This is a genomic window from Streptomyces olivochromogenes (assembly GCF_021538895.1).
Taxonomy (GTDB): Bacteria; Actinomycetota; Actinomycetes; order Streptomycetales; family Streptomycetaceae; genus Streptomyces; species Streptomyces olivochromogenes_A.
The window spans coordinates 56,361-108,279 of record NZ_JADDRL010000021.1 but is presented as its reverse complement, the minus strand read 5'-3'; the positions used below and the strand labels follow the sequence as shown (position 1 = coordinate 108,279).

Sequence of the window (51,919 nt, the reverse complement as noted above, 5' to 3'; positions counted from 1 at the left end):
GCCGGCCCGGGTTCAGTCGGCCGTGCTGACTCGGAGTTCCTTCACGCCGTTGATCCATGCCGAGCGCAGCCGGCGGGGGTCGCCGGTCAGACGGAGCGTCGGCATCGTGTCGGCTATCGCGTTGAAGATCAGGTCGATCTCCAGGACCGCCAGGGACTTGCCCAGGCAGAAGTGCGGGCCTCCGCCGCCGAAGCCCAGGTGGGGGTTCGGGTCGCGGGTGATGTCGAAGACGTCGGGGGACGCGAAGACCTCGGGATCATGGTTGGCCGAGGCGTAGAACAGGCCCACCCGGTCCCCCTTGCGGATCTGCTGCCCGCCCAGCTCCGTGTCCTGGGTCGCCGTGCGCTGGAAGGAGTTGACCGGGGTCGCCCAGCGCACGATCTCCTCCGCCGTCGTCGCCGGACGCGCGCGCTTGTAGAGGTCCCACTGGTCGGGATGCGTCAGGAACGCGTGCATGCCGTGCGTGATCGCGTTGCGGGTCGTCTCGTTGCCCGCCACCGCCAGCATCAGCACGAAGAAGCCGAACTCGTCCGAGTTCAGGTTGCCCTCGTCCTCCGCCGCCACCAGCGTCGTGACGATGTCGTGGGCCGGGCACTGCTTGCGGTCGGCGGCCATGTTCATCGCGTACGCGATGAGTTCGGTGGCCGACTCCGCGCCCACCTCCTCCGTGATCGCGTACTCCGGGTCGTCGTACGAGATCATCCTGTTCGACCAGTCGAAGATCTTCGCGCGGTCGTCCTGCGGTACGCCGATCAGCTCCGCGATGGCCTGGAGCGGCAGTTCGCAGGCCACCTGGGTGACGAAGTCGAAGGGCCCGGAGTGGGCGACGGCGGCCTCGACGATCGAGCGCGCCCGCGTGCGCAGCCGGTCCTCCAGCGCGCGGATCGACCGTGGCGTGAAACCACGCTGCACTATCTGACGCACCCGCGTGTGCTCCGGCGGGTCCATGTTCAGCAGGATCAACCGCTGCGCGTCGATCGCGTCCCGCTCGATGTGCTCACCGAAGCGGATGATCGCCGTGTTGAGGTACGAGGAGAAGATCTCCGGGTGCGTGGAGACGTACTTGACGTCCGCGTGCCGGGTCACGGCCCAGTAGCCGTCGTCCGCGAACCCGGCCAGGCCGTGCGGCTGCGGGATCCAGCGGACGGGCTCGGACCGGCGCAGCTCGGCGAACTCCGGGAAGGGCACACGGCGGTGCAGCAGGTCGGGGTCGGTGAGGTCGAACCCGTCGGGCAGCTCGGGGCAGGAGGGCATCGGTGACTCCCGTCGTTCTGACGGTCCATCAGGAATGAGGGTTGCCGTGAAGGTAGTAACGGGTTCTACAAGTGGCAAGACATCCGGCGCCCCCAATTGCGTGCGGAATTCGTGCAGATCACAACTTCGCCCGCTGCACGACCCTTGCGGTACTCGACACGCTGTCAGCAGACTGCATCACAGAACTAGAACGCGTACTAGTTCTGCGTGGCGGGTGGCCGGGACGCCCGCGCCGCGCGGGTTGACCGAGGAAGGACCCTCCCCATGGCCGCGGAACCCGTGATCGTCGAAGCCGTACGCACCCCCATCGGCAAGCGCGGCGGCGCGCTCGCCAACCTCCATCCCGCCTATCTGCTGGGCGAGACCTATCGTGAACTGCTGGGCCGCACCGGCATCCCCGCCGACTGCGTCGAGCAGATCGTCGGCGGCACCGTGACCCATGCCGGCGAACAGTCCATGAACCCGGCGCGTACAGCCTGGCTGACCATGGGGCTGCCGTACGAGACCGCCGCGACGACCGTGGACTGCCAGTGCGGTTCCTCCCAGCAGGCCTCGCACATGGTCGCCAACATGGTCGCGGCCGGGGTCATCGACGTCGGCATCAGCTGCGGGGTCGAGGCGATGTCCCGCGTGCCGCTCGGGTCCGGCTCCAAGCACGGACCGGGCAAGCCGTTCCCCGACGAGTGGAACGTCGACCTCCCCAACCAGTTCGAGGCCGCCGAGCGCATCGCCCGGCACCGGGGGCTCACCCGCGAGAACGTCGACTCCCTCGGCCTCCTCTCCCAGGAACGGGCCGCCGTCGCCTGGTCGGAGGAGCGCTTCAAGAAGGAGACCTTCGCCGTCCAGGTGCCCACCACGGAGGAGGAACAGCACGCCGGGCAGGGCATGTGGCGGCTCGTCGACAAGGACGAGGGCCTGCGCGACACGTCCATGGAGGCGCTGGCCGGGCTGAAGCCGGTCATGCCCACGGCCGTGCACACCGCGGGCAACTCGTCCCAGATCTCCGACGGCGCGGCCGCGATCATGTGGGCCTCGAAGCGGATGGCGCGGGCGCTGAAGCTTCGGCCCCGGGCGCGGATCGTCGCCCAGGCCCTCGTGGGCGCCGACCCGCACTTCCACCTCGACGGGCCCATCGACGCGACGAAGGCCGTCCTGGGCAAGGCGGGCATGTCCCTCAAGGACATCGACCTCGTCGAGATCAACGAGGCATTCGCCTCGGTGGTGTTGAGCTGGGCCCAGGTCTTCGAGCAGGACCTGACGAAGGTCAACGTCAACGGCGGTGGAATCGCCCTCGGGCACCCTGTCGGGGCGACCGGGGCCCGGCTGATCACGACGGCCCTGCATGAACTGGAGCGCACGGACAAGGAATTCGCGCTCATCACGATGTGCGCGGGCGGCGGCCTCGCCACCGGCACGATCATTCAGCGTTTGTAGAGGTCCAGTTCAGGAACGCCGTGAAGGTGGCGGGCTCGAAGGCGAGGATCGGGCCCGTGGAGTTCTTCGAGTCGCGTACGGCTACGGCGGCACCAGGAAGTTCGGCGACCTCTACGCAGTTGCCCCCCTGGTCGCCGCTGTAGCTGGACTTACGCCAGTTGATCTCCATAGCGGTCCTCCATCACGCGCCGGATCAGCTCCGCCGACTCCTTGAGGGAGAGTGCGGCGGCTTGGAGATGATCGTAACGGAGCGAGCAGTCGTTGACGGTGTCCGGATTGGCGGTCGGATGCCCGCTGCCATAACCCTCCGTGTAGACGATGCTTGGGTCACTCCCGAAGCGGTAGAGGTCGAACGAGCCTTGCAGGCCCACGTGGGCTCCCGCTGAGTACGGCAGGATCTGAATGTTGGCCCGGGGATTGCCCTCAAAGGACAACAGGTGAGCCAGTTGTTCCCGCATGGCTTGAGCGCCGCCGATTTCCTGGTACAACGCCCCCTCGCTGAGGACCAGCCAGTAGATCGGCGGCTCCACCCTCTCGAAGATGCTCTGCCGGGCCAGCCGGACGGCCGTGCGATCGTCGAGGTTGGCCTGGTCGAGCACTCCGAGCACCGCCCGCGCGTACGCCCTGGTCTGCAGGAGTCCATGCACCATGTGCGTCTCGAAGGAATAGATCTCCGTGGCCCGCGCCTGGAGCTCCGCCACTTGCTGAAACCACGCCGGAAGTTGACTCCGCATCACCAGCGTGACGAGCCTGGACAGCAACCCGCCCGTCTCCAGCGCCACATCCGCCCGCTCGCTGAACTCCGGCGTGGGCAGCTTCCGGGCCGTCTCGATCTGGCCGACAAGCGACCCCGTGTAGTTGATGACGTCCCCGAGCTGCCGTTGCGTCAGGCCGGCCGCCTCTCGGTACCGGCGGAGCTCGAAGCCGTAGTAGTCGAGGGGCGAGGCGCCCGGGTCGAGGACGTTGATGTGGGTCATAGACGGTGCCCTCTCACGCAACTCGGTCCACTGCGGGACCCGTTGTATCCATGCCGTAGCCCAGAGTAGTCGCGCGAGGTCAGTCTCGTACCGTGAACTACCCCATCCCCCACTACCGCATGAGTCTCACCGTCGGCGAGCACTCCGTGCGGCACATCCGCCGTATCGTCCGTTCCCTGCTCGACGAGTGGGAACTGGCGCATCTGACCGACGCCCTGGAGCTGGGCGTGAGCGAGCTGGTCACCAATGTCGTACGACATGTCCCGGACCGCCGCTGCTCGTTGCTGGTGCTGCGGCAGACCGGGACGGTCCGGGTGGAGGTGACGGACTCCTGCCCGCGACCGCCCGTCACCCCGGCAGGGTTGTCCGAGAGCGGCCGCGGGCTCCTGCTGCTGGACGGGACGGTCGACAAGTGGGGCGTGTCACCGGCGCCGGGAGGCGGCAAGACGGTGTGGTTCGAGTGCTAGACCGTGCTAGACCGCGTCCTGCAGCTGCTCCCTGTGGAGCGCGGCCTTGGCTCCGCGACCGGAGCTGACCAGGGCCGCCGCGGAGGCGGCAACGGTGACGGCGAGGATGGGCATCGTGACCGTCTGGGCCGCGTCGGCGGTGTTCATGGCCGCGACGCAGGCGATGCCCGTCGTCGTCACGGCGAACGCCACCGCGACCCCGGACAGGGCGAGCAGCCGCAAGACCTTGGCGGACGGCCGGAACCGGGTGATGACGACGGCCGGCGTCACCGCCGCGGTGATGAGGAACGCCATCGGCCCGAACACCGCCACGGCCGCGACCCAGTAGGAGAGCGGATCGATGGAGGCGAACGCCAGCAGCAACGGAGCGATCACCCACGTGGGCAGCGTCGGGATGAGAGCCACCAGCGGGCGCCACGCGCTCCAGTTGCCGGTTCTGGAGGACTCCGCGAGGAGCGCGAGGACGCCGAGAAGCAGGATGAGCCCGGCGCCGTACATGGCGTACTGCGCGACGTCGAGGAGTCGGCGCACCAGGTCCGGAGTCGGCCGGGGTTCCTCGGACAGGACGAAGTGCAGTACCGGCAGGGTGTACAGCGCGGCGCACCAGGAGACCCAGGTGGTGGCGACGCTCGCCTGCATGCGGCGGCGGCGCCGTTCGACGGACTCGTCGGGCATCACCGGGCGGAGCCATGCCCGCAGCGCGCCGAACAGGAGGTCCGCGACGACGCTCGGGCGGGCGCCGGTGTCCTCGACCAGTGCTTCGAGTTCGCCGCCGTAGCGCTCCCGGAACGAGGGAGGATATGCCCGCAAGGCCAGCCTGACTGCCACGTCGATCACGCGTTTGCCACCCCCAGCCGGGTCAACCCCGTGCGTGCGAAGCGGGCCATCGCCCGCAGTTTGTCGTCGAGCACGGTCTGGCCCTCCGCGGTGATGCGGTAGGGCCGCCGACGCTCGTCCTCGTCCAGCGGCGCGATCAGGCCGCTTTCCTCCAGCCGCGCGATGGCGGCGTACAGCGTGCCCGGCCCCAGCTTGATGGACGTCTGTTCCTCGACGTCCTTGGTGATCGCGTAGCCGTGCTTGGGTCCGTCGGCCAGGCTGGCCAGGATCAGCAGCGCGGGTTCGGCCCAGCCGACGCGGTCCCGTTGACGCGGCATCGGGCACCTCCTTCGTTCCTCCCGACTACTACGCCGTACGATACTACGTAGTACGTAGCAGTGATCCCGGATCGATCTACCCGGGCGGTGGCGTCCGCCCCGTCACTTCGCGACATCGCGTCACTTCGCGAAACCGGGGATGAGCTCCATGAGCCAGGACACCACCTAGGAACATGACGACCACACCTGAAAGTGCCGATGTCCGGGGCCGAGTTCGTCGTCAGGAGAGGCCTCTCCGGAACGCTGCCAGGACAGTCACCAGAGGTGCCGGCCCGGCGGATCACCGGGTTCCACTCCGGACAGTTCCTGGACGGGCAGGTCAGGCGGAGCCCTTCGCCAGTACCGCCGGCCCCGGCTCCGCGTCGGTCTCTGTCGCCGTGGTCTTGATCATGCGTGCCCGCGGGCCCTGGAAGAGGTACGCCAGTCCGAAGCCCGCGCCCACGACCACCGCGCCGCCGGCCGCGTCCAGCACCCAGTGGTTGCCCGTGGCGACGATGGCCGAGACCGTGAAGAACGGGTGCAGCAGACCGAGCGCCTTCATCCACCACTTGGGGGCGATGATCGCGATCACGACACCGCACCACAGGGACCAGCCGAAGTGCAGCGAGGGCATCGCGGCGTACTGGTTGGTGAGGGCGGTGAGGGTGCCGTAGTCCGGCTTGGTGAAGTCCTGGACGCCGTGGACGGTGTCGATGATGCCCAGGGTCGGCATCAGGCGGGGCGGGGCCAGGGGGTAGAGCCAGAAGCCGACCAGGGCGAGGAGGGTGGCGAAGCCGAGGGAGGAGCGGGCCCAGCGGTAGTCGACCGGGCGGCGCCAGTAGAGGACGCCGAGGACGGTGAGCGGGACCACGAAGTGGAAGGACTCGTAGTAGAAGTCGAAGAAGCTCCGCAGCCAGTCGACCTTGATCACGGCGTGGTTCACCATGTGCTCGATGTCGACGTGCAGGAAGCGTTCGAGGTCGAGGATCTGGTGGCCGTGGTGCTCGGCCGTCGCCCGGCCCTCGGCGTTGCTGCCGCCCGTCGCCGCCAGCCGGACCTTCTGGTACGCGGCGTAGGTGACGCGGATGAGCAGCAGCTCCAGGAGGAGGTTCGGGCGGGTGAGCACCCGGCGCAGGAAGGGCAGCAGCGGGACGCCCCGCAGGCGGGCGGGGACCGGCTCGGCGTACTCGGTCGGGACCGGGCTCTGGTAGTACGGCGACGTACGGGACAGGAACGGTACGGCGGTGGCGGCGGCGACGGCCGCCAGCAGCACGATGTTGTCCCGCAGCGGGTACAGCGCCGGCATGTTCGGCAGCATCATCTTGGCCGGAAGCGTGGTGACGAGGACCACCGCGACCGGCCAGACGTACCGGTCGGAGGCCCGCTTGCCGACCCGGCCGACGACGGCGAGCAGCACCCACAGCAGCTGGTGCTGCCAGGTGGTGGGCGACACGGCGATGGCGGCGCAGCCGGTGAGGGCGACCGCGAGCAGGAGCTGTCCGTCGCGGGCGAAGCGCACGGCGCGGCGCAGGCCGAGGACCGCGACGGCCGCGCCCAGGAGGAGGAAGAGGGATATCTCCAGCGGGCCGGTCAGACCGAGGCGGAGCAGGGCGCCGTGCAGGGACTGGTTGGCGACCTCGTCGGCCCGGCCGCCGAGGCCGACGCCCGCCATGTGGTGCACCCAGTAGGTGTACGAGTCGTGCGGCATCGCGGCCCAGGCGAGCGCGGTGCAGGCGGCGAAGGTGCCGGCCGCGGTCACGGCGGCCCGGCGGCGCGCGGTGAACCAGAGCAGCGGGGCGAAGAGCAGCACGGTGGGCTGGAGCGCGGCCGCCACGCCGATGCACAGGCCGCCGGCCCGCTCGCCGCGCACGGCGAAGCAGCCGAGGAGCACGAGCAGGACCGGGATGATGCTGGTCTGGCCCAGCCAGAGGGTGTTGCGCACCGGCAGGGACAGCATCAGCAGGCTGATCGCGACCGGCGCGGCCAGCAGCGAGGTGCGGCGGCCGACCGGCTGGGGCAGGGCGCGGGCGGCGACCAGGCCGAGGGCCACGACGAGCAGCAGCGTGCCGAAGGTCCAGCCCCAGCCGAGTGCCTGCTCGGCGGAGGCCGTGAGCGGTTTGAGGACCAGTCCGCCGAAGGGCGTGCCGGTGAATCTGGTGGAGTCGTAGAGCGAGCCCGTCACGTGCAGGACGCCGCCCCGGCCGACCCAGGTCTCCAGGTCGGTCAGCCGCTCCCCGCTGGGAGTGCTGAGGACGACGGCCATCTGCCGTATCCCGAGGGCCGCGACCACGGCCCACAGGCCCAGCCGGACCGCCGTCAGACGTGCCCTGGCGGTCCCGGCCGGCGTCGCCCCGAAGGCATCCGCCGGTCCCCCGCTGTGCTCCACGTTCGCCACGCCTCGTCGGCCTCCCGCCCCGTCGTCCCGCCGCGCGTCGCGCGCCGGGATCTCTCCGCGAACCCTATGAGGCTCGCACCACCCCCGGAGAGAGACGCAGGCAACCCCCGCTTCACCTGACGTCCGCTCGCCTTTTGTCCGGATGACGATAGTGCGAGGGGGGTGTGGTTGCTTCCCCGGGGCGCGAGATGGATCACAGTGCGCCCTCCCGGTCTGCCTGTGAGGCGCTCTGGAACCAGGTCGTCCGTCGTGCCGTCTGAAGCCCTGTCCAGGGGAATCGACGTGGCGGGGGGCTTGGTCCATGGTGAGGCTGCGGGGGTGGGAGCGGGCGCGGGTGCGGGTGCTGGCCGTTGTGCTGGCGGTGCTCGGCGTGCAGGTGGGCTGGCTCGTCGCGCCCGCCTACGCCTGTGGGTGCGGCGCGATGGTGCCGGACGCCCGGCAGCGGATCGCCGTCTCCAGCGAGGTGTCCGTGCTGCGCTGGGACGGGCGGCAGGAGCAGATCGTGATGCGTCTGACGGTCGTCGGCGACGCCGACCGGGCCGCGTGGATCATGCCGGTACCGCACCGGGCCACCGTGGACCTCGGCGACCCGGCGCTCTTCGACGAACTGAGCGCCACCGTCGCCCCCGCCCACCGCACCCGGCACCACTTCTGGCCCCAAAGCGGCGACTGGCCCCTCAGCTCCGGCGGGGACACCGCCGAGGCCCCGCCCGCCGCGGGCGCGTCCGGCCCGTCCGGCGTGGACGTGGTCGGCCGCCAGCGACTCGGCCCCTTCGACGTGGCCCGGCTGACCGCCACGGACCCCGGCGCCCTGGACGGCTGGCTGCGCGCCAACGGTTTCGCCTTCCCCGACCGGCTGAAGGGCGCGCTGCAGCCGTACGTCAACCGGCACTGGGAGTACGTGGCGATCCGGCTGGCCCCGAAGACCGCGGGCACCGCGTTGCGGGGCGAGCTCGACCCGCTCCACCTCACCTTCGCCGCGGACGGCCCGGTCTACCCGATGCGCCTGTCCCACCTGGCCCGCACTCCGCAGTCACTGGGCCTGTACGTCCTGGCCGACCACCGCATGGAGCCGCGTACCGCGATCGGCGGCGACCGGCCGCGGGTCGTTTTCGCCGGCCGGCTCGACTCGCCCAAGGGCGCGCTGGCCGCGCTGTCGTCGGGCACCCCGTATCTGACCGCCGTCGCCCAGGAGTTCCCCGACCCGTCGCGCATCGACTCCGACCACGAACTGCGGCGGGCCGCCGCTGACACGCCCTACCAACAGGTGATCTACTCGGACCGGCTGCTCACGGTGGCCGGGATCCCGGCGTGGCTGCTCACGGTCGGTGGTGCGCTGGTGCTGGTGGCCACGGTCGCCACCCTGTCGGCCGTACGACGGTCGCGGCGGCCGGTGGTGCCCCCGCCGCCGGTCCAGCCGCCCCCGCCGCTGCGGCCGCCGTCTGCGCCGATCGGCTGACATTGGCCGACGCGGACCGGGAATCAGTGGTGTTGACTGGCATCAGACAGGAAAGGCGGAAGCTTGCATGAGCGGGTCGCAGCTCTGGGACGACGTCGACTTCTACTTCTCCACCCACCTCTCGCCGGACGACGAGGTGCTGCAGGCGGCCCTGCGCGACAGCGAGGCGGCCGGGCTCCCGCACGTCAACGTCACGGCTAGCCAGGGCAAGCTGCTCCAGCTCCTTGCCCAGATCCAGGACGCCCGGCACATCCTGGAGATCGGCACGCTCGGCGGGTACAGCACCATCTGGCTGGGCCGCGCCCTGCCGGAGGACGGCCGGCTGATCTCGCTGGAGTACAGCGCCAAGCACGCCGAGGTCGCCACCCGCAACATCGCCCGGGCGGGCCTGGAGCGGATCGTCGAGGTGCGGGTGGGCCCGGCCCTGGAGTCGCTGCCCAAGCTCGCCGACGAGAACCCGGCCCCCTTCGACCTGGTCTTCATCGACGCCGACAAGGCGAACAACGCCAACTACTTGGAGTGGGCGCTGAAGCTCACCCGCGCGGGCAGCCTGATCATCGTCGACAACGTGGTGCGCGACGGGCGGGTCCTCGACGCCGAGGGCGCCGAGCCGGACGTACGCGGCACCCGCGCCGCGATCGAGATGATCGGCTCCCACCCGAGACTGACCGGCACGGCGGTCCAGACGGTGGGCAGCAAGGGGTACGACGGCTTCGCCCTGGCCAGGGTGCTGGCCTGACGGCCGGGACGCGGATTCCGGCCCGACCGTCCGCGGGGGCCGTCACGCCTCGTGGTAGAAGCCCACGTTGACGGTGCGCGGCCCGGTGCGGTCCGAGACGATGATCTCGCCGGAGCCACCCCGGGGCAGCTGCACGCTCCCGCCGTAGGAGATGGTCTGCGCGTACTGCCCGACCGTCAGCCGGACCTCGGACGACGGGTCGGGCTGCGAGCCGCGCAGCCAGGTGACCTGCCAGCTGCCGTCCGGTCCGCACAGGAACTCCAGGTGGACCCGGGAGACGAACAGCCACTCCTCGGGCGTCACCAGCCGGCACACGGACGCGTCCCGGCCCACGCGCAGCACGGCGCCCGGTTCACTCGGCGCGTCCGCCATCAGCATGCCGGCCGTGGCACCCGCGTCCGCCGCCGAGACGGAGGCCATGGTCAGTTCGAGCACGTGCGTTCCCCCTGAAACGTCCTTGCGCGGTGGCAGGATTGCCGCACCGCCGCCAGATGATAAAACGCCCGGCCGGGTCGCGTCCGGCACAATGGACTCATGACCGAGCGAAAGCCACCGGGCGTGCCGTTCGAGTCCTGGGTCGACAAGCAGATCCGTGACGCGCAGGGGCGCGGCGAGTTCGACCGGCTGCCGGGCGCGGGCCAGCCGCTGCCGCCGGGCACCGACACGTCGTACGACGAACTCTGGTGGGTCAAGCGGAAGATGCACCGCGAGGGCCTCGCCGTCCTGCCACCCACCCTGGCCCTGCGCAAGGAGGCCGAGGACGCGCTCGCGGCGGCGTACGCGGCCCCCTCGGAACGGATCGCCCGCAAGATCGTGACCGACGTCAACGTCAAGATCCGCGACATGATGTTCAAGCCGCCGCCCGGTCCCCCACTGGGCATGAAGCCGTACGACGTCGAGGCGATCGCCCGAGAGTGGCGCGAACGCCGGCAGTCGTGAGGGGGGTGTCACGCCTCCGCCCGCCACAGGGGCTACAGGAGCCACAGGGAAGGCCAAGCGGATCGTCTCCGACGCGGAGGCGGCGCGGCTACGGGCAGCAGAGGAGAGGCCAAGCAGCCGGCCGCGGCCGCCGAGCACCTGGCCCGGGGTGGCCAGGCCGCCGCGGAAGGGATGCCCTGCTGGACGCAGTCCGGCAGGGCATTTGATGTTCACGGCGTCGCTGGGATGGCCGGTCTGGTGGAACGTGAGTCGACCAGACGTCTCCCCTCCGGTCAATGAGTTCCGGGCAGGGGTCACCTTGCGGAACCTGGAACCTCTCCGTCACCCCTGCGGCTGGCTGAACCACAACTGGGCGGCATTGCGCATCGTGTGCGCCGCGACCTGCTTGCCGAGGACGAGGCCGACTTCGTCGGCGGAGCGGGTGTGGATGCCGGAGTACACGCGGGCCACCACGTTGTCCTGGGAGAGCTGGCGCCAGGACGTGTAGGTGCGGGTCGCTCCGGGAGCGGTGGGGCTCGTCAGCTCGAACGGTGCGGTGCACGGCCCCGTGAACGCCGTCAGGACCAATTCCGCCGCACCGGCGTAGGTGTTGTGGCCGCTGGGGTATTCGGGATGGGCCGGCGCGGTGTGCAGCGGTGTCCACTGGGGATCAGGGTCGATGGCGCCCGTGCGGATGGCGGTGACGGGGCGCCAGCGCAGGTAGGCGTACTTGCTGTCGGCGGTGGCGATCTGCGTGTCCACCAGGGCGACGTGGAACAGAGCGACCAGCCTGGCCTGTGCGGCGGCGGACTGCGGCATCCGGGCCAGAGCGACCCGCAGCGGTTCGGTGTACAGGATCAGGGAGCCGGTGTACCAGAAGTTGGCGGTCTCGGTCTGCCGCCTGCTGCGCACGGTGCTGTCGACGGCCCCGTATGCGCGGACCTCGGCCAGGTCGGCGCGGTAGCGCGCGGAGTCCAGGGCGGGCGGTGCGGGCACCCGGTACTGGTCGGGGGTCTCCAGCAGGAAGGGCCTGGCCATCCGATTGCCGTACTGAATGGCCGGCGCATAGTCGGGAGGGGTCGGCCGCCACACACCGGGCGCTGTCGGCGGCACGGTGAACGGCGCGTTCACCGAGGCCGGGTCGAGGCCGTCGCCCTCGCGGGAGGCGAGGACCAGCCGTGCCTGACGCGCACCGGCCGCGATGCCCTTCGCCTTGGCCGGTCCGTCCGGAACGCGGTCCAGCGTCGCGCGCAACGCGGCACCCACTTCCTGGGTACGGGACGGGATCAGCGCCACCAGGCAGTCGTGCACGGCAGATGCCAGGGCCGCGTCCCGGAACGTGCTCCGGTCTGTGCAGGGCGGCACCTGGCGGGTGGCTCGGGCCGCTGCCAGCCAGCTGACGGCCCAGGTCCGGCTGTTGGTGATCTGGGTAGCCACGCCGGCCGCCGCGATGGTCGCGGCCGTCGTGTCGTACCAGTCGAGCGCCACGGACAGGTGCGGCCGCCGTTCGTCCGCAACAGCGGGCGTGGCCAGCGGGACGGTGGCGGAGGCGGTCAGCAGAGCCGCCGATCCCAGCGCCTTCAGGGCGGAGCGGCGAGGAGTGAGCGGGTTCACGGATACTCCTTGATTGAAGTGGGGGTGTGCGCTGTGGCCGAGCGGGCACGCACACGGAGGAAACCGCCATGTCGGGCGGCCGGCGTGTGGGCGGCTGCGGGGCGCGGTGAGGCGTCAGCCACAAAGGGCGGCGGCGACACATGGAAGGTCGATGGCGCACCGCCTGGTGAACCGCCGAGAGATCCGCATGGCAACGACGGCTTCGCGTCATTGCCATGCGCCGTAACCCGAGGGGGCGTCACGGATGACGCAGGGGACAGCGAACTGCGCCGTCATCGGCGTGCCGCTCGCCGCAGCGACGTGAGGAGTTCGTCGGGCCCCGCAGTTCAGGGCAGTTCAGGGCAGTTCAGAGTGGTCCTTTCATGAGGTTGTGGGGGTTCGCCCAGGCGTGGATCCCGCAGGTTCTGCGGAAACGCTTCAACCTCAACAGAGCAGCGGTCGACATGACAACCGAACCACACAACACTTCGGTCCGAACCCGAACCGTGGGTTGAGGACACGCCGGCTGACATCAACAAGGGCAGACAAGGACGGGGACTTCTGCAGCCAGGCCCCACCCGCGCACACTCTTCCCGGAGCTGCCGCATATTCGGTTGCGGGCGGTGCGGTCCCCGTCCTGACAATGGCCGGTATGAGCTGGACCATCGCCCCGGAACCCGTCGACTCCCCGGCCGCCGCCGCGCTCTGGCGTGCGTACTACACCGAGGTCAGCGACCGCTGGTATCTGCTGCACGAGGGGCGGCGGACCGATCCGGCCGAGTTGGAGCGGGAGATCGCCGCCCGTTCGAGTGCCGAACTCGCGCCGCCCAGTGGGCGGTTGCTGGTCGGGTGGTACGACGGTGAGGCGGCCGGCAGTGCGGGCGTACGGCTGCTGGACGCGGAAACCGCCGAGCTCACCCGGGTGTTCGTGCGCGACGAGTTGCGCGGCAGGGGTGGCGCGGCGCTGCTCGTGGCCGCCGCCGAGGAGGCCGCCCGTGCCCTCGGCGCGAACCGGATCGTCCTCGACACCCGCGGCGACCTGGTGGAGGCCCGCGCGCTGTACGCCCGGCTCGGCTACGCGGAGTCCGAGCCGCACAACGACGACACCTACGCGGAGCACTGGTTCCGCAAGGACCTGGGCGCCGCCCGGGAACCGCTCAACTGACCCTGGTCGCCCCGCTCCCGGCGCCCTTCCGCGGCTGCTCGCACTCCGAGCCGCAGAGTTCGTCGGTCAGTTCCTTCACCAGCCGGGACAGGTCGGTGGGCCGTCCGGGGCCCCACCAGTCGCCGAGGAGTTCGGCCAGGGAGTCCTCGCGGGCCCGCGCGAGCCGGTCGGCGGCCTCGGTGCCCCGGGCGGTGAGGACGAGTTCGACTCCCTCGCGGGTGCCGAGGCGGCGTTCCTCGATCTGGCGCTCGGCGTCGAGGAGCACGGTCAGCGGGAGGAGGCCCCGGTCGGCGAGCGCGCCCGGCTCCACCGAGCCGTACTTGCGCATCCGCAGCAGCAGCCAGCTCGCGGCGGGCAGCAGGTCGTACCCCGCCCGTTCGGTGATCTTCCGGTAGATCTCGCGCCGCCCCTCCCGGGTGCCGAGCAGGGACAGCGCGCGGCACACCTCGTCGTACGACGACCGTTCGACCGGGTTGCTGGCCAGCGTCTCCGTCACGTCGGGCGCGGTGACCGAGCCGCGCAGCCGGTCCTCCTTCAGGAACCAGGCCAGGACGAAGCCGGCGAGGGCGACCGGAGCGGCGTACAGGAAGACGTCGGTGATCGCCGAGGCGAAGGCGTGCAGGGCCGCCGGGCGCAGCGAGGGCGGCAGGGCGCCGATGCCGCGCGGATCGGCCTTGAGCGCGTCCGCCGACACGCCCGCCGGCAGACTCACGCCCCGGAAGGCGTCGGCCAGCTTGTCGGCGAGGCGGCCCGCGAAGACGGAACCGAAGATGGCGACGCCGAAGGAGGCCCCGATCGAGCGGAAGAAGGTCGCGCCGGAGGTGGCGACGCCGAGGTCCTCGTACGAGACGGCGTTCTGCACGATGAGCACGAGCACCTGCATGACCAGGCCGAGGCCCAGGCCGAAGACGAAGAAGTACACGCTCATCTCGGCCGTCGAACTGTGCTCGTCCAGCCGGTGGAGCAGGAGCAGGCCGAGCGTGGTGACGGCGGTCCCCGTGACGGGGAACACCTTCCAGCGGCCGGTGCGGCTGACGATCTGCCCGGAGCCGGTCGAGGAGATCAGCATGCCCACCACCATGGGCAGCATGTGCACGCCGGACATGGTCGGGGATATGCCGTGCACGACCTGGAGGAACGTCGGCAGGTAGGTCATCGCGCCGAACATGGCGAAGCCGACGATGAAGCTGATGACGGCGGACAGCGTGAAGGTGCGGATGCCGAACAGCTTGAGCGGGAGGACGGGTTCGGCGGCCCGCCGCTCGACCGCGACGAACGCGACGGCGAGGACGGTGCCCAGCACCGCGAGCCCGACGATCTGCGCCGACCCCCACGCCCAGGTGGTGCCGCCGAGCGAGGCGACCAGGACCAGGCAGGTGGCGACGGCGGCGATCAGGAAGGTGCCGAGGTAGTCGATGACGTGGTGAGCAGCCTTGCGCGGGATGCGCAGGGCGGTCGCGATCACGGCGAGGGCGACGATGCCGACGGGCAGGTTGACGTAGAACACCCAGCGCCAGCTCAGGTGCTCGGTGAGCAGCCCGCCGAGCAGCGGCCCGAGCACACTGGTCGCGCCGAAGACGGCACCGAACAGGCCCTGGTAGCGGCCGCGTTCGCGGGGCGGCACGATGTCGCCGACGATCGCCATCGACAGCACCAGCAGCCCGCCGCCGCCCAGGCCCTGGAGCGCCCGGAAGCCGATGAGTTCCGGCATGTTCTGCGCCATGCCGCACAGCGCCGAGCCGATCAGGAAGATCACGATCGCGGTCTGGAACAGCTTCTTGCGTCCGTACTGGTCGCCCAGCTTGCCCCACAGCGGGGTCGCGGCGGTCGAGGCCAGCAGATACGCCGTGACCACCCAGGACAGGTGCTCCAGGCCGCCGAGGTCGCTGACGATGGTCGGCAGCGCCGTCGACACGATGGTCTGGTCGAGCGCGGCCAGCAGCAGGCCGAGGAGCAGGGCGCCGATCGATACGAGGACGTTGCCTCGGACCTGCTCGGTGTCGTCCGCGTCCCGCGTCCTGCCGTGCGTGTCCAGCGTCATGAGACCTCCCGGGCTCTCGCGACTCACTCCATCGTGAAGCGTGTCACCCGTTATGGCCTGTTGAGTCCCCTGGATTCCCTTTGGAAGCTGGGATTCCGGGGGGCTTGGGGCAGCTGATGTGTGGGAGGTTTGCATAATCTCTGGAGCTCGCGAGGGGACGCGAGGGGAGGGGAACGAACGTGTGGGAACCGAAGGGTCACCCGTGCCCGGAATGCGGCACACCCAGGGGGCCGGACAACACGCCGTCGTGCGGCTGCGCACAGCGCGCCTCCGACGCCCTGCGCGAGACGCGTACGGCGGAGGCGGCAGCGGCGGAGGACTTCAATCCGCTGCGGATCCGGCCGTACGTCGAGATAGCCGGCGCGGATGAGGGCACAGCGGCGGTCGCAGGCGAGGGCGCGGTCGGGGGCAAGGGCGAGTCGGGGGACGCGGTCGACGGCTCGGGGCCCGGGGCGGCCGGGGTCGAGGTGACCATGCCGCTGCGGCCGGTGCGCGCGCAGGACGAGACCTCCGTGCCGGCCACTCCCCTGGCGCCCTCGTCGGCCACCCCGAACGCCACGGACCTGCGGCTCTTCGAGCCGGGGCGGGACGGGCAGGACGAGCGGGCCGGACTGGACGGGCCGGACGGGCTGGACGGGCCGGACGGGCTGGACGGGCCGGACGGGCTGGACGGGTGGGATCACGCGTCCGTGGCCGAGGACGAAGCCGAGGACGAGGCGGGGTCGCGCGGCGGCCGGTCGCGCCGGGGCGGCCTGCTGCTCGCCGCCGCCTGCGCCGCGGTGGTCGCGGTCGTCGCGGCGGCCGGTCTCGCGAGCGGGCTGTTCTCGTACGACCCGCCCGCGCGGGACGGAGCCGCGCCGCGGGAGGTACGGGAGAGCGTGCCGGTGGCGACGACGAGCGGCGCGGCGTCGACTTCGGCGCCCGAACCCTCGGCCCCGACGTCGGCGGCGCCCTCCGTGTCGGCGTCCGCGAGCCCGAGCCCCTCGCCCACGCCGTCGGCCTCGAAGACGAGCGCGACGCCGTCAGCGACCTCGTCGCCCTCGGCACAGCCCACCCAGACGGCGACGGTCGCCGACACGGCCGCCTCGCCGGGCCCCACCGAGGCGCCGGTGCTCCGCCGTGGCAACCAGGGTGCCGAGGTGGTCGAACTCCAGCTCCGGCTGCGCCAGTTGAACCTCTACGCCGGAGACGCAAACGGCAACTTCAACCGGCCGGTCGAGAACGCCGTACGCAACTACCAGTGGGCGCGCGGTATCGACGAGGACGAACTGGGCGTGTACGGGCCGGTCACGCGAAAGCTGCTGGAGTCGGAGACGGCCGAGCCGTAGCCCGGTCCGGCTAGCCGATGTGCAGGCGGACGGTCCCGTCGGGTCCCGGCTCGGGCCGTACCCGGGTCAGGTCCGGGACGGTGACGTCCGGGGCGTGGAAGGAGGCGCGGGGGCCGACGCCCACGACGCGCATGCCCGCCGCGCGGCCGGCCGTGATGCCGGCGCCGGAGTCCTCGAAGACCACGCAGTCCGCGGGGTCGACGCCCAGCTCCGCTGCGGCCTTCAGGAAGCCCTCGGGGTCGGGCTTGCTGGCGCCGACGGACTCGGCGGTGATCCGGATGCCGGGCAGCGGGAGGCCCGCGGCGTTCATGCGGGCCATGGACAGGGCGACGTCGGCGGAGGTGACGAGCGCGTGCGGCAGCTCCCGCAGCGCGGCCAGGAACTCCGGCGCGCCCGGGATCGCGACCACGCCGTCCATGTCCGCGGTCTCCGCCGCGAGCATGCCCGCGTTGTCGGCGAGGTTCTGCTCGACGGGCCGCTCCGGCAGCAGCACCGCCATGGAGGCGTGGCCCTGCCGCCCGTGCACCACCTTCATGACCTCGTCCCCGTCCAGCCCGTGCCGCTCGGCCCAGCGCCGCCAGATGCGCTCGACGACGGCGTCCGAGTTGACGAGGGTGCCGTCCATGTCGAGCAGGAGGGCGCGGGCGGTGAGGACGGTGGGCGTCATCGGCAGCTCCAAGCAACGGAAGCGGGGCTCACAAACAAGGCGGCCCCGCCCGCCGGTCAGGGAAAACGAGCGGGAGCCACTTTGTTCCTCCACGGTACAAAATCCGACCGCCACTCGCCACCGGCTTGGTCAACCGTTCACCGACTCTTCAGAACCACGGCCGGGAATCACACGGCCACCACGGCCGGGACGACCGGCACTCACACGACCACCGCGCCCGAGGACAGCCACGACCCACGCAGCCACCGCCCCGCCAGGGACAGCCACGTCCCACACAGCCACCGCCCCGCCAGGGACAGCCACGTCCCACACAGCCACCGCGGCCGGGACGGCCACACCCCGCACAACCACCCCGCCCCGGACGGCCAGGACTCACGCGGTGGCCGCCTCCCAAAGGCTCCACACGCCCAGCGCCAGCATCAGCAGCGCGGCGACCTTCGTGATCAGTCGCAGCGGCACGCGCTTCATCAGCGCCTTTCCGCCGACGATGCCGAGCCCGGCCACCGCCCACAGCGCGAGGACCGCGCCGAGGCCGACGGAGAGCGGGGAGTCGTAGCGGGCGGCGAGGTTGGCGGTCATGATCTGCGTGAGGTCACCGAACTCGGCGACCAGGATCAGCATGAAGCCCGCCCCGGCGACCTTCCAGAAGGACTGGTTCTCCGGCTGGCGCACATGCTCCTCGCCGTCGTCCTTCTTCAGGAGCAGCATCGCGCCGCCGGCGAGGAAGAGGACGCCCGTCACCGCGTGCACGATCTGCTGCGGCAGCAGCGTCAGCACGCTGCCCGCCGCCACCGCGAGCGCGACATGCAGCGCGAAGGCGGCGGCGACGCCCGCGAAGACGTACGAGGCGCGGTAGCGGGTGCCGAGGACGAGGCCGGCGAGCGCGGTCTTGTCCGGCAGTTCGGCGAGGAAGACGACGCCGAAGACGAGCGCCGTCACGGTGAAGCTGATCAAAATCCCTCAATCGGTCGGGGGCCGCCCCACCGAGAGTGCTGCACATCACACAAAGACACCTCGGCACGGCAGCACACTCGGCGCCCGTGCCGTACGGCACGGGCGTGCACTGCTTGCCGAAGGTCTCGCTGGCCGATCCACGCGGGATCCGCCTCCGGGCGCCGGCTCAGACGAGCTGAGCAGTATGTCGACGGTCCGGCGAAGAGCTACTCCCCTTCTGCGCTCCCCATGGTACGTGATCGAAAGTTTGCACGTAAACCTTGTCGTGTCATGTACGTGTCACTAACGTCTAACCGAAAACACACTCCACGGCAATACGGCGCCGCGAGCATTCCCTCGCCCGCGGTCCAACAGCCCACCCCCACAAGGGAGTTCGCATGCCGAAGTTCTACGCGCGTCGACGGCTCAGCATACTGGCGACCCTGACGGGTCTCCTAGCCTCTGTCGCCCTCTTCAACTCCCCGAGCGCCTCCGCCGCCCTCCCCACACCGGTCAGCGCCGCCACCGCCCGCAGCTACCTGTCCCAGCTCACCGTGGCCACCGAGAACCGCACCGGCTACAGCCGCGACCTCTTCCCGACCTGGATCACCATCTCGGGCACCTGCAACACCCGCGAGTGGATCCTCAAGCGGGACGGCTCGAACGTCGTCACCAACTCCGCGTGCACCGCCACCAGCGGCAGCTGGTACTCCCCGTACGACGGCGCCACCTGGACCTCCGCCTCCGACGTCGACATCGACCACCTGGTGCCGCTCGCCGAGGCCTGGGACTCCGGCGCCAGCCGGTGGACCACCGCCCAGCGCCAGGCCTTCGCCAACGACGTCACGCGGCCCCAGCTGCTCGCCGTCACCGACAACGTCAACCAGGCCAAGGGCGACCAGGACCCGGCCACCTGGATGCCGTCGCGCACCGCGTACCGCTGCACCTACGTCCGCGCCTGGGTCCAGGTGAAGTACTACTACGACCTCTCGGTCGACTCCGCCGAGAAGAGCGCGCTGACGAACTACCTCTCCGGCTGCTGATCGGCCAACTGCTGATCGCCTGAGTCTGTCCGCCCTCCCCCGTCGTTCAATACCGTACGCATCGACACCGTACGGATCGACGACCGCGGTGAGCCTCCGGGGTGCGCCCCGGAGGCGAACCGACCGAGGAAGAGGGCGGGCGATCGCCGTGGCCGGACTGCTCCTGGGACCACTGCTGAGGTACGCCGACGGCTCGTCCGCGACCGTATGGGTCGAGACGAGCCGTCCGTGCACGGCCGAGGTGCGCTGCGCCGACGGCGCCGGCGGCACGGCCCGCACCTTCCAGATGGCGGGCCACCACTACGCGCTGATCCCGGTGACCGGACTCATACCGGGCACGACCCGGCCGTACGAGGTCTTCCTCGACGGCACGCGCGTGTGGCCGCGGGCCGAGTCCCGCTTCCCGCCCTCGGTGATCCGCACCCCCGCCGACGGGGACCCGGTGCGGGTCGCCTTCGGCTCCTGCCGCTGGGCCGCGCCGCCGGCCGACGGTACGGACCCGGTCGGCCCCGACGCCCTCGACTCGCTCGCCGCCCGCATGGCGGCCGACCCCGACGGCGAGCGCCCCGACGTACTGCTCCTGCTCGGCGACCAGGTCTACGCGGACGAGACCTCAGGGGCGACCCGGCGCTGGCTGGCCGCGCGGCGCGATCTGGCGGACCCGCCGGGCAGCCAGGTCGCGGACTACGAGGAGTACACCCGGCTCTACTACGAGTCCTGGCTCGACCCCGAGGTGCGCTGGCTGCTGTCCACGGTGCCCAGTTGCATGATCTTCGACGACCACGACGTCATCGACGACTGGAACACCTCCGCCTCCTGGCTGGCCGACATGCGGGCCACCGACTGGTGGCAGGAGCGGCTGCTGAGCGGCCTGACCTCGTACTGGGTGCACCAGCACCTCGGCAACCTCTCGCCCGGCGAGCTGGCCGCCGACCCCGTCTACGCCGCCGTACGGGAAACCCCCGACGGCACCGACGTGCTGCGCGCCTTCGCCGCGAAGGCCGACGCCGACCCGGCCTCCGTCCGCTGGAGCTACCGGCGCGATTTCGGCCGGGTGCGCCTGCTGATGGTGGACACCCGGGCGGCCCGGGTGCTCGACGAGGACGGGCGCGCGATGCTCGACCCGGGCGAGGCGGAATGGCTGCGCGAGCAGACGCTCCAGGACCGGAGCTCCTACGACCACCTCCTGATCGGCACCTCGCTGCCCTGGCTGCTGCCGCACCTGGTGCACGACGTCGAGACCTGGGACGCGGCCCTGTGCCGGGGTGAGCGCGGGCAGCGCTGGGCGCGGTTCGGCGAGAAGCTGCGCCGCCATGCCGACCTGGAGCACTGGGCGGCCTTCCCGGCTTCCTTCTCGGCCCTGTCCGACCTCATCGCGGAGGCCGGCACCGGCCCCGACGCGCCGGCGACGGTCTGTGTCCTGTCCGGGGACGTCCACCACGCCTACGTCGCCGAGCCGGCCTGGCCGGCCCGCACCCCCGACGCCCGTGTCCTCCAGCTCACCTGCTCGCCCCTCCACAACTCCGTGCCCTCCTGGATGCGCTTCGGCTTCCGCTTCGCCTGGAGCGCCCCGGCACGGCTGCTGGGCCGGCGCCTCGCCCGGCACGCCGCGGGGCCGACCCCGCCGCTCAACTGGCGTAGGACCAGCGGTCCGTGGTTCGGAAACCAGCTCATGTCCCTTGCCCTGCACGGCCGTTCGGCCCGGCTGCGGGTGGAGCGGGCGCGGTCGGACGGAACCCTGAAGACCTTGGAGGAGTCGCCTCTCACCGCCCCATGAGGGACAACCGTGACGTCTGGGACCGGCGTTGGATTCACCGGCGGACGACGGCATGATGAGGCGGACCGTCCGCTTCCAGCGGACGTTCTGCCGCCCAGCGCCCCACACGCCCGGGAGTCATGTCCTTGTCTGCACCGACGTCTGCACCGACCGAGGTATCCGCAACGGTGTCCGTCGCCCTGGTCGGCGCCGGACCGCGCGGCACCAGCGTCCTGGAACGTCTCTGCGCCTCCGCACCGGAGCTCCTGCCCGCGGGAGTCCGGCTGCGGGTCCATGTGATCGACCCGGCGCCGCCCGGACCGGGCCGCGTGTGGCGCACCGCGCAGTCGCCGGAACTGCTGATGAACACCGTGGCCTGCCAGGTGACCCTGTTCACCGACGAGAGCGTGGACTGCTCGGGGCCCGTACGGCCGGGTCCGAGTCTGCACGAGTGGGCGGGCGGTGAGCTGGGGGCGGACGACTACCCGAGCCGCGCGCACTACGGCCGCTACCTGGAGTGGGTGTTCGGCGAGGTGGTGCGTCAGGCGCCGGACGCCGTGCGCGTCGAGACGCACCGGGCCCGCGCCGTACGCCTCGACGACGCCGCCGACGGCCGCCAGGTGCTGACGCTGGACGACGGCCGTGTGCTGCCGGAGCTGTCCGCGGTGGTGCTCGCGCAGGGCCACCTCGCGGTGGCCAAGGGCGCCGAGCAACGGCGCCTCGCCGACCACGCCGAGCGGCACGGCCTGCGCCACGTCCCGCCCGCCAATCCGGCCGACGTCGACCTCTCGCCGCTCGCCCCCGGCGAACCGGTGCTGCTGCGCGGACTCGGCCTCAACTTCTTCGACCACGTCGCCCTGTTGACCACCGGCCGCGGCGGCCGCTTCGTTCGCGCCGCCGACGGCACCCTGCGCTATGTGCCCTCCGGCCGCGAACCGCGCCTGTACGCCGGTTCGCGGCGCGGTGTCCCGTACCAGGCGCGCGGCGACAACGCGAAGGGTCCGTACGGCCGTCACACCCCGCTGGTCCTCACCCCGGAGGTGATCGCGGGCTTCCGCAAGCGCGCGGACTCCGGCGAGGCGCCTGACTTCCTGACGGAGATATGGCCGCTGGTGGCGAAGGAGGTCGAGACGGTCTATTACGAAGCCCTGGTGAGGAGTTGGGACGGGAAAGGGACGGGGGCGGGTGCGGGGGAGGTCGCGGGCGCCGTCTCCGGGCGTTTTCGGGAGCGGTTCCTCGGGGCGGCCCACGGCGGCCCTCAAGAGGCCCGCGTCCTGGACGAGTTCGGGATCTCCGGCGCCGACCGCTGGTCCTGGGACCGGGTCTCACGGCCGTACGGCGGACGGTCCTTCGCCGGGCCGGACGCCTGGCGCGACTGGCTGCTCGGCCATCTGCGCGAGGACGCCGCCCAGGCCGCCCTCGGCAATGTCGCCGGACCCCTGAAGGCGGCCCTGGACGTGCTGCGCGACCTGCGCAACGAGATACGGCTGATCGTCGACCACGCCGGGCTGACCGGCGCCTCCCGCCGGGACCACCTGGACCGCTGGTACACCCCGCTCAACGCGTTCCTGTCCATCGGCCCGCCCCGCCGCCGCATCGAGGAGCTGACGGCCCTGGTGACGGCGGGCGTGGTGGAGGTGCTCGGGCCGCGCCTTCAGGTGCGGGCGGAGGACGGGGGCTGGCTGGCCCACTCCCCCGACGTGCCAGGCTCGGCCGTGCGTACGACGGCCCTCGTCGAGGCCCGCCTCCCGGAACCGGAACTGCGCCACACCGCCGACGACCTGCTCGCCGGGCTCCTGAAGACCGGGGCCTGCCGGCCGCACGCGGTGGACGGCTACGAGACCGGTGGGCTGGACGTGACACCGCGCCCGTACCGCCTGATCGACCGCCAGGGACGCCCGCACGCACGCCGGCTGGCGTTCGGCGTGCCCACGGAAGGGGTGCACTGGGTGACGGCGGCCGGGGCCCGGCCCGGCGTGGACTCGGTGACGCTGTCGGACGCCGACGCGGTGGCGAGGGCGGTTCTGCGGGTCGCGGGGGCGGAAGCGGAGGGGGAAGCGGAGGGGGAAGTGGAGGCGGAAGTGGAAGCGGAACCATGGCCGAATGTTGAACTTGCAAGCATTGATTAGGTCTGCCTAACCTGAGCTCCATCGGTACCGCCGTCCCCCACCGACCTACCGAGGGAGTGCCCCCATGTCCGGACGCCTCGACAGCGCCCAGCCCTACGTCATCGGCCTGTTCCGCATAGTCGTCGCCCTGCTCTTCGCCGCGCACGGCGCCGCCTCGCTCTTCGGCGTGCTCGGCGGAGCGGCGGGCACCGACGGCGGCACCCTCGACGCCGGCACCTGGCCCGGCTGGTACGCGGCCGTGATCCAGCTCGTCGCCGGCGGCCTCGTACTGCTCGGCCTCGGCACCCGCGGCGCCGCCCTGATCGCCTCGGGCTCGATGGCGTACGCGTACTTCGACGTCCACCAGGAGGCGGCCCTGTGGCCGATCCAGAACGGCGGCGAGCTGCCGGTCCTGTTCTGCTGGGCGTTCTTCCTGCTGGTCTTCACCGGCTCCGGCGCCTTCGGCCTGGACCGGCTCTTCGCCCGGCGCACGGCGGGCACGGCGCGGCCGGCGGCGGAGCAGACCCCGGTCGCGGCCTGACGGACCGCGCCTCGGTCTCGGCGCCCTCGGCCGGTGCGCGTTGACAGACCGTGCTCACCACGACAGCCCCCCGTGACCCTCCTGTCACACCCTCGGCGTACGCTGTATGGCTGTTATCGGGGGAGCAACGGGGGAGCTTGTCGTGTTCGAAGGTGTGGTGTCGCTGGTCGCGGGCCCATGGATCTACGCCGCGGTGGGCCTCTCGGTCCTCCTCGACGTCTTTCTGCCGGTGCTGCCGAGCGGGGTGCTGGTGATCACGGCGGCCACGGCGGCCGCCGCCGGGTCCGGCGCGACCACCGGCCATGTGCCCGACATCCTCGCGCTGGTCCTGTCCGCCGCCACCGCCTCGGTGCTCGGCGATCTGGTGGCCTACCGCCTGGCATGGCTGGGCGGGGAGCGTCTGGACCGCGCGATAGCCCGCTCCCGGCGCCTCACGACCGCGCAGGAACGTCTCGGCGCGGCTCTGGCCCAGGGCGGCGGCGCGCTGGTGATCCTCGCCCGCTTCGCCCCGGCCGGCCGGTCCGTCGTCTCCCTCTGCGCGGGCGCCGCCCACCGCCGCCCGCGCGACTTCCTGTTCTGGTCCGCCCTGGCCGGCCTCTCCTGGGCCGGCTTCAGCGTCGCCCTCGGCTACCTCGGCGCGCAGTGGCTGGGCGCCACCTGGCTGGCGACGGCGGTGTCCCTGACGGCGCTGTTCGGGGCGGGGGCCGTGGCTGCGTACCTGGTGCGCCGACCGGCCGCGTCCTGAAGGCCGTAGAGAAGTAAAGAAGGGCAGAGGGGCAGAGGGGCAGAGGGGCAGAAGGACATAGAGGACGACGGGGCTAGACCGCGTCGCGCGTGGCCTGTCCCCGTACCTGAAGGTCTCCGAGCAGTTCGGCCGTGGCCGCCGCCACCGCGTCCACGGCCCGCTCGAACACCTCCCGGTTGTGGGCGGCGGGGGCCCGGAACCCGGACACCTTCCGTACGTACTGGAGGGCGGCGGCTCGAATCTCCTCCTCCGTGGCCTCTTCGGGCAGCGCGGGCGGACGCAGGGTCTTGATACTCCGGCACATGCCCCCAGTCTCGCCCACACCGCCCCGCCCTGCGAAGATCCCTCCCGAAGGCGGCCACCGATCCCGGGGCCGACCGACGAGAGGAACAACATCATCATGGCGAACAAGCCGAACGAGCCGAACCAGCCGAACAAGACAGACGCTTCGGGTACGGCGGACGCGAACGGCGCCGGTGACCGGCTCACCGTCGCCGTCCTCGGCCCCGGCGGCGTGGGCGGTCTCCTCGCCGCCCTTCTGTCCCGGGCCGGTCACCGGGTGATCTGCCTGGCCGGGGACGACACCGTCCGCGCCCTGCGGGACACCGGAATCCGGGTCCGCAGCGGGCAGTTCGGGGACTTCACCGCCCCGGTGGAGGCGGACACCGAGCTGCGCGCACCCGTGGACGCCTGCCTGGTCACGGTCAAGCAGACCGCGCTCGACTCCGCGCTCACCCGCGTCCCGCCGACCGCTCTCGGCGACGGCCTCCTCGTACCGTTCCTGAACGGCGTGGAGCACCCCGCCACCCTGCGCGAGCGCTACCGTCCGGACCGCGTCGCCCCGGCGGTGATCCGCGTGGAGTCGACCCGCCTCTCCCCCGGAGTGATCGAACACGGCAGCCCCTTCGCCGAGATCGACCTGGCCGGGGACCCGGTGCCCCGCCCCCGTCTCGACGCCCTGGCGGCGGCCCTCGCCGGCGCCGGACCGGCCACCCGCGTCGTCGAGGACGAGACGTCGGCGCTGTGGGCGAAGATGTCGTTCCTCGCCCCGTTCGCCCTGCTGACCACCCGCCACGGGCTCCCCCTCGGCGACGTACGCACCAACCACCGGGCGGAGTTGACGGCCCTCCTCGAGGAGACGGCCGCGGTCAGCCGCGCCTGCGGCGCCCCCGCCGACCCGGCCCGGGCCCTCGCCCGCTACGACGCCTTCCCGCCCGGCACCAAGTCGTCGATGCAGCGGGACGCGGAGGCCGAGCGACCGCTCGAACTCGACGCGATCGGCGGCGCGTTGCTGCGAGCGGCCGAACGCCACGGCGTGCCCGTGCCCGTGACGGCCCGCCTGGTACGGGAGTTGCGGGAAGCCGGCCACTGAGGCGGCCGCGCGACCTCAGCGGGTGAGCGGCCGCCCGGCGCGACACCAGATGCACCACGGCGAGCGCGTCCGCCGTGGACGGCATCCCGGTGTCGCGCCGGGTGGCGCCGCATCGCCGCGTCGCCGCCTCCCCGGGCGGGACCGCCCGAAGGGCTCCCTCGCCTCCCGGCAGGACCTGGCCGAGCCTCGAACTAACGACCGACCGCGTCGCCGCGGCCCGCGCCCCGGGCGCCGAGATCACCGCCGCACCCACCACTGACCAGCGCGAACTCCCGCGCGAGACCCTCCGGCGGCCCACGCGGGCCCGCCCACGGACCGGGCACTCGTTCGCATGAACCTCCGGAACGAACTCGCCTCCCAAAATCGAACAGGCGTAGCATTGCCGCGTGGCTACGACCTATGACTTTCCGAGTGACCTCCTCGCCGGTCAGGAGGAGCTGCATCAGGTCCGGGCCGAGCTGTCGGCCCTGCTGAAACGGCTCCCCTGGTCGGTCACGCCGCTGGACGCCTTCAGCGACGACAACGGCTGGCGGAAGGTGGAGCGCCCCGCCTCCCCCGGCTGGACGGCCGACGAGCAGGCCGAGGTGGAGAAGCTGAGACAGCGCGAGCACGAACTCGCGGTCTTCGTCAGCGGCCACCGCTTCTGGGCCGAGGTGGCGGCGGCGGAGCGCGTGGACGCCCGTATGAAGCTGAAGCAAGCGCGGGAGAACGAGAACAACACCGAGGGCGACTGAACGGCGGTGCACACGAGAAGACCCCGGCCGTCCGACGGCCGGGGTCTTCTTCCTGGAGTGGGCGCGGACGGTTTCGAACCGCCGACATCCTGCTTGTAAGGCAGGCGCTCTACCCCTGAGCTACGCACCCAGAACGATTCGACAGCCTACCCTGCCGGGGCCGATGTCCCGCAAACCCGTATCGCGAACCGCGAACTGACCGGCCCGTGTGTTCGTCTACAACGGGTGGGAGAATGACTCCACGCAGGGCGGACCACGGCACAGGAGAGGGATGTGGCGGCGACACCCCGAGGGGCCGGCGGTGGCACCCGGCGCTGGTTCGGCGGGCGGGCCGAGAGCCAGAGAGCCGAGGCGCAGGCGGCCAAGGACGCCGCGGCCACGGCGTTCTACGAGCTCGACACCGCTCAGCGGGATCTCAGGATCTCGATCGAGACCATCACGGCGGTGGACGACACCCCCGCCGCCCGGCGCGCGGTCGCCGACTTCGAGGCGCTGGGGCGCCGGATCGACGAGGTGAGTCGCCGCTACATCGAGGCCGTCGACGCGCACGACCTCGACCGGGACGACCTGGACGCCTCGGTGGCCTCCCGGGCGCGCTCCGAGCTGACCGCCGCCAAGGACGAGCTGGTCCGCGTCAAGGAGGAGCTGGACCGTTTCGGCAACGGTCTCGGGCCGCTGCTCGGCACGGCCGAGACCCAGCTCGCCCGTCTCGCGCCCGCCGTCGAGCGGGCCCGTCAGGCGCTGCTCGCGGCCTCGAACGGCCTGGACGCGCTGCGGGAGGCCGGGCTGAAGGCGGACGATCTCGCCGCGCGGCTGGCCGCCCTCTCCCCCGAGCTGACCAAGCTGAACCAGGGCGCTGGGCAGCACGGCGTGCAGCAGACGCTGGAGCGGGCCGAGCGGGTCCAGCGGGAGGCCGGGGCGATCCGCGTGGAGGCGGAGCGGCTGCCCGAGAAGGCCGCCGAGATCGACCACCGGCTGGTCAGCCTGCGGACCCGGGCCCAGGCCCTGACCACGCGCGCCGGGCAGGTCGACCCGGTGCTGAGCGAGCTGCGGCGCCGGTTCGCCGCCGCCTGCTGGCAGGACCTGCAGCACGTGCCGGAGCAGGCCACGCAGAACGTGCGGCAGGCCGAGCAGAAGCTGGCGGAGGCGCAGACGGCCCGGGACGGCCAGCGCTGGCCGGACGCCACCGCGCTGCTGTCGACCGTACGAGCGCTGCTGAACACCACCGACGAGGCGGTCTCGGCCGCCGGGGACCGGCTCCAGCGGCTCAACGCCGTGCAGAAGGACCCGCAGCAGGAGATCCAGCGCACCCGGTTCGCCATCCGGGACGCCCAGCGGCTGGCCATGACGGGGCGCTCGACGCCCGATCCGCGGCACGCGGGGCCGCTGGACGAATCGGTGAACCGGCTGGAGCGCGCGATCACCTCGCTGCAGGGCCGTCACCCCGACTACTGGCACTTCCTGACCGAGACGGAGGCCGTGCGGCAGACGGTCGCCCGGGTGGTGTCGCAGATACGCGAGGAGCGCGGCGGGCCCCACTGAGCGGTTTGCCGCCGAGGCATCGCGGGCGGATATTGGGACATACGTATGTCCTCCGCTGGCTGAGCGAAGGAGGCGGACATGGCCACGCATTCAGCGCATCGGGAGACGCGGCGGATCCGGTTCGACGAGCATCTGCCCGTCGACCACCGCCTGAACACGGTCTATCGGGTCGGCGCCGGCCTGATGGGGCTGTTCCTGCTCGTCTTCGGCATCTTCGGCGTCATCGACAAGATCGGCTTCTTCGACACGGGCGGCGACACCGTCATCGGCCTGAACACGAACGGCTCGCTCAGCATCCTGTCGATCTGCGTCGGGGTGCTGCTCCTGGTGGGCATGGTGATCGGCGGGAACTTCGCGTCGACGCTGAACATGACCCTGGGGATCCTGTTCATCCTCAGCGGCTTCCTGAATCTCGCGCTGCTCGACACCCCGTACAACTTCCTGGCGTTCAAGATCCAGAACGTGCTGTTCAGCTTCGTCGTCGGCGTGCTGCTGATGTTCTTCGGGATGTACGGACGGGTGAGTTCGACCCTCCCGCCCGACAACCCGTACTGGCGGGCCCGCCACCCCGACGCGGCCCGATAGCGACCGGCGGGAGGGGCGGGCCCGGCAGCGTCAGGTGCGGTAGGCGTAGAACGCCGCGTTCGGGTACGACGCGACCAGGCTCGCCACCGACCGGTTGTACGTGTTGGTGGAGTGGTACGACACGTACGGCACGCCCTGCGAGCTGCGGTAAGTGACGATCATGGAGTGGTCCTTGGACCCGTCCTTGTTGAAGTCCATCTGCAGCACGTCGCCGAGGTCGAGCTGGTAGACGTTGGCGAGGCTGGTGGCCCGCTTCGAGGACAGGGCGAACCAGGAGAACTCGTTGACGCCGACGAACGAGTCCGACTGGATCTCCGAGTTGCCGAACCACTTGTGGAAGTCGTACGTGTAGCCGGGTACGTGCTTCCAGCCGCCCGCCTTCAGCGCCTGGCTGACGAAGTTGGTGCAGTCGCCGCCGGCACCCTGACCGTTGTAGTCGGGGTAGTCCGGGTTGTAGTTGTTCCAGTACTTCCCCGCGTACGCCACCATGGCCTTGTAGTCATAGCCGCTGGCGGAGAAGTTCTTCGGGTTGGCGGGCGCCGGCCACCGGGTCGCCGCGCGGGTCGCCGCCGGCGGGCTGTCGTCGGCCGGGCTGGCCTTCACCGCGACGGTCGGCTGCTTGGCGACCTGGTTCACCGCGATGTAGCCGTTGTCGGTGTCGCGGACGTCGGTCAGCTGCCAGGTGCCCTGCCGGTCGGCTCGGAAGGTCAGCTCGTGGTGGGCCTGGAAGCCGGTGGTCTTCGGCTCGGTGCCCTTGACCTTGGCGTAGGTCAGCGTGGTGATCTCCGTGACGTCGGCCTTGGCCGTGCGTCCGGTGACCCGCGTGGCGTCCAGGGTGACCCGGGTGCTGGCCCCGCTGTACTTCTCGCCCAGCCGCGCGAGGCGGCTCTGGCGGCCGCGCAGTTCGGTCAGCGCGGAGCCCTCCTCGCGCGACTGCGCGGAGGACAGCCGGACGTCACCGGAGAAACCGGTGGTGGTCCGCTTCTTGTGCCCCCCGTCCACCAGGGCGTCCGTGCGGTCGGTGAAGACCGCGTCGGCCAGCCGCTGGAAGGTCGCCTTGGTCGCGGCGTCCACCGTCGGGTCGTCGACGACCGCCGCGCCCGCGCTCCAGTTGGGCACCAGGGCCACTCCGGCGACCACCGAGGCGGCCGCCGCCGTGACTATGGCGGTGCGGCTGCGCTTACGGCTCAGTTTTCTCGATTTCAATGATGTTCCCCTCTACACCGGTACTCCTACCGGGGGATGGCATCTTCGCATGGGGTGTGTGCCGGTTGTGAAGGGGGTTACACAAGTGGAATCACCGGTCCACGTAGGTCACTTGACCACCGCGGACCAGTTCCCCGGGGACTGCGCCGGGTCCAGGCTGCGCAGATTCGCCAGAGTCTCCGGCTTCTGCGCGTCCATCCAGGCCGCAAGTTCCCTGAAGGAGACGCACTTGACGCCCTTCTTCGTGCACACGTTCTTGACGACCTGGTCGATGGACTTCATGTAGATGCCGCCGTTCCAGTCCTCGAAGTGGTTGCCGATGAACAGCGGCGCCCGGCTGCCGTAGTACACGCGGTTGAAGCCGGCCATGTAGGCGTCGACCGTCTGCTGCTCCCACTGCGGGTACTCCGCCGGATTGCCGTCGGTCTCCCCGTCGGACTGGTTGTACAGGAAGTTGAAGTCCATGGACAGGGCCTGGATCTTGTCCCCGTACGGCAGCAACTGCAGCGGGAAGTCCCAGATGCCGTTCTTCTTCGTCGGCCATATCTGGAAGTCGCCCGTGGAGCTGGCGTCGTACTTCCAGCCGTAGCTCTTGATGGCCTTCAGCAGGTTCGGCTGGCCCTCCAGGCAGGGCGCGCGGCCGCCGGTGACCTCCCGCTTGAAGTCGAAGGGCAGCGCGGGGATGTCCTTGAAGCCGGTGTTGGTCTTCCAGTTCTCCACGAGCGAGAAGAACTGGTCGATCTCCTGCTTCCAGTCCTCGACGCTCCAGTCCTTGCCGCTGCCCTTGGTCTCGCAGAAGTGGCCGTTGAAGTGGGTGCCGATCTCGTTGCCCTCGCCGTACGCGAGGCGGAGCTGCTCCAGCGTGGTGCGGATGTGCTCGTCCGTCGGGTAGTCGATGGCCGCGGCGCCGGGCTTGTGCTGGGGCGGGTGGTAGAGCTCCTTCTTGCTCTTGGGCAGCAGGTAGATGCCGGTGAGGAAGAACGTCATATGGGCGTCGTACTGCTTCGCCAGCTCCCGGTAGTGGGAGAAGAGCTCGTCGTCGCCCTGCAGCGCGCCGTCCCAGGAGAAGACGACGAACTGGGGCGGCTTCTCACCCGGCTTGAGCCGCTCGGCCTTGAACTCGCCCTTCTGCGGGCCCGTGTAGGAGGTCGATCCGTCGCCGAGGATCTTGGTCTTGCCGTCCCACTTGGGCTCCCCGCTCGGCTTCGCCGTGGCCTTGCCCTGGCCCTTGGCGGACGCGGCGGGCGTGGTGCTGTCCTGGCGGGTCAGCACCAGGAAGCCGGCCACCAGCGAGGCCACGACCAGGAAGGCCGTCAGGGTCATGACCTCGGGGCGGGTGGCGCGGCGAGGGGCACGGCGGCGGGCACGGTCCCGGCGGCGGCGGCCGGACGGCGACTTCCTGTTCATGCGCGGCTCATTCTGCGAGGGGGGGTGGGGGCGGCACGGCGACCGGAGTCAACCGAGGCCCGCGGCCTTCGCCCATATGACGTACGGAACGCTAGTGACGGTTGTACCGTCCAGACCCTTGAGTGGCAGAGGTTCCAGACTCTTGGCCAAGTCCATGCGGTAGACGACGATCGCGGTCGACACCGAATCGACCGTCCCGGCGTACCAGGCGGCGGTGTCGTCCTCGGTGGTACCGGCCTTCCCGCCCGCCGTCACGGCGGCGCCGGACCGCCCGCCGGTCGGCGCGGTGGTGATGGCCTCCGGGTGGGCGGTGAGCAGGGAGTCGGTCAGCCCCTGGGAGACCTGCTTGGCCACCTCGGCGCCGAACGCCCGGCGCGGGGCCGGGGTGCTCAGCCCGACCACCCCGCCGTTGCGGGTGATCTTGCGGACCGAGTACGGCTCGGTGTGCCGGCCCGCCGCGGCGAAGGTGGCGTACCCGCTCGCCATCCGGATCGCGCTCGGCGTGGAGCTGCCCAGGGACAGATCGGGCACCTGCCGCCCCATGCTGGAGGAGAGCAGGCCGGCCGCCTCGGCGGTCTTGCGCACCTTGTCCAGGCCGGTGTCCATGCCCAGCTGCATGAACGGCGTGTTCACGGACTCGGCGAGCGCCTTGGTCAGGGTGATCTGCCCGTACGACTGTCCGCCGTCGTTGTGGGCGGCGACCCTCTTGCCGCTGCGGTCCCAGTACGGACCCTCGGGCGTGGTGACGGGAACGCCGTCGTCGCCGTCGTAGAGGCTCTGCGGGGTGACCGGGGTCGTAGGCCCGTTGCGGGTCTTGTGGACGCCGTGCTCCAGGCCCGCGGCGTAGACGAACGGCAGGAACGCCGAACCGGCCTGGACGGTGGCCGCGTTCGACTCGTTGAAGCCCTGTTTACGGTGGTCGGGGCCGCCGTAGACGGCGATGATGCGTCCGTCGGTGGCCACCGAGGCGGCGCCGTAGTGGGCGGTCTTCGCCTCGTCGGCGTGGTCCCGCTGCGCCTGCTTGCGGGCCTTGTCGACCGCGTCGGTGAGAGCGGTCTGCCGTTTCCGGTCGAAGGTCGTATATATCTGGTAGCCGCCGAGATCGAATTGCTTGTCGGAGATGTGCCCGGCCTTCTTGGCGTACTGCTGCGCGAGTTCGACCAGGTAGTCGGTCTGCTTTCCGGTGTCGTACGCGCGGGCCGTCTTGAGCGGCTCCGGGAATTTCCGGTACTTGGCGCGCTCGGACGGCGACAGTTTGCCGATCTTGACCATGCGGTCGAGGGTCCAGGACCAGCGCTCCACCGCCCGCTCGTGGTTGGCCTGGCTGAGCGTGGGGTCGTAGAGTCCGGCGCCCTTCAGCAGGGCGGCGAGCATGGCGGCCTCGCTGGCGTTGAGCCGGCCGACGTCCTTGCCGTAGTAGGCCTGGGCCGCGCGCTGGATGCCGTAGGTGCCGCGGCCGAACCAGCTGGTGTTGAGGTAGCCCTCCAGGATCTGGTTCTTGCTCATCTTGTTGTCGAGCTTGAGCGAGATCATCGCCTCGGTGAACTTGCGGCTGACCGTCTGGTTCTGGGTGAGGTAGACGTTCTTGACGTACTGCTGGGTGATCGTCGAGCCGCCCTCGGTGTCCCCCTGGCCGATGGTCCGCCACAGCGCCCGGGTGATGCCCTTGAAGGAGATGCCGGGGTCGGAGTAGAAGCTCTCGTTCTCCGCGGCGAGCACCGCCCAGCGCACGTCCTCGGGTATGTCCTTGAGCGGCATGTTCTGCCGCTGCACCCAGCCGGTGCGGGCCATCGGCGTCCCGTCGGCCCAGTAGTACACGTTGTCCTGTTGTGTGGCGTACGTGTTGAGATTCTCCGGTATGTCCGTGAGTTCGTAGGCGACGAACAGGAACAGGAACATCAGGCAGACGCTCGTCAGCGCGCCCCCGACCCACTGGCGCCAGGAGGGCACCCAGCGGCGCCATCCGGTGCGGCCGGGGCGCGGGTACAGGGGCTTGAGGCGGCGGGCGTAGGGGGCCAGCGGAGCGAGCCTGGGGCCCACGACGGCGCGGACCCGGGCGAGGGCGGAGGCGCCGGTCGCCAGGGCGCGGGCGCGGGGCGACAGACGGGCGCTGCGGCGGCGCTCGGCGCGGCCCCCGGAGGCCGGCTTCTCCGGCGGCGGGGGCACGCGCAACTGCATCGTGGCGTCCACGCGGAGCGCCTCGACGTTCAGATGAAGCGTCTCGTCCGACGCCGGCTCACCGGCTCCGGACCGGGCGTGGTCCTCGCCCTTCGGGTCCTGCTTGCGCTGCCATGCGTCCCTCATGACTGCGTCTCCCCTCGCACTCGGTCGTGCTCGCGCGGTGAGACACAACAGCAGGTGGACAGGCCGCGGCGGGCGCGGCGCTTCGAGCCCCCCTCAACCCCCGGTCTTTCGGCTCCTCGCGGCCAGCCTAAATTAGCAGCGATCTTTGCAAAATCTCCTCACGAGTATCGGACAGAAACGAACACTCATGAAATTCTGAGCGGCCGTGGCGAATGTCACTCCGGTTAACCTGGGCGCATGCCTCGCTACGAATACCGCTGCCGGACCTGCGGCGACACCTTCGAACTCAGCCGCCCCATGGCGGAGTCGGCCGCCCCCGCCACCTGCCCGACGGGCCACGCCGACACGGTAAAGCTCCTCTCGACGGTCTCCATCGCCGGCTCAGCCTCCGCCCCGACCTCCGCGCCCCGAACGGGCGGCGGAGGAGGAGGCGGCTGCTGCGGCGGGGGTTGCTGCGGCTGAGGCGGTTGCGGCCGCTGGGAGGGCCGCGTGGCTGGGTCGGCTGGCGCGGCCGGGTCGGCTGGCGCGGCTGGGACAGCTGCCGCCGGGACGGGGGACACGGCTCGGACGGCTGCCGTGGCCGGTCGGCCGACGCGGCCCAGGCGGCCACCGCCGCTTGGACAGCCAGCGCGGCTGGGACGGTGCCGCCGGGACGGCGGGCACGGCCAGGACGGCGGGCACGGCTCGGACAGCCGGCGCGCCGGAACGGCCACCGCCACGGACAGTGGACGCCGCCCAGACAACCACCGCCGCTCGGACAGCAACGCGGCTAGGACAGCCGACGCAACTCAGACAGCTGCCCCCGCCGGGACAGCCGACGCGGCTCAGACAGCCGGCGCGGCTGGGTCCGCTGGCGCGGCTCGGACAGCCGGCGCGGCTAGGACGGCTGCCGTGGCCGGTCGGCCGACGCGGCTCGGACAGCTGCCGCCGCCGGGACGGCCACCGTTGCTCGGACAGCCGGCGCGCCGAAACGGCCACCGCCACGGACAGCGGACGCCGCCCAGACAACCACCGCCGCTCGGACGGCGGGCGCGGCTAGGACGGCCGACGCGACTCAGACAGCTGCTCCCGCCGGGACAGCCGACGCGGCTCAGACAGCCGGCGCGGCTGGGTCCGCTGGCGCGGCTCGGACAGCCGGCGCAGCTAGGACGGCTGCCGTGGCCGGTCGGCCGACGCGGCTCGGACAGCTGCCGCCGCCGGGACGGCCACCGTTGCTCGGACGGCCGGCGCGCCGGAACGGCCACCGCCGCGGACAGCGGACGCCGCCCAGACAACCACCGCCGCTCGGACGGCGGGCGCGGCTAGGACGGCCACCGCAACTCGGACAGCTGCCCCCGCCGGGACAGCCGACGCGACTCAGACAGTCGGCGCGGCTAGGACGGCTGCCGTGGCCGGTCGGCCGACGCGGCTCGGACAGCTGCCGCCGCCGGGACGGCCACCGTTGCTCGGACGGCCCGCGCAGCTCGGACAGCTGCTCCCGCCGGGACAGCTGCCCCCGCCCAGACAACCACCGCCGTCTGCCCAGACGGCGCGGCTGGGACGGCCGGCGCGGCTAGGCGTCGGCGCGGCTAGGACGGTCGAGGTGGCTCGGTGGGGCGGTGTGTTGCTCGTAGGAACTCTCGGAGGATCCGTTCGCCCGCCAGCACGCCACGCTCCGGGAGTGCGGTGATCGCCGGTGCCGTCCATTCGGCATCGGCCAGTTCGCCGTGCCCGGGGCGCCAGCCGCGGTCCGCCGCCAGGAGGAGGTCGGCGTCCAGCAGCGAGTCGCCGGCCGCGAGGGTGAGCTCGGCGCCGGTGCGGCGGGCCACCTCGCGGACCGCCGCGCTCTTGGTCAGCGGCTTCGGTACGGCGTAGATCTTCCGGCCCTGCAGGGACACCGTCCAGCCCCGGTTCTCCGCCCACACCGCGAGCTCCTTCACCCACTCCTCGGGCAGCAGCTCGCGCTCGACGACCAGATAGGCGAAGAGGTCCTCGGCGACCCGGTGCTTGCGCACCCAGGCCGGATCGGCGGTGGCCATGAGGTGGTCGCGGATCTCGTCCAGCGGCGCGCACTCGTCGGCCAGCCGGGCGAGCACCTCGGCGTGCCAGTCGAGGTCCGAGACCCCGTCCACCAGCAGATGGCCGCCGTTGGCACAGATGGCGTACCGCGGCGCCGGGCCCGGCAGGTTGATCCGCTGGTACTGCTTGCGCGTGCGGGTCGTCGTCGGCACGAACACCGCCGCGTCCCCGAGATCGGTCAGCAGCGCGGCCGCCGTCTCGGTCAGGTACGACAGCGGCCTGCTCTCGTGCACCTCCACGCACAGCAGCCGGGGCGCCCGCGCGTCCGGCATGGTCAGGGCCAGGGCGGCCGAGGAGTAGATCAGCGTACGGTCGAGGTCGCTCGCCACCAGCACCGGCATCAGACCGTCACCGCCTTGCCGTCGGCACCCGTAGCGCCGCGCGTGTACTTGGGGTGGATCAACCCGACACAGGTGTACGGGAGTTCGTCGACCTCCTCGACGGGTACGCCTCTCTGCCCGGCCAGCAGACGCACATGGTCCAGGTCCGCGCCCGCCCCGGCCCGGGCGAGGATCTTCCAGGGCACCCGGCGCAGCAGCACCCGGGTGGTCTCGCCGACGCCGGGCTTGACGAGGTTCACGTCGTGGATGCCGTACTCCTCGCTGATCCGCTCGACCGCCGCCCAGCCCTCCCAGGTCGGCGTCCGGTCGGCGGACAGCAGCTCCTTGACGGCCGCGTCCACCGTGTCCGTGACCTCCGCGAAGCGCGCGCAGACCGCGTCCAGGAAGGCGCCCGACACATCGGCGCCGACGAGTTCGCGGTAGAACTTCGCGCCGTGGAAGTCGTTCGGTCCGACCAGGTCCGCGCGCAGGACCGTACGGGAAATCAGGCCGGACACCGTCGAGTTGAGGCAGGCGGACGGGATGAGGTAGTCCTCGCGGGTGCCGTAGGTGCGCACGCACGAGCCCGGGTCGGCCAGCACCGCGATCTCCGGGTCGAAGCCGGAGATGCCCTCGGCCTCCTCGAACTCCTTGATCGCGTCGGCAAGTTCGCGGGTGATCGCGCCCTTGCCGGTCCAGCCGTCGACGAACACGACGTCACGCGGGTCGTGGTGGGCGGCCAGCCAGCGCAGCGCGTTGGCGTCGATGCCGCGGCCGCGCACGATGGAGACGGCGTAGTGCGGCAGGTCGAGTTCGTACCGGAACCGGGCCCAGCGGCGCATCAGCACGCCGACCGGGGTGCCCGCGCGGGCCAGGGAGACCAGCACCGGCCGGGGCGACCGCTCGGCGATCACGGTCTCGGTGACGACGCCGACCGCGTGCGCGACACGGGCGGCGGAGACGTCGAGGGCCGCGTGGAACAGCTCCTGGTACTGCTCGCTGGGCTGGTACTCCACCGGCAGCGACTCGGCGTAGTGCGCGCCGCCGCTCTGGATCGCCTCCTCGCGCTCCTCGGTCGGCGCCTCCAGCGTCACGTCCGAGAGGTCCTGCAGCAGCCAGCCGACCTCGTCGGGCGCGTACGAGGAGAAGGCGGGGCCGCGTAGGGGCTCGGGCAGCATGGTGGTTCCTTGTCCGGAGGGGGCGGCGACGTACAGGGGCTGGGGCACGTACGACGGTACGACGGCGAGCAGGACGGCCGGTGCGTGTGCGGCCAGCTGGGCCAACAGGCCGTCGGGTGCGTGCAGTTCGGGGGTGTCGGCGGTCGAGTCGACGACCGCGACGACGGTGTCGAAGCCGGCGCCCGCGACGTTGTAGGCGTAGCGCTCGCCGGGGCCGTCGGCCGGGTCGTCGTGGGCGGAGAAGACGAGGCGGCTGCGGATCGCGTAGCCGGGATCGTCGACCGCGAGGACGGGCGAGCGGGTGGTGGTGGAGTAGCGGACCTCGGCGGTCACGACCTGCTCCAGCTCGCGGGCGAGCCGCAGCGGGGCGTACATCAGCTCCTCGAAGCCGAGGACGAGCACCCGGCGCGCGTCGGCGGGTATCGCCTCGGCGACCCGGGCGGCCATCGCGGGCAGGGCGCCTTCGAGGCGGGCCCGGTGGGCCGGCGTGAACCCGTGCCGCCCGCCGTCGGGCAGACCCAGGGGCCAGCGGAGGTCGACACGGTCGATCCGGCCGAGCGGGTGCGGGGCGGGTGCGGCAGCGCCCTCGGCGGCGGAGCCGGACACGGCGGCGCTCTCAGCGGCGGAGCCATCCGCGGCGGCGCTCCCCGCAACGGAGCCGGACGAAACAGCGCTCTCCCCGGCGGAGCCGTCCGCAGCCGTCTCGTACCGCGCGACCAGCCGCTGCCCCTTCTCCAGCACGTCCTCCGGCAGCCGTACGGTGCCCGAGGCGGCCGCCACCAGGTCCACCCGGGCGCCGATCTCCCGCGCGAACTCCGCCAGGCGGCCGACGTCCGCGGCCGAGCGCATGTCGACGAGCGCGACCACGACGTATCGTTTCCGCGGATAGCGCTCGTGCAGGTCCCGGATGGTGTTCAGCACCGTGTTGCCGGTGGAGAACTCGTCGTCGACGAGGACCAGCGGGCCGTCGCCGACCAGCAGCACCGGGTCCTCCGGGAGCAGCAGGTGCGAGGTGGCGTGCGAGTGGGACTCCTCGAAGCCGCCCGCCGGGGCGACCCCGGCGACCGGGCGGCGGGTGGAGTGCAGATACGGGGCGAGGCCCAGGCCGTCGGCGACCGAGTGGCCGAGGCCGGTGGCGGTCTCCGCGTACCCGACGACGACCGCCCGGCGCGCCTGGGCGTCACCCAGCAGCTCGCGCACCTGCCGGCCCAGGCCGAACCCGTGCCCGTAGACCACGGCCGGGGACTGCGGCACGTGCTTGCCCAGCACGTGCGAGACGAGCAGGTGCGCCCGCTTGGGGTTGCGCCGCAGCGCGAGCCCGAGCAGGCCGGTCAGCGTGTCGTCGCCCACGAGTTCGACGCCGAGTCGCTCGGCGACCCAGCTGCCGGACCAGACCCCGTTGTTCACTGCGTTGTTCATGCGTTCCTTGGGTTGGCGGGCGGTCAGCCGGGTATCCCGGCGGCGAGCAGCTCCACGAAGCCGACGTCCTCGTTGGCGACGCCGAACACCTCGGCGCGCAGCATGGTCCGCTCGGCCCAGGCGCGGTGCGGCTTCACCTCATTCATCTTGTTCGTGTAGGCCGACCTGAGTACACCCCCGCCGCCGCGTTCCGGACGGAGGATGTCCTGGGCGTCGCTGAACTCCTCGTGACTGACCACTGACAGCGCGTGCACGGGCAGTACGTGCGAGGGGTGGATACAGGTCTTCCCGAGCAGACCGTTGGCCTGATCCAGGGAGATCTCCCGCAGCAGGCCGTCCATGGCGTGCTCGATGAGCCGCTCGCGCAGCTCCACGGCCTGGCCCTCCAGGAAGGGGCTGTGCCGCAGCATCGGCTTGAACATGCGCTCCGGTACCCGGAAGTACTCCCACACCGGCCCGGTCACCGTGAATCCGGTGCCGTCGGCCCGGCCCAGCATGTTCACCACGTCGGCGATCACGGAGGCGATGATCTGGACGTCGTACGCCGTCATGTCGGGGGCCCGGCGCAGTCCGTACGAGGAGCAGAAGTCCGTGACGCCGAGGCGCAGCGCGAGGACCCGCTCGCGGTACTTGTCGACGGCGCGGGCGATGCCCTCCAGGGCCTCCACGCGCGTCTCCCGGTACATCAGCTCGGGGGTCTCCAGGACGGGCATGCCGAACAGCCGCCGTCCGCTCGCCGTCTCGGCGCCGGCCAGCGCCTCCAAGAAGGGGATGCCGCGCTCCTCGGTGAACTTCGGGAACACGAATCCGGACAGCAGCCGGACGGTCGCACCGAGGCGTCCCACGAGGTCGGGGATCTGTTCCGGGTGCCGGACCCGGATGAAGAGCAGGGGCAGGTCCACGCCTGCCCGCGCGTCGAGGTCGGCGAACTGGCGGACGAGGTTCGCCTCGCCCTCCTGCACGTCCTCGTCCCCGATCGAGTCCTCCAGGCACAGCACCATCGAGACCACGCCGTTCGCGGCCTGTTTGACGATGTCGTCGGCGAGCCGCGGTCTCGTGGCCGGGCTGTACAGCGTGGCCCCGAGGGCCGCGGAGAGCAGCCGGGCCGGCGAGTCGCCGGTGAAGGCGCACGGCTGCTGGTGGAAGAGGCGCTGACGCACCTCAGGGGCGATGTGCCCGAAATGACGCATGGAACTCCCCCGTGGCGCAGGCAGACGTATGGATTCGGTAGGTGGGTGGCCGGTAATAGTACGTATGGGTACCTGTCAGGGGTTCCCGCCGGGCATGAACTTCAGGTAACACCCGTCGGCACAGCCGCGGTCGCTTGCGGTCACCCCCGCGTTGTCGTGATCAGGACCGAGAGGGCAGGATGACCGCATGACGCACGCGATGCTGAAGGGGTCGAACGTCCCGCTCGAAGCCACGACGGTGCGCGCCGTGCTGCGCTGGACGGCCGGGCAGGATGTCCCGGATGTCGACGCCTCGGCGCTGCTCCTCGGCCCCGACGGTCGGGTGCGCTCCGACGAGGACTTCGTCTTCTACAACCAGCCCCGGCACCCGTCCGGGAAGGTGTGGCGGCTCGGCAAGAAGCGGATCGCCGAGGGCCTGACGGACACGATCCAGACAGAACTCAGCGGTGTCGAGGCCGGTGTCGGCCGTATTCTCCTGGTCGCTTCGGCGGACGGCGTCGCCTTCGACCGCGTACAGGCCCTGCGCATCCTGCTGTACGACGCCTCGGCGGCCGACGGTGAGCCGCTGGCGCACTTCGACATCAAGCCCGAGACCGGCGCCGAGACGGCGCTGATCTGCGGTGAGCTGTACCGGCGAGGGGACGGCTGGAAGTTCCGCGCGCTGGGCGAGGGCTATTCGAACGGGCTGAAGGGCCTGGCGACCGACTTCGGCATCTCGGTGGACGAGTCGGAGGAGCCCGAGGGGCCCGGCCTGCTCCAGCCGGAGGTCTCCCAGCCGTCCCAGCCGCTCCCGCCGGAGCAGCCGACGGTCCTGCCGACCCAGCCGGCCTACGGCTACCCCCAGCCGACGTCGGCGGCCCAGCCGGCCTACGGCTACCCGCACCCGGCCGGCCAGCCGTCGTACGGCTACCCCCAGGCCCCCGCCGCGGCGGCCACGGCGGCCCAGTCCGGCTACGGCTACCCGCCCCCGGTGACCACGCTCCCGAACCCGGACTTCCGCCTGCCCCCGCAGGGACCGCAGTTCCTGGGCCGGTAGGCGCGGCGCCCGGCGTCCCAGCGTCCCGGGAGCCCGCGGCTGCGCCGTCGGGGGCTACGACTCCGCCTTGGTCTTGTAGCCCCGGCCCCACTGCAGCCCCCACCCGTAGAGCCGGTCCAGTTCGCCCTGGAAGCCGTACACGAACTTCACCTCGCGTCGGACGACCAGTTCCCCCTTGACGTTCTCGATCATCACCACGGCGCAGGAGCGTGCCTGCGGATGGCGTTCGTCGAGGCCGATCTCGATGCGGGGGCCGTTGCTCGGGTAGAGGGTGACTATGGCGTGCGTGCGGTCGAAGGCCGGGGTCTGGTCGTAGATGTAGACGAACACCAGCAGCCGCTTGATGTTCTCGAGGTGATCCAGGTTGACGTACATCGTCTCGCCGGACGCCGACCCGAACCGGTCGTCACCGCTCAGCTTGACGTACGGCGGTGCGTTGACGTCTCCGAGGTAGCTGCCGAGCGGCTGGACGACCCCCTTCGTGCCGTCGGACAGCTCGTACAGGCAGCCCAGGTCGAGGTCGACGTTGACCATGCTCTGCCCGTGCCCGAGGACCTCCGGCGGCTTCAGCGCCTTGAAGGGGTGCCGCAGCAGGCTGGTGCGCTCGCCGGCGCCGATGTCGGACGTCCGCATCCGCCAGGTCAGGTTGACCCGCAGATGCCCGGTGGCCGCGCCCTGCTTGGTCAGGGACACCTGCTGGTGCCGTTTGGTGAGCCGGATGGAGTTCGTCGCGGCGCTGCCCGAGTCGAACTCGGCAGCGCGTCCGCCCAGCAGCCCGTCGAAGAATCCCATTCCCGCCCCCACATACTCCCGTCAACGCTGCGGGGCGGCCGCCCTGTGTCGGCCGCCCCGCAGAGAGCGTTCCTCGCCCGGAGGTGTGTCACACCCCGGATTCCTGCCCGGGGGCTCGTCACACCCCGGAGGAGACCTCGGCCTTCTCGTCCGAGCCCGAGGCTCCCTCGGTCGCCGCCAGGGCGCGATTGCGCCGCACGGAGGACCAGAAGGACCAGGCGATCAGGACGACGCCGACGAGGCCGGTGATGACCTCGTTGATCTCGTACTGGATGGTGACCATGAGGATCACGGCCAGCGCGCCGATCGCGTAGTGGGCGCCGTGCTCCAGGAAGACGTAGTCGTCGAGGGTGCCCTGGCGGACCAGGTACACGGTGAGCGACCGGACGTACATCGCGCCGATGCCGAGGCCGAGGGCCATCAGGACGATGTCGTTGGTGATGGCGAAGGCGCCGATCACACCGTCGAAGGAGAAGGACGCGTCCAGGACCTCCAGGTAGAGGAACATGAAGAACGCGGCCTGGCCGGCCAGGACGACCGGCGATCGCTTCTTGCCCGAGCGCTCGGCCTCTTCCTCCTCCTCGTGCTCCCGTTCCTCCTCGGCCTCCAGCCGATCCTCGAAGTAGCCGGAGAGACCACCGACGATCATGTACGTGATGAGGCCGGCGATGCCGGAGATCAGGACCGTCTGCGCCTTGTCCACGTGCGCGCCGCCGTGCTGGTGGGCGTGGGTGGCGAAGGTGAAGGAGGTGATCAGCAGAACGATCAGCGCGATGCAGACCGACAGCATGTCGACCTTGCCGAGCTTGGCCAGCGGTCGCTCGATCCAGCGCAGCCACTGGATGTCCCGGTCCTCGAAGATGAAGTCGAGGAAGATCATCAGCAGGAACATGCCACCGAAGGCGGCGATCGCCGGGTGGGCGTCGGTCACCAGTTCCTGGTAGCGGTCCTTGTTGTTGAGAGCAAGGTCGACGGCCTCGACGGGGCCCATCTTGGCGCTGATGGCGACGATCACGACGGGGAACACGAGTCGCATGCCGAAGACCGCGATGAGCACGCCGACCGTGAGGAAGATCTTCTGCCAGAAGGCACTCATCTTCTTCAGGATTCCGGCGTTGACCACCGCGTTGTCGAACGACAGCGAGATCTCCAGGATGGAGAGGATCGCCACGATGCCGAAGGCCTCCCACCCCCCGTAGAAGACCGCCGCGACCAGGCCGAGCGCGGTAATCGCGAACGACCAGCCGAAGGTTTTCAGAAGCACTGGCTACCCAATCCGTGTCTTGTACGGGTCTCCCCCGCGCCGTACTCGGCTTTGCTAAACGTTGACCACGAGTCTAGAGGGGCGCGCTTCCCGTGGGTACGCGCAGGTCCGCCATCTCGTAAAGCACGAGGTCCGGGGGCTGTGGCCCGCTGGATCACGTCCTGGGCCGACGCCTTTTTACGAAACGTTGACGCCGAAGTCCTGGGCGATGCCCCGCAGCCCCGACGCGTACCCCTGGCCCACCGCGCGGAACTTCCACTCGCCCTGGTAGCGGTACAGCTCGCCGAAGATCATGGCCGTCTCGGTGCTGGCGTCCTCGCTCAGGTCGTAGCGGGCGAGTTCGGCGCCGTCGGCCTGGTTGACGACCCGGATGTAGGCGTTGGAGACCTGGCCGAAGGCCTGGCCGCGCTCGTCCGCCTGGTGGATCGAGACGGGGAAGATGATCTTGTCGCAGACCGCCGGCACCGCCGGCAGGTCGACCAGGATCGTCTCGTCGTCGCCGTCGCCCTCGCCGGTGAGGTTGTCACCGGTGTGCTCGACCGAGCCGTCCGGGCTCTTGAGCTGGTTGTAGAAGACGAACCACTCGTCGCCGAGGACCCGCCCGCCCTGGCACAGCAGCGCGCTGGCGTCCAGGTCGAAGGGGGCTCCGGTGGTGGAGCGCGCGTCCCAGCCGAGCCCGATCATCACATTCGTGAGGTTCGGTGCGGCCTTGGACAGGGAGACGTTTCCTCCCTTGGCGAGCGTGACGCCCATGATGCTGGTCCTCCCCTGAGTTGTGCTGCTTCGGTTGTCCTGCGCGTCCGGCGCCGCCCGTAAACGGTGCGGCGCCGGACAAGCGGAGCGTTCGGGTCTCAGACGTTGACGCCGAAGTCCTGGGCGATGCCCCGCAGGCCCGAGGCGTAGCCCTGGCCGATGGCGCGGAACTTCCACTCCGCACCGTGCCGGTAGAGCTCACCGAAGACCATCGCGGTCTCGGTGGAGGCGTCCTCGCTCAGGTCGTACCGGGCGATCTCCGCCCCGCCGGCCTGGTTGATGACGCGGATGAACGCGTTGCGCACCTGACCGAAGGACTGCTGGCGGTTCTCGGCGTCATAGATCGACACCGGGAAGACGATCTTGTCGACGTCCGCCGGGACGCCGGCCAGGTTGATCTTGATCTGCTCGTCGTCGCCCTCGCCCTCACCGGTGAGGTTGTCACCGGTGTGCTCCACGGAGCCGTCGGGGCTCTTGAGGTTGTTGAAGAAGACGAAGTTCTGGTCGCTGCCGACCTTGCCCGAGGCGTTCAGCAGCAGTGCGCTGGCGTCCAGGTCGAAGTCCGTGCCGGTCGTGGTACGGACGTCCCACCCCAGACCGACGATGACGGCGGTCAGGCCCGGGGCCTCCTTCGTCAGCGATACGTTGCCGCCCTTGCTGAGGCTGACTCCCACGAGTCCTCCATGTGGTGTCCTGGGGCGGGGAGCCCCGTCGTACGTCGGATACCGGATCAACGAGTCGATCCTAGTGACGGGTTCCCGCTGCCCGCAGGCCCTGGACCCGAAGAAATCACCGGTGTCGGATCCGGAGGCTCACAGAGCGTCGAGCGCCTTCACGTAGTCGTTCAGGTCGCGCGCGTCCGGCAGACCGTTGACGACGGTCCACCGCACGACACCCGACTTGTCGATGATGAAGGTGCCGCGCACGGCGCAACCCTTGTCCTCGTCGAAGACGCCGTAGGCGCGGGAAATGTTGCCGTGCGGCCAGAAATCGCTGAGCAGCGGGTACTCCAGACCCTCCTGCTCGGCGAAGACGCGCAGCGTGTGGATGGAGTCGTTGGAGACGGCGAGCAGCTGCACCTCGTCGTTGACGAACGTGGGCAGGTTGTCGCGCAGCTCGCACAACTCGCCGGTGCACACGCCGGTGAACGCGAAGGGGTAGAAGAGCAGCACGACGTTCTTCTCGCCGTGGAAGTCCGCGAGCCGTACGGTCCGGCCGTGGTTGTCCTTGAGCTCGAAGCCGGGCGCCTTGTCGCCGACCTGGATCGCCATGGTCCTGCATCCCTTCGGTGGGCTGTCGGGGTGAGACCACCCTACGCAGCGATCACCGCGCACCTGCGGACGGGCCGGACCTGTCCGGCCCGTCCGGTGTCCGGGGATGAGGCCGACTTACCTCTTGGTCTTGGCGGCCTTCGGCGTCGCCAGACGCGAGCCGCTCCAGTCCTTGCCCACGCTGACGCTCTTGGACGCCGACAGCCCGGCCGTCACCGCGGCTTCCGAGATGTCGCTCGGCTCCACGTACCCGTCACGGCCGGTCTTCGGCGTGAGGAGCAGAATCGCGCCACCTTCCTCGATGTAGGTGGTGGCGTCCACCAGCACATCGGTCAGGTCGCCGTCATCGTCGCGGAACCACAGCACCACGGCGTCGGCTACGTCGTCGTACTCCTCGTCCACGAGTTCACTGCCGATGACTTCCTCGATGGACTCGCGGAGCTCCTGGTCGACGTCGTCGTCGTAGCCGATCTCCTGGACCACCTGCTCGGGCTGGAACCCCAGCCTGCCGGCAGGGCTCGTCCGCTCCTCCGCGTGGTCCGCGGTCGCGCTCACGGGTTGCCTCCTGATCATGTCTTGATGAGTATCTCAGCCACGCGCGTACGCGAAGCATTGGCCGTAGTCCACACGTGCGGGGCGGATCGCGCAAGTACCCGGCCGTTCAGACCGCCGAAACGGTGACGATCCCGGCCGTGTCGCCGCAACTCCGAGCACCCCTTCTCCACCCAGGGTGACTCACACCAGACCCTTCTGCCCGATTTGCGCGCTTAGGAATCCTCTGGGAATCACTCGGCGGTGCGGTGATCGAACAGTTTTACCAAGGGGGTCAAGCGCTGGGCGTATCGTTGCGTTTTGATCGGGCACGCCCGAGTACGGCTTGAGGGAGACCCCACGGAGGTCTCGGTTACCTCACGGTAGAGATGACGTACGCCTTCCCTAGGTACACGATGGGGACGGCGCAGGCACAAGGTGAACGCCCCAGCAGAAAAGCGGCCCTCTGACAGGTAAGGAACAGCGTGGCTTCCGGATCCGATCGCAACCCGATCATCATTGGCGGCCTTCCGAGTCAGGTTCCTGACTTTGATCCCGAAGAGACCCAGGAGTGGCTCGACTCCCTCGACGCCGCCGTCGACGAGCGCGGCCGGGAGCGGGCCCGGTACCTGATGCTCCGCCTGATCGAGCGGGCCCGCGAGAAGCGCGTGGCCGTGCCCGAGATGCGCAGCACGGACTACGTCAACACGATCGCGACCAAGGACGAGCCGTTCTTCCCCGGCAACGAGGAGATCGAGCGCAAGATCCTCAACGCGACACGGTGGAACGCGGCCGTGATGGTCTCCCGCGCGCAGCGCCCCGGGATCGGCGTCGGCGGCCACATCGCCACCTTCGCCTCCTCCGCCTCCCTGTACGACGTCGGCTTCAACCACTTCTTCCGCGGCAAGGACGAGGGCGACGGCGGCGACCAGGTCTTCTTCCAGGGCCACGCCTCCCCCGGTATCTACGCCCGCGCGTATCTGCTCGACCGGCTGAGCGAGCGGCAGCTGGACGGCTTCCGCCAGGAGAAGTCGCGGTACCCCAACGCGCTCTCCAGCTACCCGCACCCGCGCTCCATGCCGGACTTCTGGGAGTTCCCGACGGTCTCCATGGGCCTCGGCCCCCTCGGCGCCATCTACCAGGCGCGGATGAACCGCTACATGCAGGCGCGCGAGATCGCGGACACCTCCAAGTCGCACGTGTGGGCCTTCCTCGGTGACGGCGAGATGGACGAGCCGGAGTCGCTCGGCCAGCTGTCCATCGCCGCCCGCGAGGGCCTGGACAACCTGACCTTCGTGGTCAACTGCAACCTGCAGCGACTGGACGGCCCGGTGCGCGGCAACGGCAAGATCATCCAGGAGCTGGAGTCGGTCTTCCGGGGCGCCGGCTGGAACGTCATCAAGCTGGTCTGGGACCGCACCTGGGACCCGCTGCTCGCCCAGGACCGCGACGGCGTGCTGGTCAACAAGATGAACACCACGCCGGACGGCCAGTTCCAGACGTACGCCACCGAGTCCGGCGCGTACATCCGTGACCACTTCTTCGGTGACGACCACCGGCTGCGCGCGATGGTCGCGAACATGACCGACGACCAGATCCTGCACCTGGGGCGCGGCGGCCACGACCACCGGAAGATCTTCGCGGCGTTCTCGGCGGCCAAGGCGCACAAGGGCCAGCCGACGGTGATCCTGGCCAAGACGATCAAGGGCTGGACGCTGGGGCCGAACTTCGAGGGCCGCAACGCCACGCACCAGATGAAGAAGCTGACGGTCGACGACCTCAAGCACTTCCGGGACCGTCTGCACCTGCCGATCTCCGACCGGGAGCTGGAGTCCGGCCTGCCGCCGTACTACCACCCGGGCCGGAACTCGGAGGAGCTCCAGTACATGCACGACCGGCGCAAGGGGCTCGGCGGCTATGTGCCGACCCGCGTCGTGCGCTCCCAGCCGCTCGCGCTGCCGGACGACAAGACGTACGCGACCGTGAAGAAGGGCACGGGTCAGCAGTCGATCGCGACGACCATGGCGTTCGTGCGACTGCTCAAGGACCTGATGCGGGACAAGGAGATCGGCCGCCGGTTCGTGCTGATCGCGCCGGACGAGTACCGCACCTTCGGCATGGACTCCTTCTTCCCGAGCGCGAAGATCTACAACCCGCTCGGCCAGCAGTACGAGGCGGTGGACCGCGATCTGCTGCTCGCGTACAAGGAGTCGCCGACCGGCCAGATGCTGCACGACGGCATCTCGGAGGCGGGCTGCACGGCCTCGCTGATCGCGGCGGGCTCGGCCTACGCGACGCACGGCGAGCCGCTGATCCCGGTGTACGTCTTCTACTCGATGTTCGGATTCCAGCGCACGGGTGACCAGTTCTGGCAGATGGCCGACCAGCTGTCGCGCGGGTTCGTCCTCGGCGCGACCGCCGGCCGGACGACGCTGACCGGTGAGGGTCTCCAGCACGCCGACGGCCACTCCCAGTTGCTGGCCTCGACGAACCCGGCCTGCGTGGCCTACGACCCGGCGTACGCGTACGAGATCGCGCACATCGTGCAGGACGGTCTGCGCCGTATGTACGGCGGTGACGCGCAGCACCCGCACGGCGAGGACGTCTTCTACTACCTCACCGTCTACAACGAGCCGATCCAGCACCCGGCCGAGCCGGCGAACGTGGACGTCGAGGGCATCCTCAAGGGCATCCACAAGCTGAGCGCGGGTACCGCGGGCTCGGTCCCGGCGCAGATCATGGCGTCCGGTGTCGCGGTGCCGTGGGCCCTTGAGGCGCAGCGGATCCTCGCCGAGGAGTGGGGCGTGCGGGCCGACGTCTGGTCGGCGACCTCCTGGAACGAGCTGCGGCGCGAGGCCGTGGAGTGCGAGACGCACAACCTGCTGCACCCCGAGGAGGAGCAGCGCACGCCGTACGTCACGCGCAAGCTGGGCGGTTCCGAAGGGCCGTTCGTGGCCGTGTCCGACTGGATGCGGTCGGTTCCGGACCAGATCGCCCGGTGGGTGCCCGGCACCTACCAGTCACTGGGCGCCGACGGTTTCGGCTTCGCCGACACCCGTGGCGCGGCCCGCCGGTTCTTCCACATCGACGCGCAGTCGATCGTGGTGGCGGTGCTGACCGAGCTGGCCCGGGAGGGCAAGGTGGACCGTTCGGTGCTGAAGCAGGCCATCGACCGGTACCAGCTGCTCGACGTGTCGGCGGCGGACCCGGGGGCGGCCGGGGGCGACGCGTAACGCGCCGCGGCTTCGACCGACAACGCCGCTTGAGCGGTTCTTGAACAGCCGAGGGCGGTGGGGCTCGATGCCCCACCGCCCTGGTGTTTTCCTTACGATGCGGGCATGGCGGAACAATCGGCGCAGGCTCGCTGGGAACACCTCACCCAACGGCCCCTGCTGGCCCTCGCGGTGGCCTTCGCGGTCGCCTATGCCGTGCCGATCGTGGACAGTTCGGCGGGGCACTCCCTGACGGCCGTGTGCACGGTGGTGGAGTGGGTGGTGTGGGGCTCCTTCGCCACGGACTATCTGATGCGGCTGGCGATGGCGCCCCGGCGCAAGGAGTTCGTGCGCACGCACTGGCTGGACCTGTGCGCGGTGGTGCTGCCGATCCTCCAGCCGCTGCGGCTGCTGCGGCTCGTCTCGACACTGCTGCTGGTGGGGCGGCGGGCGCGGATGGCCTCGCAGATCCGGCTGACGACGTATGTCGCCGGTGCCGTGGTGGGGTTGCTGATGTTCGGCTCGCTCGCCGTGCTCTCGGTGGAGCGGGAGTCGCCGAACGGGAACATCCGCACGCTGGGTGACGCGGTGTGGTGGTCGTTCACGACGATGACGACCGTCGGGTACGGGGACCACGCGCCGACGACCGGGCTCGGCCGGATGATCGCGGTCGGCCTGATGCTGTCCGGGATCGCGCTGCTGGGTGTGGTGACCGCGAACATCGCCGCGTGGTTCATCGCCCGCTTCGAGAAGGACGACGTGGAGGAGCGGCGCCAGACGGAAGCCATCGAGTCGCTCACCGAGGAGGTACGGGCCCTGCGGGCGGAGGTGGCCGCGCTGTCCCTCGTCCGGGCCGGACGGGCAGCCGAGGGCGGAGCCTCCGGGAGCGGCGACGCGCAGTCACCCGCGGGCGACTCGGCCGAACCGCCGGGGGCCGGCGCGCTGCCCCCCTCCGGCAGCGCGCCGCGGCCCTGGCATCCCCCATGCCCTGCGGAGGACTTGACCCACTGTGACCTGCGGCGCGTACCGGAAGCGAGGGATCTTTAGCGGAGTCACCCTGATAGGCGAACTTCGGCCAGATCCGGTTTGGGGGGCGGCCCGGGGACCGGGCCCGAACGCGGGCTCAGATGTGGCCCACACCCGCTCCCGACGCAGCGTTCTCGGCGTGCTCGCCCCGCTTCGTCAGGAGTGCCACGAGCACCGCCACCGCCGCGACGCCGGCCGCGACCAGCGAGGCCAGGCTCATGCCGGAGATGAACGTGTCGTGCGCCACCGACGTGATCTTCGCGGCGAGCTCGTCCGGCGTGCCCTTGGCCAGCGGCGCGACACCGACCTGGACCGCCTCGGAGGCCTGGTCGAGCTGGGCGGGGGTGAGCTTCGGCAGCCCCGCGCCGGCCCAGTTGCCCGGCAGGTCGCTGTCGACCTTGGAGGCCATCACGGCGCCCAGCACGGCCGTACCGAGGCTGCCGCCGATCTGCATGGCCGCCTGCTGGAGGCCGCCGGCCACACCGGACAGCTCCATGGGCGCGTTGCCCACGATGACCTCGGTCGCGCCGACCATGACCGGCGCGAGACCGAGACCCAGCAGGGCGAACCAGAGCGACATGATCGCGCTGCCGGTGCCCGCCTCAAGCGTGGACATGCCGTACATGGCGACCGCGGTGGCCACCATGCCGCCGGCCAGCGGGATCCTCGGGCCCAGCTTGGTGATCATGGCGCCGGCCAGCGGCGAGCCGACGATCATCATGCCGGTGAGGGGCAGGAGGTGGAGGCCGGCGTCGATCGGGCTCATGCCGTGGACGTTCTGGAGGTAGAACGTCACGAAGAACAGGCCGCCCATGAAGGCGATGGCCATGAGGACCATGAGGACCACACCCGCCGACAGCGCGACCGAGCGGAACAGGCCCAGCGGGATCAGCGGCTCCTTGACCCTCGTCTCCCAGAAGGAGAAGAGGAGGAAGCCGACCGCCGAGGCGCCGATGAAGCCCCACGTCTTCCCGTCGCCCCAGCCCCAGCTCGGCGCCTTGATCAGGGCCCACACCAGGCAGAACATCGCGCCCGACAGCAGGGCGATGCCCAGTACGTCGAAGGAGCGCGGCGCGCTGTATCCATTTTCCGGGCTCCGCCCGAGGGCGGCGCGGTGGTCGCGCAGGATCAGCAGACCGAGCGTGAGGGCGATCAGGCCGACCGGCACGTTGATGAAGAAGACGGACTGCCAGTTGACGTGCTCGACGAGGACACCGCCGAGGATCGGGCCGCCCGCGGTGGACGCGCCGATCACCATGCCCCAGATGCCGATCGCCATGTTGAGCTTCTCGGCCGGGAAGGTGGCCCGCAGCAGGCCGAGCGCGGCCGGCATCAGCAGCGCGCCGAACAGGCCCTGGAAGACGCGGAAGGTGACGACGAGCCCGATGCTGTCGGACAGCCCGATGGCGCCCGAGGCGGCGGCGAAGCCGACGACACCGATCAGGAAGGTCTGCCGGTGGCCGAAGCGGTCGCCGAGCTTGCCGGCGGTGATCAGCGAGACCGCGAGGGCCAGGAAGTAACCGTTGGTGATCCACTGGACCTGCGCGAAGGTGGCGCCGAGATCCTTCTGGATGGCCGGGTTGGCGATGGCCACGATGGTGCCGTCCAGGGCCACCATCATGACCCCTACGGCGACGGTGATGAGGGTGAGCCACGGGTGGCCGCGCAGGCCCGGGGCCGGGGCCGGGCCCGACGGGGCGGACGGAACCCGGTCCGCCTTGTCCCCCGACCCCGCCGTGTCGATGGTGGTCTGACTAGTCATACCTTCGAGGCTAGTGACAGCCGCTGACAATTGACAAACCAATTCACAAGTCGGTAACTGACATGTCACTGGCGCATACCCTGAGCGCGAAAGACGTTCAACGGGGAGAGGCCGATGGAGACGCTGCGCGAGCGCAAGAAGCGCCGCACCCGGGAGGCGCTGCTGCGGGCCGCTCTCGAACTGTTCACCACGCAGGGTTACGAGCACACCACCGTCGACGAGATCGCCGAGGCCGTCGACGTCTCGCAGCGCACCTTCTTC

At 70.8% G+C, this 51,919-nt stretch carries 46 protein-coding genes and 1 tRNA gene (1 of these 47 running past the window's edge); 21 read left to right on the top strand and 26 right to left on the bottom strand.

Translation table 11 applies throughout. The features are described from left to right. Positions 1-12 precede the first annotated feature (12 nt). On the bottom strand, positions 13-1,254 hold the full coding sequence (locus IPZ69_RS13685; protein ID WP_235454371.1) for a cytochrome P450: 1,242 nt from the start codon (positions 1,252-1,254) through the stop codon (positions 13-15). A gap of 264 nt (positions 1,255-1,518) precedes the next feature. On the opposite strand from IPZ69_RS13685, the gene IPZ69_RS13680 reads away from it, so the two are divergent. Then, positions 1,519-2,688: a steroid 3-ketoacyl-CoA thiolase gene (locus IPZ69_RS13680; RefSeq protein WP_235454370.1), complete on the top strand. Its 1,170-nt coding sequence runs from the start codon at positions 1,519-1,521 to the stop codon at positions 2,686-2,688. Here the strand turns inward: IPZ69_RS13680 and IPZ69_RS13675 are convergent. After that, positions 2,672-2,857 (bottom strand): DUF397 domain-containing protein, encoded by a 186-nt coding sequence (locus tag IPZ69_RS13675; RefSeq protein WP_235454369.1) that lies wholly within the window; start codon positions 2,855-2,857, stop codon positions 2,672-2,674. The two genes, IPZ69_RS13680 and IPZ69_RS13675, sit on opposite strands and share 17 nt — an antisense overlap. Continuing rightward, a complete protein-coding gene (locus IPZ69_RS13670; protein ID WP_235454368.1) occupies positions 2,838-3,665 on the bottom strand; it encodes a helix-turn-helix domain-containing protein in 828 nt (275 codons plus the stop codon). Before IPZ69_RS13670 ends, IPZ69_RS13675 begins: the two co-directional genes overlap by 20 nt. Before the next feature lie 119 nt (positions 3,666-3,784). Here IPZ69_RS13670 and IPZ69_RS13665 point away from each other — a divergent pair, with 119 nt between their 5' ends. Beyond that, positions 3,785-4,132 carry an ATP-binding protein gene (locus tag IPZ69_RS13665; RefSeq protein WP_235454376.1) on the top strand — a complete coding sequence of 116 codons (348 nt, stop codon included), beginning with the start codon at positions 3,785-3,787 and terminating at the stop codon, positions 4,130-4,132. 6 nt (positions 4,133-4,138) lie between these two features. On the opposite strand, the gene IPZ69_RS13660 is transcribed toward IPZ69_RS13665, so the two are convergent. From IPZ69_RS13660 to IPZ69_RS13650, 3 genes are all read right to left on the bottom strand, one after another. Further along, positions 4,139-4,969, bottom strand: a complete 831-nt coding sequence (locus tag IPZ69_RS13660; RefSeq protein WP_235454367.1) for a hypothetical protein — start codon at positions 4,967-4,969, stop codon at positions 4,139-4,141. Next, on the bottom strand, positions 4,966-5,286 hold the full coding sequence (locus IPZ69_RS13655) for a PadR family transcriptional regulator (RefSeq protein ID WP_235454366.1): 321 nt from the start codon (positions 5,284-5,286) through the stop codon (positions 4,966-4,968). Before IPZ69_RS13655 ends, IPZ69_RS13660 begins: the two co-directional genes overlap by 4 nt. Before the next feature lie 319 nt (positions 5,287-5,605). Then, positions 5,606-7,660 carry a bifunctional glycosyltransferase 87/phosphatase PAP2 family protein gene (locus IPZ69_RS13650; protein WP_235454365.1) on the bottom strand — a complete coding sequence of 685 codons (2,055 nt, stop codon included), beginning with the start codon at positions 7,658-7,660 and terminating at the stop codon, positions 5,606-5,608. 301 nt (positions 7,661-7,961) lie between these two features. Between IPZ69_RS13650 and IPZ69_RS13645 the strand changes: the two genes are divergently transcribed. Both IPZ69_RS13645 and IPZ69_RS13640 read left to right on the top strand, forming a co-directional pair. Further along, positions 7,962-9,119 carry a DUF2330 domain-containing protein gene (locus IPZ69_RS13645; RefSeq protein ID WP_235454364.1) on the top strand — a complete coding sequence of 386 codons (1,158 nt, stop codon included), beginning with the start codon at positions 7,962-7,964 and terminating at the stop codon, positions 9,117-9,119. A 67-nt stretch (positions 9,120-9,186) separates the two neighbouring features. Next, positions 9,187-9,858, top strand: coding sequence for an O-methyltransferase (locus tag IPZ69_RS13640; protein WP_235454363.1), 672 nt, complete (start codon positions 9,187-9,189; stop codon positions 9,856-9,858). Between the two features lie 42 nt (positions 9,859-9,900). Here IPZ69_RS13640 and IPZ69_RS13635 read toward each other — a convergent pair whose 3' ends face one another. After that, positions 9,901-10,293 carry an FHA domain-containing protein gene (locus IPZ69_RS13635; protein WP_235454362.1) on the bottom strand — a complete coding sequence of 131 codons (393 nt, stop codon included), beginning with the start codon at positions 10,291-10,293 and terminating at the stop codon, positions 9,901-9,903. Positions 10,294-10,392: 99 nt separating this feature from the next. On the opposite strand from IPZ69_RS13635, the gene IPZ69_RS13630 reads away from it, so the two are divergent. Next, complete coding sequence (locus IPZ69_RS13630) at positions 10,393-10,797, top strand: DnaJ family domain-containing protein (protein ID WP_235454361.1); 405 nt, start codon at positions 10,393-10,395, stop codon at positions 10,795-10,797. 321 nt (positions 10,798-11,118) lie between these two features. Here IPZ69_RS13630 and IPZ69_RS13625 read toward each other — a convergent pair whose 3' ends face one another. Further along, the gene (locus IPZ69_RS13625) at positions 11,119-12,390 is read right to left on the bottom strand and encodes a vanadium-dependent haloperoxidase (protein WP_235454360.1); all 1,272 of its coding nucleotides are present in this window, start codon (positions 12,388-12,390) and stop codon (positions 11,119-11,121) included. Positions 12,391-13,021: 631 nt separating this feature from the next. Here IPZ69_RS13625 and IPZ69_RS13620 point away from each other — a divergent pair. Next, positions 13,022-13,534: a GNAT family N-acetyltransferase gene (locus tag IPZ69_RS13620; RefSeq protein ID WP_235454359.1), complete on the top strand. Its 513-nt coding sequence runs from the start codon at positions 13,022-13,024 to the stop codon at positions 13,532-13,534. On the opposite strand, the gene IPZ69_RS13615 is transcribed toward IPZ69_RS13620, so the two are convergent. Further along, complete coding sequence (locus IPZ69_RS13615; protein WP_235454358.1) at positions 13,527-15,575, bottom strand: MDR family MFS transporter; 2,049 nt, start codon at positions 15,573-15,575, stop codon at positions 13,527-13,529. The genes IPZ69_RS13620 and IPZ69_RS13615 overlap by 8 nt on opposite strands. 179 nt (positions 15,576-15,754) lie before the next feature. Between IPZ69_RS13615 and IPZ69_RS13610 the strand changes: the two genes are divergently transcribed. Next, on the top strand, positions 15,755-16,903 hold the full coding sequence (locus IPZ69_RS13610; RefSeq protein ID WP_235454357.1) for a peptidoglycan-binding protein: 1,149 nt from the start codon (positions 15,755-15,757) through the stop codon (positions 16,901-16,903). Between the two features lie 10 nt (positions 16,904-16,913). Here IPZ69_RS13610 and IPZ69_RS13605 read toward each other — a convergent pair whose 3' ends face one another. Then, positions 16,914-17,570 (bottom strand): HAD family hydrolase, encoded by a 657-nt coding sequence (locus tag IPZ69_RS13605; RefSeq protein WP_235454356.1) that lies wholly within the window; start codon positions 17,568-17,570, stop codon positions 16,914-16,916. 372 nt (positions 17,571-17,942) lie between these two features. Continuing rightward, a complete protein-coding gene (locus tag IPZ69_RS13600) occupies positions 17,943-18,524 on the bottom strand; it encodes a TMEM165/GDT1 family protein (RefSeq protein ID WP_235454355.1) in 582 nt (193 codons plus the stop codon). A gap of 377 nt (positions 18,525-18,901) precedes the next feature. Here IPZ69_RS13600 and IPZ69_RS13595 point away from each other — a divergent pair, with 377 nt between their 5' ends. The 5 genes from IPZ69_RS13595 (at position 18,902) to IPZ69_RS13575 (ending at position 24,696) form a co-directional block, all read left to right on the top strand. Continuing rightward, the gene (locus IPZ69_RS13595; protein WP_235454354.1) at positions 18,902-19,546 is read left to right on the top strand and encodes an HNH endonuclease family protein; all 645 of its coding nucleotides are present in this window, start codon (positions 18,902-18,904) and stop codon (positions 19,544-19,546) included. 148 nt (positions 19,547-19,694) lie between these two features. Further along, positions 19,695-21,323, top strand: coding sequence for an alkaline phosphatase D family protein (locus tag IPZ69_RS13590; protein WP_235454353.1), 1,629 nt, complete (start codon positions 19,695-19,697; stop codon positions 21,321-21,323). Between the two features lie 119 nt (positions 21,324-21,442). Further along, positions 21,443-23,431 (top strand): FAD/NAD(P)-binding protein, encoded by a 1,989-nt coding sequence (locus tag IPZ69_RS13585; protein ID WP_235454352.1) that lies wholly within the window; start codon positions 21,443-21,445, stop codon positions 23,429-23,431. A gap of 64 nt (positions 23,432-23,495) precedes the next feature. Further along, entirely contained in the window at positions 23,496-23,951 is a 456-nt protein-coding gene (locus tag IPZ69_RS13580; RefSeq protein ID WP_235454351.1) for a DoxX family protein, read from the top strand. A gap of 106 nt (positions 23,952-24,057) precedes the next feature. Then, complete coding sequence (locus tag IPZ69_RS13575; protein ID WP_235454350.1) at positions 24,058-24,696, top strand: DedA family protein; 639 nt, start codon at positions 24,058-24,060, stop codon at positions 24,694-24,696. A 73-nt stretch (positions 24,697-24,769) separates the two neighbouring features. Here IPZ69_RS13575 and IPZ69_RS13570 read toward each other — a convergent pair whose 3' ends face one another. Next, positions 24,770-25,000 (bottom strand): DUF2277 domain-containing protein, encoded by a 231-nt coding sequence (locus IPZ69_RS13570; protein WP_235454349.1) that lies wholly within the window; start codon positions 24,998-25,000, stop codon positions 24,770-24,772. Positions 25,001-25,096: 96 nt separating this feature from the next. Here IPZ69_RS13570 and IPZ69_RS13565 point away from each other — a divergent pair, with 96 nt between their 5' ends. Together IPZ69_RS13565 and IPZ69_RS13560 are read left to right on the top strand one after the other, a co-directional pair. Further along, entirely contained in the window at positions 25,097-26,068 is a 972-nt protein-coding gene (locus IPZ69_RS13565) for a ketopantoate reductase family protein (protein ID WP_235454348.1), read from the top strand. A 386-nt stretch (positions 26,069-26,454) separates the two neighbouring features. Further along, complete coding sequence (locus IPZ69_RS13560; RefSeq protein ID WP_235454347.1) at positions 26,455-26,802, top strand: hypothetical protein; 348 nt, start codon at positions 26,455-26,457, stop codon at positions 26,800-26,802. Between the two features lie 58 nt (positions 26,803-26,860). Here the strand turns inward: IPZ69_RS13560 and IPZ69_RS13555 are convergent. Next, positions 26,861-26,932 (bottom strand) — tRNA-Val (locus IPZ69_RS13555). A 143-nt stretch (positions 26,933-27,075) separates the two neighbouring features. On the opposite strand from IPZ69_RS13555, the gene IPZ69_RS13550 reads away from it, so the two are divergent. Next, positions 27,076-28,344: a hypothetical protein gene (locus tag IPZ69_RS13550; protein WP_235454346.1), complete on the top strand. Its 1,269-nt coding sequence runs from the start codon at positions 27,076-27,078 to the stop codon at positions 28,342-28,344. Between the two features lie 78 nt (positions 28,345-28,422). Further along, positions 28,423-28,929, top strand: coding sequence for a DUF4383 domain-containing protein (locus IPZ69_RS13545; RefSeq protein ID WP_235454345.1), 507 nt, complete (start codon positions 28,423-28,425; stop codon positions 28,927-28,929). Between the two features lie 30 nt (positions 28,930-28,959). Here IPZ69_RS13545 and IPZ69_RS13540 read toward each other — a convergent pair whose 3' ends face one another. The 3 genes from IPZ69_RS13540 to IPZ69_RS13530 all read right to left on the bottom strand — a co-directional run bounded on the left by IPZ69_RS13540 (position 28,960) and on the right by IPZ69_RS13530 (position 33,846). Continuing rightward, positions 28,960-30,069 carry an amidase domain-containing protein gene (locus IPZ69_RS13540; RefSeq protein ID WP_235454375.1) on the bottom strand — a complete coding sequence of 370 codons (1,110 nt, stop codon included), beginning with the start codon at positions 30,067-30,069 and terminating at the stop codon, positions 28,960-28,962. 174 nt (positions 30,070-30,243) lie between these two features. Beyond that, entirely contained in the window at positions 30,244-31,542 is a 1,299-nt protein-coding gene (locus tag IPZ69_RS13535; RefSeq protein WP_235454344.1) for a hypothetical protein, read from the bottom strand. Positions 31,543-31,590: 48 nt separating this feature from the next. Next, on the bottom strand, positions 31,591-33,846 hold the full coding sequence (locus tag IPZ69_RS13530) for a transglycosylase domain-containing protein (protein ID WP_374293269.1): 2,256 nt from the start codon (positions 33,844-33,846) through the stop codon (positions 31,591-31,593). A 237-nt stretch (positions 33,847-34,083) separates the two neighbouring features. On the opposite strand from IPZ69_RS13530, the gene IPZ69_RS13525 reads away from it, so the two are divergent. Further along, positions 34,084-34,308, top strand: coding sequence for an FmdB family zinc ribbon protein (locus IPZ69_RS13525; RefSeq protein WP_235454343.1), 225 nt, complete (start codon positions 34,084-34,086; stop codon positions 34,306-34,308). Positions 34,309-35,414: 1,106 nt separating this feature from the next. Here IPZ69_RS13525 and IPZ69_RS13520 read toward each other — a convergent pair. The 3 genes from IPZ69_RS13520 to IPZ69_RS13510 are packed head-to-tail and all read right to left on the bottom strand — an operon-like array spanning position 35,415 to position 40,011. Next, positions 35,415-36,245, bottom strand: coding sequence for an HAD family hydrolase (locus IPZ69_RS13520; protein WP_235454342.1), 831 nt, complete (start codon positions 36,243-36,245; stop codon positions 35,415-35,417). Beyond that, entirely contained in the window at positions 36,245-38,821 is a 2,577-nt protein-coding gene (locus IPZ69_RS13515) for a phosphoribosyltransferase (RefSeq protein ID WP_235454341.1), read from the bottom strand. The genes IPZ69_RS13520 and IPZ69_RS13515 overlap by 1 nt, the downstream gene beginning before the upstream one ends. 23 nt (positions 38,822-38,844) lie before the next feature. Then, complete coding sequence (locus IPZ69_RS13510; RefSeq protein WP_235454340.1) at positions 38,845-40,011, bottom strand: HpcH/HpaI aldolase/citrate lyase family protein; 1,167 nt, start codon at positions 40,009-40,011, stop codon at positions 38,845-38,847. A 187-nt stretch (positions 40,012-40,198) separates the two neighbouring features. Between IPZ69_RS13510 and IPZ69_RS13505 the strand changes: the two genes are divergently transcribed. Continuing rightward, positions 40,199-41,047, top strand: coding sequence for a TerD family protein (locus IPZ69_RS13505; protein WP_235454339.1), 849 nt, complete (start codon positions 40,199-40,201; stop codon positions 41,045-41,047). 54 nt (positions 41,048-41,101) lie between these two features. Here IPZ69_RS13505 and IPZ69_RS13500 read toward each other — a convergent pair whose 3' ends face one another. The 6 genes from IPZ69_RS13500 to IPZ69_RS13475 all read right to left on the bottom strand — a co-directional run bounded on the left by IPZ69_RS13500 (position 41,102) and on the right by IPZ69_RS13475 (position 45,682). After that, positions 41,102-41,839 carry a TerD family protein gene (locus IPZ69_RS13500; RefSeq protein WP_235454338.1) on the bottom strand — a complete coding sequence of 246 codons (738 nt, stop codon included), beginning with the start codon at positions 41,837-41,839 and terminating at the stop codon, positions 41,102-41,104. 118 nt (positions 41,840-41,957) lie between these two features. Beyond that, entirely contained in the window at positions 41,958-43,103 is a 1,146-nt protein-coding gene (locus tag IPZ69_RS13495; protein WP_235454337.1) for a DUF475 domain-containing protein, read from the bottom strand. Positions 43,104-43,280: 177 nt separating this feature from the next. Next, on the bottom strand, positions 43,281-43,856 hold the full coding sequence (locus IPZ69_RS13490) for a TerD family protein (protein WP_235454336.1): 576 nt from the start codon (positions 43,854-43,856) through the stop codon (positions 43,281-43,283). 98 nt (positions 43,857-43,954) lie between these two features. Beyond that, positions 43,955-44,530, bottom strand: a complete 576-nt coding sequence (locus IPZ69_RS13485; RefSeq protein WP_235454335.1) for a TerD family protein — start codon at positions 44,528-44,530, stop codon at positions 43,955-43,957. 138 nt (positions 44,531-44,668) lie between these two features. Further along, positions 44,669-45,127, bottom strand: a complete 459-nt coding sequence (locus tag IPZ69_RS13480) for a peroxiredoxin (protein WP_235454334.1) — start codon at positions 45,125-45,127, stop codon at positions 44,669-44,671. Between the two features lie 117 nt (positions 45,128-45,244). Next, positions 45,245-45,682 (bottom strand): DUF3052 domain-containing protein, encoded by a 438-nt coding sequence (locus tag IPZ69_RS13475; protein ID WP_235454333.1) that lies wholly within the window; start codon positions 45,680-45,682, stop codon positions 45,245-45,247. Positions 45,683-46,143: 461 nt separating this feature from the next. Between IPZ69_RS13475 and aceE the strand changes: the two genes are divergently transcribed. After that, entirely contained in the window at positions 46,144-48,891 is a 2,748-nt protein-coding gene (gene aceE, locus IPZ69_RS13470) for a pyruvate dehydrogenase (acetyl-transferring), homodimeric type (protein WP_235454332.1), read from the top strand. Between the two features lie 105 nt (positions 48,892-48,996). Then, positions 48,997-49,917, top strand: a complete 921-nt coding sequence (locus IPZ69_RS13465) for a potassium channel family protein (protein ID WP_235454331.1) — start codon at positions 48,997-48,999, stop codon at positions 49,915-49,917. Positions 49,918-49,993: 76 nt separating this feature from the next. Here the strand turns inward: IPZ69_RS13465 and IPZ69_RS13460 are convergent, their stop codons facing one another. Then, a complete protein-coding gene (locus IPZ69_RS13460) occupies positions 49,994-51,658 on the bottom strand; it encodes an MFS transporter (protein WP_235454330.1) in 1,665 nt (554 codons plus the stop codon). A 114-nt stretch (positions 51,659-51,772) separates the two neighbouring features. Between IPZ69_RS13460 and IPZ69_RS13455 the strand changes: the two genes are divergently transcribed. Next, on the top strand, positions 51,773-51,919 hold the 5' portion of the coding sequence (locus IPZ69_RS13455; protein WP_235454329.1) for a TetR family transcriptional regulator. The gene runs 480 nt beyond the window's last position; 147 of the gene's 627 nt are visible here — the first part of the coding sequence; the start codon lies at positions 51,773-51,775; its stop codon lies off the right edge, out of view.

What these genes read in the sequence shown, in the direction of transcription:
- IPZ69_RS13685 (WP_235454371.1), bottom strand. Translation starts at nt 1,254, where the DNA reads ATGCCCTCCTGCCCCGAGCTGCCCGACGGGTTCGACCTCACCGACCCC.
- IPZ69_RS13680 (WP_235454370.1), top strand. Translation starts at nt 1,519, where the DNA reads ATGGCCGCGGAACCCGTGATCGTCGAAGCCGTACGCACCCCCATCGGC.
- IPZ69_RS13675 (WP_235454369.1), bottom strand. Translation starts at nt 2,857, where the DNA reads ATGGAGATCAACTGGCGTAAGTCCAGCTACAGCGGCGACCAGGGGGGC.
- IPZ69_RS13670 (WP_235454368.1), bottom strand. Translation starts at nt 3,665, where the DNA reads ATGACCCACATCAACGTCCTCGACCCGGGCGCCTCGCCCCTCGACTAC.
- IPZ69_RS13665 (WP_235454376.1), top strand. Translation starts at nt 3,785, where the DNA reads ATGAGTCTCACCGTCGGCGAGCACTCCGTGCGGCACATCCGCCGTATC.
- IPZ69_RS13655 (WP_235454366.1), bottom strand. Translation starts at nt 5,286, where the DNA reads ATGCCGCGTCAACGGGACCGCGTCGGCTGGGCCGAACCCGCGCTGCTG.
- IPZ69_RS13645 (WP_235454364.1), top strand. Translation starts at nt 7,962, where the DNA reads ATGGTGAGGCTGCGGGGGTGGGAGCGGGCGCGGGTGCGGGTGCTGGCC.
- IPZ69_RS13640 (WP_235454363.1), top strand. Translation starts at nt 9,187, where the DNA reads ATGAGCGGGTCGCAGCTCTGGGACGACGTCGACTTCTACTTCTCCACC.
- IPZ69_RS13630 (WP_235454361.1), top strand. Translation starts at nt 10,393, where the DNA reads ATGACCGAGCGAAAGCCACCGGGCGTGCCGTTCGAGTCCTGGGTCGAC.
- IPZ69_RS13620 (WP_235454359.1), top strand. Translation starts at nt 13,022, where the DNA reads ATGAGCTGGACCATCGCCCCGGAACCCGTCGACTCCCCGGCCGCCGCC.
- IPZ69_RS13615 (WP_235454358.1), bottom strand. Translation starts at nt 15,575, where the DNA reads ATGACGCTGGACACGCACGGCAGGACGCGGGACGCGGACGACACCGAG.
- IPZ69_RS13605 (WP_235454356.1), bottom strand. Translation starts at nt 17,570, where the DNA reads ATGACGCCCACCGTCCTCACCGCCCGCGCCCTCCTGCTCGACATGGAC.
- IPZ69_RS13595 (WP_235454354.1), top strand. Translation starts at nt 18,902, where the DNA reads ATGCCGAAGTTCTACGCGCGTCGACGGCTCAGCATACTGGCGACCCTG.
- IPZ69_RS13585 (WP_235454352.1), top strand. Translation starts at nt 21,443, where the DNA reads ATGTCCTTGTCTGCACCGACGTCTGCACCGACCGAGGTATCCGCAACG.
- IPZ69_RS13580 (WP_235454351.1), top strand. Translation starts at nt 23,496, where the DNA reads ATGTCCGGACGCCTCGACAGCGCCCAGCCCTACGTCATCGGCCTGTTC.
- IPZ69_RS13575 (WP_235454350.1), top strand. Translation starts at nt 24,058, where the DNA reads ATGGCTGTTATCGGGGGAGCAACGGGGGAGCTTGTCGTGTTCGAAGGT.
- IPZ69_RS13570 (WP_235454349.1), bottom strand. Translation starts at nt 25,000, where the DNA reads ATGTGCCGGAGTATCAAGACCCTGCGTCCGCCCGCGCTGCCCGAAGAG.
- IPZ69_RS13565 (WP_235454348.1), top strand. Translation starts at nt 25,097, where the DNA reads ATGGCGAACAAGCCGAACGAGCCGAACCAGCCGAACAAGACAGACGCT.
- IPZ69_RS13545 (WP_235454345.1), top strand. Translation starts at nt 28,423, where the DNA reads ATGGCCACGCATTCAGCGCATCGGGAGACGCGGCGGATCCGGTTCGAC.
- IPZ69_RS13535 (WP_235454344.1), bottom strand. Translation starts at nt 31,542, where the DNA reads ATGAACAGGAAGTCGCCGTCCGGCCGCCGCCGCCGGGACCGTGCCCGC.
- IPZ69_RS13530 (WP_374293269.1), bottom strand. Translation starts at nt 33,846, where the DNA reads ATGAGGGACGCATGGCAGCGCAAGCAGGACCCGAAGGGCGAGGACCAC.
- IPZ69_RS13525 (WP_235454343.1), top strand. Translation starts at nt 34,084, where the DNA reads ATGCCTCGCTACGAATACCGCTGCCGGACCTGCGGCGACACCTTCGAA.
- IPZ69_RS13520 (WP_235454342.1), bottom strand. Translation starts at nt 36,245, where the DNA reads ATGCCGGTGCTGGTGGCGAGCGACCTCGACCGTACGCTGATCTACTCC.
- IPZ69_RS13515 (WP_235454341.1), bottom strand. Translation starts at nt 38,821, where the DNA reads ATGAACAACGCAGTGAACAACGGGGTCTGGTCCGGCAGCTGGGTCGCC.
- IPZ69_RS13510 (WP_235454340.1), bottom strand. Translation starts at nt 40,011, where the DNA reads ATGCGTCATTTCGGGCACATCGCCCCTGAGGTGCGTCAGCGCCTCTTC.
- IPZ69_RS13505 (WP_235454339.1), top strand. Translation starts at nt 40,199, where the DNA reads ATGACGCACGCGATGCTGAAGGGGTCGAACGTCCCGCTCGAAGCCACG.
- IPZ69_RS13500 (WP_235454338.1), bottom strand. Translation starts at nt 41,839, where the DNA reads ATGGGATTCTTCGACGGGCTGCTGGGCGGACGCGCTGCCGAGTTCGAC.
- IPZ69_RS13490 (WP_235454336.1), bottom strand. Translation starts at nt 43,856, where the DNA reads ATGGGCGTCACGCTCGCCAAGGGAGGAAACGTCTCCCTGTCCAAGGCC.
- IPZ69_RS13480 (WP_235454334.1), bottom strand. Translation starts at nt 45,127, where the DNA reads ATGGCGATCCAGGTCGGCGACAAGGCGCCCGGCTTCGAGCTCAAGGAC.
- IPZ69_RS13465 (WP_235454331.1), top strand. Translation starts at nt 48,997, where the DNA reads ATGGCGGAACAATCGGCGCAGGCTCGCTGGGAACACCTCACCCAACGG.
- IPZ69_RS13460 (WP_235454330.1), bottom strand. Translation starts at nt 51,658, where the DNA reads ATGACTAGTCAGACCACCATCGACACGGCGGGGTCGGGGGACAAGGCG.